Origin of the sequence: Spirosoma flavum (genome assembly GCF_042686045.1) — a bacterium.
GTDB lineage: Bacteria > Bacteroidota > Bacteroidia > Cytophagales > Spirosomataceae > Spirosoma > Spirosoma flavum.
Genome location: NZ_JBHUOM010000023.1, coordinates 230,130 through 287,800 on the forward strand (window position 1 = coordinate 230,130; position 57,671 = coordinate 287,800).

Annotated in this window: 59 protein-coding genes (2 of these 59 cut by a window edge); 32 read left to right on the forward strand and 27 right to left on the reverse strand. The window is 45.8% G+C overall.

Annotated features, from left to right (window positions below; translation table 11 throughout):
- On the forward strand, positions 1–1,082 hold the 3' portion of the coding sequence (locus ACFS25_RS21605; protein WP_381505151.1) for a GMC oxidoreductase. The gene continues 673 nt to the left of window position 1, outside the view; the window shows 1,082 of its 1,755 coding nt (coding positions 674–1,755); the start codon falls outside the window, past its left edge; it ends in the stop codon at positions 1,080–1,082.
- 100 nt (positions 1,083–1,182) lie between these two features.
- Here the strand turns inward: ACFS25_RS21605 and ACFS25_RS21610 are convergent, their stop codons facing one another.
- Together ACFS25_RS21610 and ACFS25_RS21615 are read right to left on the reverse strand one after the other, a co-directional pair.
- Complete coding sequence (locus tag ACFS25_RS21610) at positions 1,183–3,714, reverse strand: ATP-dependent Clp protease ATP-binding subunit (protein WP_381505153.1); 2,532 nt, start codon at positions 3,712–3,714, stop codon at positions 1,183–1,185.
- A 62-nt stretch (positions 3,715–3,776) separates the two neighbouring features.
- Positions 3,777–4,442, reverse strand: a complete 666-nt coding sequence (locus ACFS25_RS21615) for a WbqC family protein (protein ID WP_381505155.1) — start codon at positions 4,440–4,442, stop codon at positions 3,777–3,779.
- A 111-nt stretch (positions 4,443–4,553) separates the two neighbouring features.
- Here ACFS25_RS21615 and ACFS25_RS21620 point away from each other — a divergent pair, with 111 nt between their 5' ends.
- The gene (locus ACFS25_RS21620) at positions 4,554–5,426 is read left to right on the forward strand and encodes a lysophospholipid acyltransferase family protein (protein ID WP_381505157.1); all 873 of its coding nucleotides are present in this window, start codon (positions 4,554–4,556) and stop codon (positions 5,424–5,426) included.
- Between the two features lie 34 nt (positions 5,427–5,460).
- Here ACFS25_RS21620 and ACFS25_RS21625 read toward each other — a convergent pair whose 3' ends face one another.
- Entirely contained in the window at positions 5,461–5,799 is a 339-nt protein-coding gene (locus ACFS25_RS21625; protein WP_381505159.1) for a hypothetical protein, read from the reverse strand.
- A gap of 284 nt (positions 5,800–6,083) precedes the next feature.
- On the opposite strand from ACFS25_RS21625, the gene ispG reads away from it, so the two are divergent.
- From ispG to ACFS25_RS21645, 4 genes are all read left to right on the forward strand, one after another.
- Positions 6,084–8,189 carry a (E)-4-hydroxy-3-methylbut-2-enyl-diphosphate synthase gene (gene ispG, locus ACFS25_RS21630; protein ID WP_381505161.1) on the forward strand — a complete coding sequence of 702 codons (2,106 nt, stop codon included), beginning with the start codon at positions 6,084–6,086 and terminating at the stop codon, positions 8,187–8,189.
- A 124-nt stretch (positions 8,190–8,313) separates the two neighbouring features.
- On the forward strand, positions 8,314–8,502 hold the full coding sequence (locus ACFS25_RS21635; RefSeq protein ID WP_381505163.1) for a DUF6728 family protein: 189 nt from the start codon (positions 8,314–8,316) through the stop codon (positions 8,500–8,502).
- Positions 8,499–8,849 (forward strand): MmcQ/YjbR family DNA-binding protein, encoded by a 351-nt coding sequence (locus tag ACFS25_RS21640; RefSeq protein ID WP_381505165.1) that lies wholly within the window; start codon positions 8,499–8,501, stop codon positions 8,847–8,849. Before ACFS25_RS21635 ends, ACFS25_RS21640 begins: the two co-directional genes overlap by 4 nt.
- 67 nt (positions 8,850–8,916) lie before the next feature.
- Positions 8,917–9,468 (forward strand): tetratricopeptide repeat protein, encoded by a 552-nt coding sequence (locus tag ACFS25_RS21645; RefSeq protein ID WP_381505167.1) that lies wholly within the window; start codon positions 8,917–8,919, stop codon positions 9,466–9,468.
- Positions 9,469–9,614: 146 nt separating this feature from the next.
- Here the strand turns inward: ACFS25_RS21645 and ACFS25_RS21650 are convergent, their stop codons facing one another.
- The 6 genes from ACFS25_RS21650 to ACFS25_RS21675 form a co-directional block, all read right to left on the reverse strand.
- Positions 9,615–10,802, reverse strand: coding sequence for a thioredoxin family protein (locus ACFS25_RS21650; RefSeq protein ID WP_381505169.1), 1,188 nt, complete (start codon positions 10,800–10,802; stop codon positions 9,615–9,617).
- Positions 10,803–10,870: 68 nt separating this feature from the next.
- On the reverse strand, positions 10,871–11,224 hold the full coding sequence (gldC, locus tag ACFS25_RS21655) for a gliding motility protein GldC (RefSeq protein WP_381505171.1): 354 nt from the start codon (positions 11,222–11,224) through the stop codon (positions 10,871–10,873).
- A 57-nt stretch (positions 11,225–11,281) separates the two neighbouring features.
- Complete coding sequence (locus ACFS25_RS21660) at positions 11,282–11,803, reverse strand: LytR/AlgR family response regulator transcription factor (protein ID WP_381505173.1); 522 nt, start codon at positions 11,801–11,803, stop codon at positions 11,282–11,284.
- A 6-nt stretch (positions 11,804–11,809) separates the two neighbouring features.
- The gene (locus tag ACFS25_RS21665; protein ID WP_381505175.1) at positions 11,810–12,022 is read right to left on the reverse strand and encodes a response regulator; all 213 of its coding nucleotides are present in this window, start codon (positions 12,020–12,022) and stop codon (positions 11,810–11,812) included.
- 2 nt (positions 12,023–12,024) lie between these two features.
- Positions 12,025–12,681, reverse strand: coding sequence for a sensor histidine kinase (locus ACFS25_RS21670; protein WP_381505177.1), 657 nt, complete (start codon positions 12,679–12,681; stop codon positions 12,025–12,027).
- 240 nt (positions 12,682–12,921) lie between these two features.
- Positions 12,922–13,677 carry a hypothetical protein gene (locus ACFS25_RS21675; RefSeq protein WP_381505178.1) on the reverse strand — a complete coding sequence of 252 codons (756 nt, stop codon included), beginning with the start codon at positions 13,675–13,677 and terminating at the stop codon, positions 12,922–12,924.
- A 378-nt stretch (positions 13,678–14,055) separates the two neighbouring features.
- Here ACFS25_RS21675 and ACFS25_RS21680 point away from each other — a divergent pair, with 378 nt between their 5' ends.
- From ACFS25_RS21680 to ACFS25_RS21695, 4 genes are all read left to right on the forward strand, one after another.
- Positions 14,056–14,553: a hypothetical protein gene (locus ACFS25_RS21680; RefSeq protein ID WP_381505180.1), complete on the forward strand. Its 498-nt coding sequence runs from the start codon at positions 14,056–14,058 to the stop codon at positions 14,551–14,553.
- A 65-nt stretch (positions 14,554–14,618) separates the two neighbouring features.
- A complete protein-coding gene (locus ACFS25_RS21685; RefSeq protein WP_381505181.1) occupies positions 14,619–15,761 on the forward strand; it encodes an RCC1 domain-containing protein in 1,143 nt (380 codons plus the stop codon).
- 200 nt (positions 15,762–15,961) lie between these two features.
- The gene (locus ACFS25_RS21690) at positions 15,962–16,309 is read left to right on the forward strand and encodes an ArsC family reductase (RefSeq protein ID WP_381505183.1); all 348 of its coding nucleotides are present in this window, start codon (positions 15,962–15,964) and stop codon (positions 16,307–16,309) included.
- A 29-nt stretch (positions 16,310–16,338) separates the two neighbouring features.
- Entirely contained in the window at positions 16,339–16,740 is a 402-nt protein-coding gene (locus tag ACFS25_RS21695) for a group III truncated hemoglobin (RefSeq protein ID WP_381505185.1), read from the forward strand.
- 41 nt (positions 16,741–16,781) lie between these two features.
- Here ACFS25_RS21695 and ACFS25_RS21700 read toward each other — a convergent pair whose 3' ends face one another.
- A complete protein-coding gene (locus tag ACFS25_RS21700; protein ID WP_381505187.1) occupies positions 16,782–17,561 on the reverse strand; it encodes a DUF4197 domain-containing protein in 780 nt (259 codons plus the stop codon).
- A gap of 180 nt (positions 17,562–17,741) precedes the next feature.
- Between ACFS25_RS21700 and ACFS25_RS21705 the strand changes: the two genes are divergently transcribed.
- The 3 genes from ACFS25_RS21705 (at position 17,742) to ACFS25_RS21715 (ending at position 21,153) form a co-directional block, all read left to right on the forward strand.
- Positions 17,742–18,995: a competence/damage-inducible protein A gene (locus ACFS25_RS21705; protein ID WP_381505188.1), complete on the forward strand. Its 1,254-nt coding sequence runs from the start codon at positions 17,742–17,744 to the stop codon at positions 18,993–18,995.
- Positions 18,996–19,036: 41 nt separating this feature from the next.
- The gene (locus ACFS25_RS21710; RefSeq protein ID WP_381505189.1) at positions 19,037–20,551 is read left to right on the forward strand and encodes a dihydrolipoamide acetyltransferase family protein; all 1,515 of its coding nucleotides are present in this window, start codon (positions 19,037–19,039) and stop codon (positions 20,549–20,551) included.
- A gap of 74 nt (positions 20,552–20,625) precedes the next feature.
- A complete protein-coding gene (locus tag ACFS25_RS21715) occupies positions 20,626–21,153 on the forward strand; it encodes a 5' nucleotidase, NT5C type (RefSeq protein WP_381505190.1) in 528 nt (175 codons plus the stop codon).
- Positions 21,154–21,246: 93 nt separating this feature from the next.
- Here the strand turns inward: ACFS25_RS21715 and ACFS25_RS21720 are convergent, their stop codons facing one another.
- The 5 genes from ACFS25_RS21720 to ACFS25_RS21740 all read right to left on the reverse strand — a co-directional run bounded on the left by ACFS25_RS21720 (position 21,247) and on the right by ACFS25_RS21740 (position 24,865).
- On the reverse strand, positions 21,247–22,068 hold the full coding sequence (locus tag ACFS25_RS21720; protein ID WP_381505192.1) for an acyl-CoA desaturase: 822 nt from the start codon (positions 22,066–22,068) through the stop codon (positions 21,247–21,249).
- 105 nt (positions 22,069–22,173) lie between these two features.
- Positions 22,174–22,833, reverse strand: a complete 660-nt coding sequence (locus tag ACFS25_RS21725) for a DUF4159 domain-containing protein (protein ID WP_381505194.1) — start codon at positions 22,831–22,833, stop codon at positions 22,174–22,176.
- The gene (locus ACFS25_RS21730) at positions 22,830–23,537 is read right to left on the reverse strand and encodes a 16S rRNA (uracil(1498)-N(3))-methyltransferase (protein WP_381505196.1); all 708 of its coding nucleotides are present in this window, start codon (positions 23,535–23,537) and stop codon (positions 22,830–22,832) included. Before ACFS25_RS21730 ends, ACFS25_RS21725 begins: the two co-directional genes overlap by 4 nt.
- Before the next feature lie 24 nt (positions 23,538–23,561).
- The gene (locus ACFS25_RS21735; protein WP_381505198.1) at positions 23,562–24,458 is read right to left on the reverse strand and encodes an alpha/beta hydrolase; all 897 of its coding nucleotides are present in this window, start codon (positions 24,456–24,458) and stop codon (positions 23,562–23,564) included.
- 29 nt (positions 24,459–24,487) lie between these two features.
- Complete coding sequence (locus tag ACFS25_RS21740) at positions 24,488–24,865, reverse strand: hypothetical protein (protein WP_381505199.1); 378 nt, start codon at positions 24,863–24,865, stop codon at positions 24,488–24,490.
- Between the two features lie 126 nt (positions 24,866–24,991).
- Here ACFS25_RS21740 and mtaB point away from each other — a divergent pair, with 126 nt between their 5' ends.
- Positions 24,992–26,335, forward strand: a complete 1,344-nt coding sequence (mtaB, locus tag ACFS25_RS21745; protein WP_381505201.1) for a tRNA (N(6)-L-threonylcarbamoyladenosine(37)-C(2))-methylthiotransferase MtaB — start codon at positions 24,992–24,994, stop codon at positions 26,333–26,335.
- 302 nt (positions 26,336–26,637) lie between these two features.
- Complete coding sequence (locus ACFS25_RS21750) at positions 26,638–27,000, forward strand: DUF1304 domain-containing protein (RefSeq protein ID WP_381505202.1); 363 nt, start codon at positions 26,638–26,640, stop codon at positions 26,998–27,000.
- Positions 27,001–27,331: 331 nt separating this feature from the next.
- Here the strand turns inward: ACFS25_RS21750 and ACFS25_RS21755 are convergent, their stop codons facing one another.
- From ACFS25_RS21755 to ACFS25_RS21765, 3 genes are all read right to left on the reverse strand, one after another.
- Positions 27,332–28,660 (reverse strand): ammonium transporter, encoded by a 1,329-nt coding sequence (locus ACFS25_RS21755; RefSeq protein WP_381505204.1) that lies wholly within the window; start codon positions 28,658–28,660, stop codon positions 27,332–27,334.
- Between the two features lie 63 nt (positions 28,661–28,723).
- Positions 28,724–29,893, reverse strand: coding sequence for a porin (locus tag ACFS25_RS21760; RefSeq protein ID WP_381505206.1), 1,170 nt, complete (start codon positions 29,891–29,893; stop codon positions 28,724–28,726).
- Between the two features lie 365 nt (positions 29,894–30,258).
- Positions 30,259–30,609: a 4Fe-4S dicluster domain-containing protein gene (locus ACFS25_RS21765; protein WP_381505208.1), complete on the reverse strand. Its 351-nt coding sequence runs from the start codon at positions 30,607–30,609 to the stop codon at positions 30,259–30,261.
- 134 nt (positions 30,610–30,743) lie between these two features.
- Here ACFS25_RS21765 and ACFS25_RS21770 point away from each other — a divergent pair, with 134 nt between their 5' ends.
- A complete protein-coding gene (locus ACFS25_RS21770) occupies positions 30,744–31,793 on the forward strand; it encodes an aldehyde dehydrogenase family protein (RefSeq protein ID WP_381505210.1) in 1,050 nt (349 codons plus the stop codon).
- Positions 31,794–31,851: 58 nt separating this feature from the next.
- Here ACFS25_RS21770 and ACFS25_RS21775 read toward each other — a convergent pair whose 3' ends face one another.
- From ACFS25_RS21775 to ACFS25_RS21785, 3 genes are all read right to left on the reverse strand, one after another.
- Positions 31,852–33,564: a hypothetical protein gene (locus ACFS25_RS21775; protein WP_381505212.1), complete on the reverse strand. Its 1,713-nt coding sequence runs from the start codon at positions 33,562–33,564 to the stop codon at positions 31,852–31,854.
- A 66-nt stretch (positions 33,565–33,630) separates the two neighbouring features.
- On the reverse strand, positions 33,631–34,455 hold the full coding sequence (locus ACFS25_RS21780) for a glycoside hydrolase family 16 protein (RefSeq protein ID WP_381505214.1): 825 nt from the start codon (positions 34,453–34,455) through the stop codon (positions 33,631–33,633).
- Between the two features lie 37 nt (positions 34,456–34,492).
- Positions 34,493–35,365: an alpha/beta hydrolase gene (locus ACFS25_RS21785; protein WP_381505215.1), complete on the reverse strand. Its 873-nt coding sequence runs from the start codon at positions 35,363–35,365 to the stop codon at positions 34,493–34,495.
- A 144-nt stretch (positions 35,366–35,509) separates the two neighbouring features.
- Between ACFS25_RS21785 and ACFS25_RS21790 the strand changes: the two genes are divergently transcribed.
- Complete coding sequence (locus ACFS25_RS21790) at positions 35,510–36,214, forward strand: esterase family protein (protein ID WP_381505217.1); 705 nt, start codon at positions 35,510–35,512, stop codon at positions 36,212–36,214.
- Positions 36,215–36,750: 536 nt separating this feature from the next.
- Positions 36,751–37,074 carry a YegP family protein gene (locus ACFS25_RS21795; protein ID WP_381505219.1) on the forward strand — a complete coding sequence of 108 codons (324 nt, stop codon included), beginning with the start codon at positions 36,751–36,753 and terminating at the stop codon, positions 37,072–37,074.
- A gap of 518 nt (positions 37,075–37,592) precedes the next feature.
- Here the strand turns inward: ACFS25_RS21795 and ACFS25_RS21800 are convergent.
- Positions 37,593–37,871 (reverse strand): hypothetical protein, encoded by a 279-nt coding sequence (locus tag ACFS25_RS21800; protein WP_381505221.1) that lies wholly within the window; start codon positions 37,869–37,871, stop codon positions 37,593–37,595.
- Between the two features lie 266 nt (positions 37,872–38,137).
- Here ACFS25_RS21800 and ACFS25_RS21805 point away from each other — a divergent pair, with 266 nt between their 5' ends.
- Positions 38,138–38,509, forward strand: a complete 372-nt coding sequence (locus ACFS25_RS21805; RefSeq protein WP_381505222.1) for a hypothetical protein — start codon at positions 38,138–38,140, stop codon at positions 38,507–38,509.
- A gap of 225 nt (positions 38,510–38,734) precedes the next feature.
- On the opposite strand, the gene ACFS25_RS21810 is transcribed toward ACFS25_RS21805, so the two are convergent.
- A complete protein-coding gene (locus tag ACFS25_RS21810) occupies positions 38,735–39,049 on the reverse strand; it encodes a hypothetical protein (RefSeq protein ID WP_381505224.1) in 315 nt (104 codons plus the stop codon).
- Between the two features lie 369 nt (positions 39,050–39,418).
- Here ACFS25_RS21810 and ACFS25_RS21815 point away from each other — a divergent pair, with 369 nt between their 5' ends.
- The 13 genes from ACFS25_RS21815 to ACFS25_RS21875 all read left to right on the forward strand — a co-directional run bounded on the left by ACFS25_RS21815 (position 39,419) and on the right by ACFS25_RS21875 (position 56,171).
- Positions 39,419–40,504, forward strand: coding sequence for an ATP-grasp domain-containing protein (locus ACFS25_RS21815; RefSeq protein WP_381505226.1), 1,086 nt, complete (start codon positions 39,419–39,421; stop codon positions 40,502–40,504).
- 480 nt (positions 40,505–40,984) lie between these two features.
- Complete coding sequence (locus tag ACFS25_RS21820; RefSeq protein ID WP_381505228.1) at positions 40,985–42,643, forward strand: TldD/PmbA family protein; 1,659 nt, start codon at positions 40,985–40,987, stop codon at positions 42,641–42,643.
- Between the two features lie 47 nt (positions 42,644–42,690).
- On the forward strand, positions 42,691–44,058 hold the full coding sequence (locus ACFS25_RS21825; protein WP_381505229.1) for a TldD/PmbA family protein: 1,368 nt from the start codon (positions 42,691–42,693) through the stop codon (positions 44,056–44,058).
- 102 nt (positions 44,059–44,160) lie between these two features.
- Positions 44,161–45,801, forward strand: a complete 1,641-nt coding sequence (locus ACFS25_RS21830; RefSeq protein ID WP_381505231.1) for a TldD/PmbA family protein — start codon at positions 44,161–44,163, stop codon at positions 45,799–45,801.
- An 82-nt stretch (positions 45,802–45,883) separates the two neighbouring features.
- Positions 45,884–47,221: a TldD/PmbA family protein gene (locus tag ACFS25_RS21835; protein WP_381505232.1), complete on the forward strand. Its 1,338-nt coding sequence runs from the start codon at positions 45,884–45,886 to the stop codon at positions 47,219–47,221.
- Positions 47,222–47,272: 51 nt separating this feature from the next.
- Positions 47,273–47,587, forward strand: coding sequence for a hypothetical protein (locus ACFS25_RS21840; RefSeq protein WP_381505234.1), 315 nt, complete (start codon positions 47,273–47,275; stop codon positions 47,585–47,587).
- A 140-nt stretch (positions 47,588–47,727) separates the two neighbouring features.
- Positions 47,728–48,237, forward strand: coding sequence for a GNAT family N-acetyltransferase (locus ACFS25_RS21845; protein ID WP_381505236.1), 510 nt, complete (start codon positions 47,728–47,730; stop codon positions 48,235–48,237).
- A 179-nt stretch (positions 48,238–48,416) separates the two neighbouring features.
- On the forward strand, positions 48,417–49,034 hold the full coding sequence (locus ACFS25_RS21850; protein ID WP_381505238.1) for a DUF4159 domain-containing protein: 618 nt from the start codon (positions 48,417–48,419) through the stop codon (positions 49,032–49,034).
- Between the two features lie 136 nt (positions 49,035–49,170).
- Entirely contained in the window at positions 49,171–50,154 is a 984-nt protein-coding gene (locus ACFS25_RS21855; RefSeq protein ID WP_381505240.1) for an AAA family ATPase, read from the forward strand.
- An 88-nt stretch (positions 50,155–50,242) separates the two neighbouring features.
- Positions 50,243–51,100, forward strand: coding sequence for a DUF58 domain-containing protein (locus ACFS25_RS21860; RefSeq protein WP_381505242.1), 858 nt, complete (start codon positions 50,243–50,245; stop codon positions 51,098–51,100).
- Position 51,101: 1 nt separating this feature from the next.
- Positions 51,102–52,295, forward strand: coding sequence for a BatA domain-containing protein (locus ACFS25_RS21865; RefSeq protein WP_381505244.1), 1,194 nt, complete (start codon positions 51,102–51,104; stop codon positions 52,293–52,295).
- Complete coding sequence (locus ACFS25_RS21870) at positions 52,292–54,505, forward strand: hypothetical protein (RefSeq protein WP_381505246.1); 2,214 nt, start codon at positions 52,292–52,294, stop codon at positions 54,503–54,505. The genes ACFS25_RS21865 and ACFS25_RS21870 overlap by 4 nt, the downstream gene beginning before the upstream one ends.
- A 25-nt stretch (positions 54,506–54,530) precedes the next feature.
- Positions 54,531–56,171, forward strand: a complete 1,641-nt coding sequence (locus tag ACFS25_RS21875; RefSeq protein WP_381505248.1) for a hypothetical protein — start codon at positions 54,531–54,533, stop codon at positions 56,169–56,171.
- A 137-nt stretch (positions 56,172–56,308) separates the two neighbouring features.
- On the opposite strand, the gene ACFS25_RS21880 is transcribed toward ACFS25_RS21875, so the two are convergent.
- The 4 genes from ACFS25_RS21880 to ACFS25_RS21895 all read right to left on the reverse strand — a co-directional run.
- Positions 56,309–56,536 carry a hypothetical protein gene (locus tag ACFS25_RS21880; protein ID WP_381505250.1) on the reverse strand — a complete coding sequence of 76 codons (228 nt, stop codon included), beginning with the start codon at positions 56,534–56,536 and terminating at the stop codon, positions 56,309–56,311.
- Positions 56,537–56,548: 12 nt separating this feature from the next.
- Positions 56,549–56,857, reverse strand: coding sequence for a hypothetical protein (locus tag ACFS25_RS21885; protein ID WP_381505252.1), 309 nt, complete (start codon positions 56,855–56,857; stop codon positions 56,549–56,551).
- Between the two features lie 222 nt (positions 56,858–57,079).
- A complete protein-coding gene (locus ACFS25_RS21890) occupies positions 57,080–57,415 on the reverse strand; it encodes a hypothetical protein (protein ID WP_381505254.1) in 336 nt (111 codons plus the stop codon).
- 4 nt (positions 57,416–57,419) lie between these two features.
- A protein-coding gene (locus ACFS25_RS21895) for an RNA polymerase sigma factor (protein WP_381505255.1) crosses the window boundary here: on the reverse strand, positions 57,420–57,671 show its 3' portion. Its footprint extends 303 nt past the window's final position; only the last 252 of its 555 coding nucleotides appear in the window; the start codon falls outside the window, past its right edge — the gene reads right to left on this strand; its stop codon occupies positions 57,420–57,422.

Consider the following 57,671-nt stretch of genomic DNA (forward strand, 5'->3'; position numbering starts at 1 on the left):
ACAGAGGGTGTCAGGCTTATGCTGACTTTTCAGCCTCATCGGTGCTGTGTATTCCAGCCGTCAAGACCGGAAACGTAACACTTATCAATGGTGCAATGGCTCGTGAAGTATTGACCGATCCGCAAACCGGCTTGGCAACGGGTGTGAGTTATGTGGACAGCCGCACGATGGAAGAAATTACGGTTCACGCTAAAGCGGTTATGCTTGGGGCGAGTACTTGTGAATCGGCTAGAATTCTTCTCAACTCCAAATCAGTCCGTTTCCCAAATGGGTTGGCGAACAGCAGTGGCGTGGTAGGTAAATACTTAAACGATTCGACCGGGGCTAGCCGTTCGGGATTCGTGCCCGCCCTAATGGACCGCAAACGCTACAATGAAGATGGCGTAGGCGGTATGCACGTATTCACACCCTGGTGGCTTGACAACAAAAAGTTAGATTTCCCACGCGGCTACCACATTGAATACGGTGGTGGAATGGGTATGCCCGGCTATGGTTTTGGCGGAGGTATAGAAGCTATGAACGGGGCAATTCCCGGTCGTGATGGTAAAATGAAAGTAGGTGGTGGCTACGGTGCCGGTTTGAAAGACGACTACCGGCGCTTTTATGGAGCCTATATCAGTATGGCGGGTCGGGGTGAACCAGTTCCCCTCGAAAGTAATTACTGCGAAATTGACCCGAATACAGTGGATAAATACGGCATTCCTACCTTGCGTTTCCACTATAAATGGTCAGATTATGAGGTGAAGCAGGCCAAACATATGCAGGATACGTTTGAGGAAATTATCCATTCGATGGGCGGTACGCCACTTGGTCCAAAGCCCGGCCCCGATACAGCCCATGGGTATGGATTGGCGGCTCCCGGTCGAATAATTCACGAAGTGGGAACGGTTCGCATGGGTAATGATCCGCAGAAATCAGCCCTGAATAAATTTCAACAGGCGCATGATGTCAAAAACTTATTCGTGATAGATGCAGCTCCGTTCGTTTCTCAGGGCGACAAAAACGTTACCTGGACCATTCTGGCTGCTTCAATGCGAACGTCAGAGTATTTGATTGACCAAGTGAAGCAGAAAAATATATAATGACTTTTTTGCTTGTAGCCTGAAATTTCGCCCATGCTACAACGAAAAAGCCTCCTAACTTCAGAAGTTAGGAGGCTTTTCTATATTGAACGTTTGTTGCTTATTCTACGGCTACTTCCGGCTTTCTAACTGTTATAGTCAGAAGATCGCCTTCACCACTATAGTCGGCCATAATCACATCACCCTCTTTCAGTTCACCCTTCAGAATCTCTTCTGCAACGGGATCTTCGAGGTAACGTTGAATAGCACGGCTCAGAGGGCGGGCACCATACTGTGGATCATACCCTTTTTCTGCCAGAAAGTCTTTCGCTTTCTCTGTAAGTTCGACGGTATAGCCCAGGTTGGTAACACGGCCCAGAAGTTTACCTAACATCAAGTCAATGATTTTGTGGATGTCTTCACGCAACAGCGAGTTAAACACAATCACATCGTCCAAACGGTTCAGAAACTCTGGCGAGAACGCTTTCCGAAGGGCACTTTGAATCGTACTCTTCATTAAATCGTCCTGACTCTCAGCATTCTTTTTGGTGGCAAAACCAATACCTGCACCGAAGTCTTTCAGGTCACGTACCCCAATATTGGAGGTCATGATGATAATGGTGTTTCGGAAATCTACCCGGCGACCTAGGCCATCTGTCAGGATACCATCGTCAAGCACTTGCAACAGGATGTTAAATACATCCGGGTGCGCTTTTTCAATTTCATCCAACAAGACGACACTATATGGTTTACGACGAATTTTCTCCGTTAACTGACCACCTTCTTCATAACCAACATAACCTGGAGGTGCTCCAACTAAGCGGCTAACACTGAATTTCTCCATGTATTCCGACATGTCAATCCGCACAAGAGCATCGTCTTTATCGAAAAGATACGTGGCTAATACCTTGGCAAGTTCTGTCTTACCTACACCTGTTGGACCGAGGAAGATAAACGAACCAATAGGTTTTTTAGGATCTTTCAGACCAACACGCGTCCGTTGAATGGCTTTTACCAACTTGTCGATGGCTGACTGCTGACCGATAACACGGCCTTTCAGTTCATCACCCATGTTGATAAGTTTTTTGCCTTCATCGTTCGATACACTCGTGACCGGAATACCCGTCATCATCGCTACAACTTCGGCCACGTTCTCTTCATTGACCGTATAACGACGCTTTTTGGTGTCTTCTTCCCACACTTGTTTTGCGCGGTCGAGTTGATCAATCAGGCGTTTTTCCTTGTCGCGAAGCTGAGCGGCCTCTTCGTACTTCTGACTCTTGACAACCTGGTTTTTCTCCTTCTTGATATTCTCAATCTGCTCTTCAAGCTTCAGAATATCTTCGGGAACCGTGATGTTTGAGATGTGTACGCGGGCACCCACTTCGTCCATTACATCAATGGCTTTGTCAGGCAGGAACCGATCCGATATGTACCGCTCCGACAACTTCACAGCAGCCTCGATAGCTTCTTTCGTGTAGTTAACGTGGTGGTGATCTTCATATTTATCTTTGATGTTGTTCAGAATTTCGATGGTTTCATCAATGGATGTCGCATCCACCATGACCATTTGAAAACGACGGGCTAACGCACCATCTTTCTCAATATACTGACGGTATTCATCAAGCGTTGTGGCACCTATGCATTGAATGTCACCCCTCGCTAAAGCTGGCTTGAACATGTTCGACGCATCAAGCGAACCTGACGCACCGCCCGCACCAACGATTGTATGCAACTCATCAATGAACAGGATAACCTCTGGCGATTTTTCCAGCTCGTTCATCACGGCCTTCATACGCTCTTCAAACTGGCCCCGATATTTGGTTCCTGCCACAAGCGATGCCAGGTCGAGCGTAACAACGCGCTTACCAAACAGCACCCGCGATACTTTCTTCTGCACAATGCGCAGAGCAAGTCCTTCGGCTATGGCTGTTTTACCAACGCCCGGTTCACCAATAAGAATTGGATTGTTTTTCTTCCGACGGCTCAGAATCTGAGCCACCCGTTCAATTTCTTTTTCGCGACCAACGATAGGATCGAGTTTGCCAACTTCAGCAAATTTGGTTAGGTCACGGCCAAAGTTATCCAGTACGGGCGTTCGCGATTTCTCGGAGCCTTTAGGATCTTTTCCTGAACTGGAACTACTACTGCCACCAAACATGCCCCGGTCATTATCGTCATCGTCAGTATCACTCGCCATTGTGGGGCGGCTTCCTGTTGATTGATATTCCAGCATCTCTTTAATGACTTCGTAATTAACGTTAAACTTGTTAAGAATCTGCGTGGCGACATTGTCTTCATCACGCAGAATCGATAGTAAAAGGTGCTCCGTACCGATGAGCGGGCTTTTGAATATCTTAGCTTCCAAGTAAGTGATTTTCAGCGTCTTTTCCGACTGACGAGTCAGCGGAATATTGGCTAAATTTTTCACATTGTTGGTGGCTGTTCCTTTCGTTGCCTGTTCAATAGTAACCCGGAGTTCGTCGAGCGAGATGCCAAGTTTCTTCAGCAATCCGACCGCCACACCCTCTCCCTCACGAATCATACCCAGCAACAGGTGCTCTGTGCCAATATAATCGTGGCCTAAGCGCAAGGCTTCTTCCCGACTCAGCGTGATAACTTCCTTTACGCGGTTTGAGAATTTTGCTTCCATTCGTTTTAGGGTCTCCTTAGGTAAGCGTACTACTGGCCTAACGAAGAGTTTTAAGGATTTGTTCACTCCCGAAGGCCAGCCAATAACACGTCCGAAGCGGCCGGTCCCTGGCAAAACAACAGGTCTATTATACTTAAGTTTGGTACAAATTCTTGGCCAAAATTCTGCGGATACATTACCGGTTGATGGAATATATACGTATCCGAATCATTTTTTGGATTTAACTTTGATCGGGCGTCAAATAGACCGACTGGCTGAGTTTTGTTGTACCATTCTGTCAGGTTTAACGTTGGTTTCAGGCGCATCAGTCTCAGACAAATTGTCAGCAATTCATAATTCAAATCGAACAGGAATGTCCACTTTTTTCGATATACCGGTTCAATATCGGGCACATAGTATTCAAAAAATGGAGACTTCCCATAAGCCGCCTGTAGGCATCGCCAGTGATGCAGTTGCCAGGATTGGTCATTTGCCACCCGTAAATCGCGGATAGGCTGACGATGCGTTCCCTGCTGCACTGGCACTGTAAGGACTTCAACTTTGTTAGCTGTCAGAACGTAGCACCTATTTCTGTAACTTTGCTTCTGGTAGTGCTCCTGGAACTCAAGCTGCACCTGTTCAAACTGCATTAGCCCCGATATATAATCGATACAGGGCAAATAATGTAGATCAATGAGTAAGCCATATACCTGAGACCCTGGTTGATGTTTTTCCAATAACGCTAACATTGTATCCGTTCACAAGTAACGCAAAAAAGCGATACTGTCAACTGATTTTAGTATTTTTTTAATTTCCTGGTAAACCGGCCTTTAGGCTTACGTTCGTCCTACATTCATCAAATGATATTTTTTCGACTACTATCGCGTTTGCCAATCAATATCTTATATGGAATTTCCGATGTTTTGTCTTTCCTGTTACTGCATGTAGTTCGTTATCGCCGAAAGGTTGTCTTGGAAAACTTACGACTTTCTTTCCCGGAAAAGTCACCAAAGGATATCCAACACATTGCCAAGGGATTCTATCGAAACATGGCAGATTTGATTGTTGAGGTTATCAAATTGCCTAGCTTAACACCGGATTATATAAAAACACATATCCAGTTTCCAAATATTGAACTCCTTCAAGACAAGATCAGGGGTGGACAAACGATAATTGGCATGAGTTCACACCAGGGAAACTGGGAATGGATACCGGCAGCCTTGGTCTTAAACGACATGCCCGTCGATAGTATTTATAAGCCCTTAACCAATCCATTTTTTGAGGAATTGGTGCGTCATATCAGGTCAAGTTTTGGGCCAGTACCAACGCCAATGAATTTATTGCCTCGCCAGATGGTAGCTCGGAAACATATACCACGAATTATTGGGTTGGTATCCGACCAAGTTCCTGATGTACCTGAGCAAGCTTACTGGACCGATTTTTTACATCGCGATACGCCCTTTTACCCTGGTTCTGAACGCCTGGCCCGTAGCCGGCAACTTCCCGTGTATTTTTTTGATATTGTACGTGTGCGTCGTAGCTACTATAACGTAACATTTCGGCTAATTGCGGAGCCACCTTATACCGATTTACCCCTCGGCGCAATCATGGAACGTTATCGTGATTTGGTTGAGACCTCGATATGCGCCAATCCATCCGACTGGTTATGGTCGCATAAACGCTGGAAGCACTGGCGGGGAAAGTACGAGAAAGTTGGAGCAAAACTCACGTAGAAACCGTACCGGCAATCCCTTACTTCTCTACAGTTTATAACGAATCACGACGGGCTTTCTCGGCTCGTGATGAATCGCGTTTAGCTTTTATTTTGTCACCTTCTGCTCTAATACCGGTTTCTGCTTTATCCAAACCTGTATTCACGGCTGTGCCAACTTTTTTGGCTTCCTTGCTAACGGCTTCATCAGCAACTTTAGCTTTTTCCTTAACATTTTGCCCAGCGTTTTTCAGATCATCTTTCACACGGGCTTTGCGCTCGGCACGTTCTTGCTGGCGGATTTCTTTCTTACTCATAGCCGTACTGTCCTGAGCGTACGCTCCGACACTAAGCAGTAAAGTGAAGGCAAAAGCACTTACTAGTTTCGTTTTCATAGCATCTTTTCAATTAATAAACAGGTTGTATATAGCCCTATCTGAATTTTCTGGACCTTAAAGATTACATGGCTATTCTTGTATTGAATTAACGAAATTATCGCCTTTTTTGTTTCTGAAAACTTACTCAATGGACTCATTATCAGCCGTAGAGATGATGAAAGATAATAAGTGATCAAACGAACATTTACGTTTAGCCCAACGTTTTCCAGACAAACGGGCTACTTACGAAAAACAGCTTTTTCTGTACCTTTGCCTGATCAAAAGTCCCTGCTGCTACCTGTATGCTCGATTCATTGCTTTCTCCTTCCCTATCAGTCATAAACGGTACGCCGGAGCGTCCTGATTTATCCCATCTGTATACACCTTCGCTTACTCAGTACATTCGTCGAAAAACCATTACGGTTATGATTGGCGATGTACCGATGGGCTCTGATTATCCAATTCGTGTACAGTCGATGACGACCGTAGATACGATGGATACGAAAGGTTCTGTTGAGCAGACTATTCGAATGATCGAAGCTGGTTGCGAATACGTCCGCATCACAGCTCCAAGCGTAAAGGAAGCCCAGAATCTGGAAAATATTCGCAATGAGTTACGGGCGCGCGGTTATATAACCCCACTTGTAGCCGACATTCACTTTACGCCCAATGCAGCCGAGCTCGCGGCCCGGATTGTCGAGAAAGTTCGTATCAATCCCGGCAACTATGCCGACCGAAAACGCTTCGAGTTTATCGACTACACCGACGCGGCTTACGCGGCTGAACTGGAACGAATTCGCGCTAAGTTCTTACCACTTATTCGTATTTGTAAAGAATACGGTACGGCAATGCGTATCGGGACCAATCACGGCTCCCTCTCCGACCGGATTTTGAGTCGATATGGGGATACACCCGTTGGCATGGTTGAGTCGGCGCTTGAATTCCTGCGCATCTGCGAAGAAGAAAATTACTATAATACTACGCTGTCTATGAAGTCCAGCAACCCACAGGTGATGGTGCAAGCCTACCGACTGTTGGTACAACGATTAGACGAAGAGGGATTGAAACCGTATCCGTTGCACCTGGGCGTGACGGAAGCAGGCGAGGCCGAAGACGGGCGTATTAAATCGGCGTTGGGCATTGGTACGCTACTCGAAGATGGCATCGGCGATACGGTTCGGGTATCGCTTACGGAGGAACCGGAACGGGAGGCCCCCGTTGCCCGGGCCTTGATTGATCGCTACACAAATCGTGCGGCCAGTAGCAAGCTTATTACGGCCATCACAAAGTACCCAATTAACCCGTTTCAATACCGTCGGCGGACGACGCACGAAGTGGCTAATTTCGGTGGTCAGAACGTGCCGCGTGTCATCGCCGATTTTAGCCAGGTTCCAGTTACAGATCATAACGTACTAAACCCGATTGGTCATTTTTACCTGCCCGTACCCGATAAATGGCGAATGAACGATCTTGGTGCTGACTATATATATACAGGCTCGCAACCAGCACAGTTCATGTTGCCTAACGGCCTGAAACAGCTATTAAATTACGATGTCTGGCGAACCTTTTCGGACCAGATCAATACGTTTCCGGTACTGACCGCAGATGAGTATTTGCTGGCTCGAGCCAGTCAAGGACCACTACAGGCTCGTCTGAATTTTGTTCGGTTATCGTTACCGGAGTTGTCAGACGAATTACTCAGCAGGCTGCACAACGATACAACGGTCGTTCTCCTTATCTCGACCGATAATGCCCACGCTATGCCCGAACTGCGCCGGTTATTTGTCGAACTTATTAACCGTGAGCTTACCACACCTATGGTTGTTCTGAGAAGCTATCCAAACGTACCAGAGGAAGATATTGCGCTTTATGCCGCTACCGATGTTGGTGGTTTGTTGATTGACGGATTGGGCGATGGCATTATGTTGTCAAGCGGGGTATTGGTAATGTTAGATACTCAAACCCGACAGACTAGCCTGAACAAAAATGTCGGGTTCTCAAATCCGACACCACAAACCCCGGAGCCTAGTGCGCTAAAAGCCCTCAACAGTTTGTCCTTCGGGATTTTACAGGCAGCCCGTACGCGCATCACAAAAACCGAGTACATTTCGTGTCCATCCTGTGGCCGGACACTCTTCGATTTGCAGGAAACCACGGCCCGTATTCGTCAGCGCACCGATCACTTAAAGGGCGTTAAAATCGGCATTATGGGTTGTATTGTTAATGGTCCGGGCGAAATGGCGGACGCTGACTACGGCTATGTGGGCATCGGACGCGACAAGATTGCGCTCTATCGGGGTCAACAGATCATTAAAAAATCTGTTCCTGCCGACCGCGCTGTTGATGAATTAATTGACCTTATCCGCGAAGATAATCGCTGGCTTGAGCCTACATTAGAGGCAGTATAATACTAGCCAGTAGTAATGTTTTCAGTACATTGATTGTTATCTAATTGAACAATTCTGTTCGACACAATATTAACTCTTTATCCATCAGAGATCGCCAAAGCGGTCTTCTAGCTAGTAAAAGCCTGTGAATAGATTTGTCGATTATTTAAAAATTGGGCCTGTTTTCGCCTATTTTCTGCGAGTCTTCCGCAAACCTGATCCTAACCATCCGACCAGTGTAAACTTGCGGATGATGCACGGTATCAATCGTATTTCGATCCTGATGTTTCTGATGGCGATCATTGTTTACACCGTCCGTCACTGCGTCCGATGAATACGGAAACGCTACGTGATTACTGTATTACCAAACCCGGCGTTACGGAGTCGTTTCCGTTTGGGGGCGATACGCTAGTGTTCAAGGTGGGTGGTAAGATATTTGCCCTGATGGCTACCGAAAGTCAACCAATAACCATTAATCTTAAGTGTGACCCGGAGCGGGCTGTCCAATTACGGGAAGAACATGCAGCAGTAACGCCCGGTTACCACATGAACAAAATGCATTGGAACACGATCACTGTTGATGGGCGTGTTCGTTCAACCGACGTTCAGGAATGGATTAACCATTCGTATGAACTTATTAAGAAGAGTTTGCCGAAGGCTGTACAGGCAGAACTAATCTAAGCTTATTATTTGCTCTGATTCGCCTAAACGTTTAATTTAGCAAGGTTAGGAAAAACCAGACTTGGTTATGGAAGTTGTACTGTTAAGTCTGTTGTTTGTAGTTTATCTGACCATTCGGTACTACCTAATGGATCATGATACCGCTGCTGACAAAGACCGAAAACGATTTCAAAAAGGCATTGAATTGGTCAATAACCGAAACTTCATAGAAGCTCATCATTATTTCGATGATGCCGTTCAACAGTACCCAAAATCGGCAATTGCTTACGCGTATCGGGGAAAGTGTCATATCATTCAGGAGAATTATTATTCGGCTATTTACGACTTAACGCAAGCCATTAATCGAGATAATACGCTGGCTGATTGCTACTTAGACCGTGGTATTGCTTTTTATCATACAGCCGAATACCAACAGGCATTTCGGGAATTTGATAAAGCCGTCTGGCACTTTCACGACGAGAAGCCTGACGGCTATCGCTGGAGAGCTTTAGCCCGCATTCAGGTTCGGCAATTACCCCAAGCCGAAAACGATCTCCGTCGGGCCATCTCGCTCGGCGACGAAAATTCATTCCATCTTCTTCTTCAACCGCCCTTTACGCGGCCGGTATACCAGAAATAGTTTATAGGCTCTGCGGCTTACCATAGTCGAAAAGCCTATAAACGAGAATTATCTTTGACCCCTTCAGGGTCAGATGTTTATAGCATATATTCTCTCTACAAACATCTGACCCTGAAGAGGCCAAAGGTAATTTCTGCTCAATTACTTTACTTGAGTTTCCCTATCTGCTCCACGTTTCGGCGGGTGTCCAGGCGAGTTTCCTGCGCTAATTCCATCGATTTTTGCGCAGCCTTCTGAGCATCGGCACTTTTCCCACCCCGGCGATAAGCTTCGGCTAATTCGTAGTATAAATCGGCCTGTTCTTTCGGACTCGGCTTTAATGCAAGACCTTTGTTCACCCATTTGGCAACCGTTGGCGCATCCACAGCATCGGGACTGGAACGATTGAAAAGGCGGGAAATATACATGTACTCCGGCACTGTCAACTGATTAGAATTGACTTGATTATCCATCCGCTCAACAGCTTTAGCGGTTTGGTGAGTTCGGAAGTATGCACTGACTTCTGGTAGCAATGTCCGGTTGGCGGCAACTTTTGAGTCAATTCCCATTCTGACTAGATCCTGCCGAACCTGCAAAATCTTGGCAACCGGAAACTGAGCTCCCCGACCGCTGAACAACGACGACATCAGGATATTTTCGGCTACCTGTTGGGTTTGTTCGGCTCCATACGCTTTCCGATATGTATCCAGGTGGTTTAGCATATACTGAAACATGGGATTCTCGAAGTCCAGCACGAGCTTTTGCAGTGCCAGCCAGTTTGTTTCATTCGCAAACGTTGCGGGCGACTGCTGGCGGGCGTAGTCGTTCATAGCCGCCATGTTAGCCACCGTATCTTTGGTGACACGGCCAAACATAGCATAATCAATCAGGAAATTGGCCGAGCGCTCTCCTTGCTGATAACGGGCTTTCATGCTTTGACTACGTGCCTGTGGACTTAGTGCGTTTGTGCCATGCCGAATAACTTCATCGGTCGAGTTGTTACTCATCGCGAAGTGAATCAAGTTTTGCTGCGGATCGAAATACAGAAACAGGGGCAATGAGGGCACAAACAAACGACGACTATCTAAAAACGCCCGCGTGGCTGGCAGGGCAATATCCAGCTTTGTACTTAAGTACTTTGCATTGTAGAACTTCCCGACCCGAGCATCGGCCAACGTTGGTATAAAACCCTGGCAGGTGTGGCAAGTGGGCGAATAAATTTCAATGAACACCGGCTTGCCAGACCGCCGAGCCTCCTGAAACACACTACCTACCGGAGTCGTAAGAAACTGAATTCCTGCTTTTTGAGCGAGTGTAATATTAGCCACCAGAAGTAGCAGAAAAATCTTTTTCATAAACTATTAACAGTCATTCTGAGGTAAGTCTCAGCAAATTAACGACCAAAGTTATTGGACTGGTATTGCTATTGTTGCTGCTGTTTTTGCTGCTTAATTTCTTCCTCAAGCCGCTTACTCAACACCCGACAGGTATTTTCGATGTCGGTAGCCATGCGCGTGTCGCCCGTTGCGCTCTCGGCTGTATCGGCAATACCACTCATTATCTCGATCAGGAAGCGCTTCATATCCACCACGTCCATATCCTTGGTCCAAAGGTCAATTTTAAGGGTACTATTGTGGTATTGGTCCCAGATTGAAATGGCAATAGCCCGTGTGTCGCTTAGCCCTTCATTGGGGTTATCGGTAGCCTCCCAGTAGATTTTTTCGGGGATATTTTGGCTGTCTAACTCAACCGCAAAGTGAATGTCTGATTTTTTCATGAGACAAAAATACAGAACATGACTCGAAACCCGCGCTATACGTCATCCATTTCCCTGTTATCGTGTCCGTACAACAGCCAACTTCTTAATCAAATCAACTCGATTTCCTTCTGGAATTGAAATAGGAACAGGTTGTTTGTGCATAAATAGTTGACTACGTTCCAGACGCGACACATGGTCCAGATTAATCAGCAGCGACCGAGACAAACGATGAAAGTTAGCTGTCGAAAAGTACTGGGCTAAATACCCAAGGTTCATCGCCAAAAGATGAGGCTTTTCCTCTCCAACCATATAAACTTTCACATAAGCCCCCTCAGCCAGTAAGTATAACACATCCTGTTTAGCTACTTTTTCGTGTCCTTTATTAATCGGTAAGTATAATTTTTCAGACCCCAGCAGGTTCGTAGGGTGACGGTTATTATATTGATTTAGATACGCTAACTCTACTTGAAAAGCGAGTTCGTTATGACGGAATGGTTTCAGCAGGTAAGCCGCCGGAGAGGTGTCTTTGGCACGTTGAAACACCTGTGGTTCTGAATGAGCGGTCAGATAAATAATTGGCATCCAGTGTATTTTCAACAGTTCTCAGGCGGTTGTTATACCATCTGCCGAAGACCCTTCAAGTCGTACGTCAATAATTGCCAGATCGGGCGGCTGTCGCTTCACAGCCGCAACGGCTTCCTGGAAATTGCGGCTGATAGCCGTCACCGTATGGCCTGCTTTCTCTAAAGTTTCCTGAATGTCAAAAGCGGTTATAGTCACATCTTCTACAATCAGAATAGCCAACGAACTAGTCATAATTAAACCGTAAATGTCAGGGTAAATACTGTACCTGTTTGTTTGGCAAATGTATACATTCCCCGCAACTGATCAACCTGCATCTGGATTAAACGCATCCCAAATGAAGTTGACGACGTCGAACGTGCATCTATAGGAAATTGCGGCAACATTCCTGGCCCGTTATCAGCAACCAGCAAGTCTATCTGATTTTTTTTCTGTCGACAAGATACATGGAAAACCGGATCAGGGTGGTCCGGGAATGCATATTTACAGGCATTTGTCGTCAATTCATTAAGGATCAGACTCACGGGCAAAGCAGAATCGGCAGGTAAGACAAACGCGTCAATATCATATACCAACCGCACGTGAGTATAGCCAAAGGTTTGCAACACCATGTCGACCAATTCAGGTATAAATTCGGCAGGGTTAATCATCGCCAACTGATCGCCATCGTAAAGCTGCCGGTGCAGAATCGCCATCGCTTCTACACGCAATTGCCCTTCGGCTACGGCATTTTTTGCACTTTCGTCAGTCAGCCGATTAGCTTGTAAACTAAGCAGGCTGGATACTATCTGTAGATTATTTTTCACCCGGTGGTTTTGCTCCTTTACCAGTTCAGCATTGGTAGCACCAATACACTGATTTTTCCGGTAAAGCCGAAAAAAAACAATACTCATACCTACCGTAACGAGCAGTAGCGTCAATATAGCCCAGGTAAAGCGTTGATGTGTAAGTAGGTTGTCGGCCCGAAGAATCAACTCCTTCTGCTGAATTTTCAGAAGCGCTTCTTTCTTTTCATTTTCGTATTCTACGGTTAATCGGCTAACGGCTCCGTCGCGGTCGGAGATGTAGTTATTTTTTTCCAGTTTATGTAACGTTTCATTATGTTTGAAAGCCTCTTTCCAATTGCCGGTTGTTTAATAGAAGAAGATGTAGTTGTGTTCCAGGGCAACCTGCCAATAATACACGTTTGTGTATTTCTCATCATAAAGCCGCTGGGCTCGCATAATATATGTCCACGCTCGATCTGGCTGGTCGAAGGTTAAATAAGCCGACGCCACACTCAATGTCATGGGGAGTCGATCAGCTTGCTTCTGCTGGTTAGCAATAGACAAAGCGGTTGTCAGGTAAGCTAATGCACGTGGATCTTTACGGCTTAATAACTGGTTCCCAATGTCCTGTTTTACGTGGGCGACTTCCATAGGGTCGTTGAGCCGGTATGCTAAGTACTCAACTTTTCGGAAATAATAGAGGGCGCTATCACTATTCGACGTAGGCCATCCCGTATTGGTAGGGCTCTCTCCTACCCAGTTCCGCTCATGAATTCGAGCTAAAATCGCAAAGGATCGTATTAATGCTTTGTTGGAGTGGCTACGTTTAGCAATCGCCAAGGCATGATGCGCATTTCGCACCGACTCGTGATAATGAGCCTGCGTCATTGCCATATCTCCCAGCCGAACGTAAAGCCGAGCTAGCTCGTAGGAATCGCCACGGGTTTCCAAAATCCGAAGTGCTTTAATAAACCACCGTTTGGCCGTCAGATAATCACTGGCAGCGGTATAGAGTTTACCATACTCATAATAGCCTTCAGCGATTAACATAGAGTCTTTCTTCTCTACGCCTTCCCGATACAATTTCCGAGCCAGTTGAAGCTTATTTGGTTGAAGAGGCAAACGAGTGGACTGTTGGGCGAACCCTGGATGAAACAATGTCCCTATCAGCCATAGCCCCACTAGTAGGCAAGTGCATCTAATTAAGAAAGCCATTATCAACGGATTAGTCTGGATTTACCCGCCCAAAGTAAACATAATGCAGATGCCTTTTCGGACTCTTATGCTCGTTGTGACAAATCGTAGGTTCACAAAGAAAAATACCGGCTTAGTAAAGTTGCTACTTATTCATTTTGGAAAATCAATCACATTTAAGGGTAGTAAGCCAACTTAAGATTCCATTATGCCGTGTCGTACACCGAATAATAAAGAAACTTCTGCGGGTCTACTCTAGTACCCTTCGCTTTTATCTAATCACGTATTTAAATCAAGCGCCTTATTATGAAAATGTCTACACTTTTCTCGATTGCTTTTTCATTAATCGGGGCCAATAGTATTGCACAATCAGCTTTAAGTCAGATCAGCTCGACAGTGGGAAATGTAAATTCAGCTGCTTATGGAGCCTCCAATGTAAATGCAGCAGTCAGTAATACAGGTAGCGCCATTAAAGGGACGGCTAACACGGTGAAGGATATTAGTTCTTTGTTCAAGAAGAAAGAAAAACCAGCGGAGACCATCAAAGAAGTCGCGTCAAATGCCATAATCATTACAATAACTAATATCGATTATCCCAAATTAAAACTAATTGAAGACACGATTAAACCTATTGAAGGAGTTAAATCGACATTGAAAAAATTCAACGCAAATGGGTCTACTATCGACGTCGTGTATACGGGGAAAGACGATCAGCTATGGGACGCTTTGCCTGAAAAATTTAAAGAAATGTTTACTCTAATCGATTTAGGGAATGGAAAGATTGCTATAGAACAAAAAAAATAAGTCGTTCAAAATAGTATAATCGCTGAACGGCATAGCATCCACACCAACTCTAATTTATCGAAGCCATGCAAAAAGATTTAACCTTAGTTTTTTTATGTTTTTGGCTTGCGTTTTCCTGTAGTAAAACCAGCTCTCCTGATCCGGCAACTACTACAACTACCCCAACGACTGGTATAACCCAAGGTAGTGCAAACACGGCTACTGTATTTTCATCTCACACGTACAGCACCGTCTTTATCAAAAAAGATGGCTCTCTTTGGACATTTGGCGCGGCTGAATTTACCGGAAGAGAGCCCTCTGTAACGACACTAACGCCTAAACGGGTAGGAACAGACAATGACTGGAGTAGCGTTTCTACTGCCTGGGCAACATTTGCGGTAAAGAGTGATGGTACACTTTGGTCATGGGGGCAGAAGGAACTTATAGGTAGAACGGGAAATAACCTTATTCCTGCCAAAGTGAATGAAGATAAAGATTGGGCTTCGGTCTATGCCGCCCCTAATCGTTTTACGCTTGCATTAAAAAAAGATGGAACGCTGTGGGGGTGTGGAAAAGAGGGATTCAGCGACGGAAGCAGCTATTTTTTGGATGGTACAACGACCGATAGACCCCTGATGACCCGAGCAGGAACGGAGTCTGACTGGCAAAAAATTTCAATCTACGGAGCCGAAATTTTTCTTATTAAAAAAGACGGGTCAGTATGGGGCTGGGGACATCCAAATGACGCCCTTTTCGGGACGCTGGATACAAAGTCAAAACTGGTGAACGTATTACCGGGAAATGATTGGGTAGATGTTGCCATTAGATCTTTGGGGGGAGTTGGCCTAAAAAAAGATGGATCCTTATGGAGATGGGGTTCCACTATTAATCCTAAACAGCCACAAAGAATTGGTAGTAGCAACGATTGGGTGAAGATAATTACCAAAAACGGGCTTAATGATCAGATATATGGGTTGAAACAAGATGGCTCTCTATGGGTTTCAGGTGGAGGTTTTGATTCACCCACAAGTTTTAATCCAGTTGAAACGTATAATTCTGGCGATACATTTGAGTCAATCTATTTTAATGGAAATGGAATAGTGGCGAAGCGACCCGGGAAAGATGACTATTGTGCTTTCGGCTTTTCTGGCGGTAGCGATTATACATCCAAATATGGTGGTGATAACTTTCTGGATGCTAAGGGAGAACTGAAGTGCACAAGCTTCTAATTTTCCTTTACCAGTATAAACTAATGAACTATCTATCCACACTTTTTTCAGTACTTCTCTTTAACAAACTAAGTACTCATTTATAAAAAGGACCGAACCGTCCGAGGCTCAATCTATTTTTTACTAACCGCATGGACGATTGTGCGTTTCCCTTTACGTATACAAAAAAACGGTACTTTAGCTCAACGTAACTATGCATTATGTACACCTTATACGCGATTCCAAACTGCGATACTGTAAAAAAAGCCCGTATCTGGCTATCCGAACATGGGGTTGATTATCAATTCCACGATTACAAAAAGCAGGGCATTGACCAAAAAACGATTGAACACTGGCTAACGCAAAAGCCGTGGGAAGAACTGATAAACCGAGCAGGAACTACCTGGAAGAAAGTCCCTGATGCTGAAAAACCGACCGATGTGAAAAGGGCCATTGCACTCATGATCGAAAAGCCATCTGTGATTCGCAGGCCATTGATTGAAGTCAATGGACAACTTGTAGCAGTAGGTTTTACTGTAGACCAGTACAAGGAAACATTTTCTACCTAACCTGGGGTTCTGTCTGTAAATCTATTGACATGTCCAGGAAAACACTGGATTCGCCAGAAGCCGTTAAATTTCTGGTGGATTCGTTTTATGAAAAAGTGCAGGTTGATGCACTTATAGGGCCAATTTTTACCGATGTTGCTCAAGTAGACTGGTCCAAACATTTGCCTAAGATGTACGCCTTTTGGGAGAGTCTCATTCTGGGAAACAACATCTATGATGGTCACCCATTTCGACCGCATCTAGTTGTCAATCAGAAGCATACCTTGACAATCGACCATTTTGAGCGATGGTTACAGCTGTTTTCCGATACACTTACCGAGAATTTCACCGGTGAAACCGTTGATCAAGTGCGACAACGAGCGACTCAAATTGCACTGGTCTGGACTAACAAGCTCGACTATCTGAACAACGATTCCTATATGGAAAGTTGATTACTTGTAGCAGCGCAGGTTTCGCCCGCGCTGCTACTAATTTACTGCTTACTAAATACTTTTTTCAGCAAATCGGTAACCCGTGCCGCCGGGTTTTCACGAATTTTCTTCTCTTCCTGAGCTACTAAAACAAACAGCCCGTCAACAGCTTTACCCGTCGCGTATTCTGTTAGGTTTGGGTTTACCTTTTGTACAAATGGCACTTTATTATAGGTATTCACCAAATCGCTGTAGTATTTAGTTGCGTTGTTTTTCTTCAGCGTACTATCAATGATAGGTGTAAATTCTGTCACCAATTGCTGGCCCGATGTTCGGCGTAGATACTGTGTTGCGGCATCCGTTTGCCCTCGCAAAATCCCGACAGCATCCTGAATACTCATGGATGTTATGGCTTTGATAAACACTGGCTTAGCTTTTTTAGCGGCATCTTCAGCGGCCCGGTTCAGCGACAGTTCAAACTGATCGACCTGCTTGTTCAACCCTAATTGCCGGAGCGTTGACGCTACTTTCTGGGCTTCGGGAGGAAAGGCAATTTTCAGTAATGGATTTTTGAAGTACCCATCCAGAGTCGATGCCTGATCGGAGCCTTTGCTGATACCAACTTGTAGGGCCTCTTTTAAGCCCGATGCAATATCAATACTGGTCAGGCTACCCGATGTTCCGGCAGACGGTTGAGAGACAGCATTAAGGATTTTACCGAAAAGTCCCCCGCCGGATGATTTCTGCGGGCGGCCCGTCGTTGCGGTTGAATCCTGGGCGAAACTTGTTTGACTAATAAGTAAAGCCAGCAATACGGCTATGAGAACATTTTTCTTCATCATTGAATTAATCAGGTTGCCATTTCATAACGGTCAACGGCTCTAAATCGTTTTTTCGTACTTTTGACAGTGTAAAATGGTTAAAGTAAAACGGATGCTGACTAATTAGTATTGACAGACTGATTATCAGATTTATAAAACAGCACTCTTTATCCATTTCTTCTTCATTATTAGTCAATAAAAATGACCAACACCGTCCGCGCCGAAGTAATCACGATTGGCGACGAAATATTATTCGGGCAAATCACCGATACTAATACCCAGTGGCTTGGCACTGAACTAACCAATATAGGTATTCGAATTGTCCGTAAATCATCCGTGGGCGATCAGGCCGATGTCATTTTGCAAATTTTACACGAAGCGCATCAACGTGCCGATGTCATCATCATTACGGGCGGTTTAGGACCAACCAAAGACGATATAACCAAAAAGACGCTCTGTACTTATTTTGGTGTTGGGATGGTGCGTAACGAAACCGCGCTGGCGTTAGTAACCGGTTTTTTCGAGAAGCGGGGCCGTGAAATGACCGACCTCAATCGCGCTCAGGCCGATTTGCCTGCCAACGCAATTTACATGCAGAATGACTGGGGAACTGCCCCCGGAATGTGGTTTGAGCAAGAAGGTAGGGTGTACATATCGCTGCCGGGTGTACCGTTTGAAATGAAGCACCTCATGACGAACCGGATTTTGCCGAAGCTGAGCGAACACTTTAAAACGCCAATTATTAAACATAAAATGATTCGGACGGTCGGCATTGGCGAATCTTTTTTGGCCGAACGTATCGAAGCTTGGGAAGATGCCCTGCCAGACCATATTAAATTGGCTTATTTACCAAGTTTCGGCGGTGTAAAATTGCGGTTAACCGCTACTGGCGACGATAACGCGCTCCTCGACAGCGAACTGGCTGAACAGGTGACCAAGGTGATGCCGCTGATCGAAAAAAATGTCTTTGGCTTCGATAACGACGAACTCGAAACGGTTATCGGGACTCTGTTGACAGAAAAGAAGTTAACCTTAGGCGTTGCCGAAAGCTGCACAGGTGGCTATGTGTCAGCTCAAATTACGAAAGTACCGGGCTCGTCGGCTTACTTTTGGGGAAGCGTTGTGAGCTATAGCAATAGCGTTAAAGTATCGCAATTGGGCGTTCTTCCCGAAACGCTGGAGCAATTTGGCGCAGTAAGTGAGGAAACCATCCGACAAATGGCGGAAGGCGTACGCAAAACACTCGGCACCAACGTTGGTATTGCCACCAGTGGCATTGCTGGTCCCGGTGGAGGCACACCCGACAAGCCTGTTGGCACCATTTGGATTGCCTGCGCCACAGCCCAGCGCACCGTTACCAGACTGCTTAAACTCGGCCAGTACCGCGATCAAAATATTCAACTTACCACAACCTATTTACTCAATATGTTGCGGGAAGAACTTATAAACCAATAATGAATGATGAATCAGGGGTCACCCGATTTATCACTAAACACATGGCTCTCATCGACATGGTTATGCCCAAAATGGGCGAAAGTATAATGGAATGCACAATCATCACCTGGCTTAAACAACCGGGTGATCAAGTTGACGTTGACGAGTCGATGCTAGAAGTGGCTACAGACAAAGTTGATACGGATGTACCAGCGTCGCACAATGGCATTTTAAAAGAAATCCTGGTGAAAGACGGCGATGTAGTAGCCGTTGGCGCACCCATTGCCCGCATCGAAATTGACGAACTTGTTGATAAAGAAACAAAACCAGATCACACTACTCCAACTGACCAAGCACAACAAGCACAATTAGATGCTAATGAGACACCCATAGGCATTGGTGATGTAGCCAATATTGCGGCACCCCAGACAGACGAAACGCCAGAACCGGTTAACTCTATGGTAGATGCAGCCGCTCATGAGTTGGAACTAAGTATTGCGGCCATGAGCAGTCGGGTAGACATGTCGGAGAAAGCGGTAGCTACCTCCGCGACAACGCTGGCGGGTGATGTACCTATTTTTGCCGACCGTTTTTATTCGCCACTGGTACTTAATATAGCCAAAGAAGAAAGTGTTTCGCGCGATGAACTCGACCGAATAGCTGGGTCCGGTGCTGAAAACCGGGTTACGAAAAAAGATATTCTTACGTATGTAATTGACCGCGCAGAAGGTAAAGTTGCACCGATTTCTCGATCTGTACCCTCGCAAATCGACCCTCTAACGCCTACTCTCTCACAGACGAAAACACCACCAACAGTTGTTACGTCTCAACCAGCAGCCAATGGTAAAGCCGCTGTCTCGCTGAATGGTCAGACCGACATAATTCAGATGGACAGGATGCGGAAACTGATTGCCCAGCGGATGGTGGAGTCGAAGCAGATCTCCCCCCATGTCAGTTCGTTCGTCGAAGCTGACATGACACCCGTTGTACAGTGGCGCACTCAAATAAAAGACCGTTTTAAGCAGCAAACTGGCGAAAACCTGACATACACGCCTATTCTGGTTGAAGCCATTGTAAAGGCGATCAAAGACTTTCCGATGATTAATATCTCGGTAGAAGGCGATACCATTCTGGTTAAAAAGCAGGTCAATATTGGTATGGCTGTTGCCTTGCCGAACGGCAACTTGATTGTGCCGGTCATTCATAACGCCGACCAGTATAACCTTGTTGGCTTAGCCAAAAAAGTCAACGATTTAACCAAACGTGCCCGCGAAAACAAACTCACTGCCGACGATTTAGCTGGGGGTACATACACAATCTCGAACATCGGCACATTTGGTAACCTGATGGGAACGCCCATTATTGTGCAACCGCAGGTAGCAATTATGGCCTTCGGAGCAATAGTGAAAAAACCAGCCGTCATTGAAACTTCGCAAGGCGACTTTATTGGTATTCGGCAGTTGATGTTTCTATCTCACTCTTACGATCACCGCGTTGTCGATGGTTCATTAGGCGGGCAGTTCGTCCGACGCGTAGCCGATTATTTGGAGCAATTTGACACGGAAAGAAAACTGTAATGCCAACCGTTTTGGCAGGTCACTTTATTTGATTTTATAATTAAACTACCGGTCTAATCGATCGGTATTGCCTGATGAAACAACGCATTGCTATTGACATGGACGATGTCATGGCCGACACCCACGCCAAGTTTGTAAAGATGTATCTGGAAGGTGAAATGCCCCGTTACACGCTTGACGAATTAAATGAAAAGTCTTTCCACGAACTGTTCGACGAGAATGAGTACAAAGTACTATCGCAGCGGGTCTACGAACCGGGTTTCTTCCGGGATATTCCCGTAATGGAAGATGCCAAAGATGTAATTGCCGACCTGATGCAGAAGTATGAAATCTTTGTGGCATCGGCGGCACAGGAATTTCCAAATTCACTACGCGAGAAATGGGATTGGTTACAGGAGCACTTTCCGGCTATTTCGTGGCGCAATTATATTTTCATGGGTGACAAGAGTGTTCTCAACACGGCCTACCTCATCGACGATATGCCCCGAAACCTGCATACTTTTCAGGGTGAGGGCTTACTCTTCGACGCGCTACATAATCGTGAAGATAACCAATTTCGGCGCGTTAAGTCGTGGCAGGATATAGCGAAGATTTTATTGTAACCGGTCAAAAGGTGGCATTCCACCAGAAGAGCCTATAACAGAAAAAGCTCCGACTGAATCGGAGCTTTTTCTGTTATGAATTACAAAGTAAAGCTACGCTTCAACCTCGCTTTCAATCTTTTCTAGCTGAACTGATCGATCATGCCCAACTTCATATTGCGCCTTTTTTGCTTCAGCCGACGGTCTAAGCCGAACAACATGCAGTTTGTGCAGAATACCAATTAATGGAAAAGTTGGGTCGAACTCGAACCACTTAGCACCAAAGTTTGCCGAATTAGGCCGTTTGTGATGGTTATTCTGAAATAATTCACCCATCATAACTACGTCCAGAATCAACGAATTTTTTGATTTATCCTGGTTGTCGAAGTTAGCATACCCGTATTTGTGACCACTCCAGTTGATGATAGCGCCATGTACGGGTCCCATTACAAAATGGACAGGTAGCAGAAAAAAGAATGCCCAATGCATATCTAAATAAAAGAAAGCAAACAGGTAAAACACGCTATACATTACAGCCCAACCAGCCCGAGACACCCAGGAATCGCCAACTTTTTCAATAAAATTCCATTCTGGATAATTCCGGTCAAACTGCCGTTCAACAGTCTGTTTACGGTGAAGAACAGCATTATAAATATCTTTAGTCTTCCACATCATCGTGAATATATTCTTGGTGTGATGGGGAGAATGGGGATCTCTTTCGGTGTCACTGAAGGCGTGGTGCATTCGGTGAAGGACAGCGTAAGCACGCGGGCTTAGGTAAGATGAACCCTGCGATACGTAAGTCAGCGCATAAAAAAACCGCTCCCAGAATTTGCTCATCGAGAACATTTTGTGGGCTGAATATCGGTGTAGAAAGAACGTTTGGCAGAACAGGGACAAATACCAATGTCCAATGAACGCGGCCAGTACAATCACAATACTAATTAATTAAAGGTGAATACTATTGATGACTAGGAATACTCCTACAAAACTAACGAAATTTAAGGCGTTTTGGCTTGCCTTCCTCAAATAATACTTTAATTAATTTGTAGTTGTTGCGTATTGTAACAGGTTAGCCCCCATACGTAATGCCTGTTGGCGTACGGGTTCAGGGTCATTATAGACACTCTGATCTTCCCAGCCATTGCCTAAATCGCACTCATAACTGTAAAAACACAGCAACCGTCCCTGATAAATCAGGCCAAATCCCTGCGGTGCTTTAGCATCATGTTCATGCACTTTAGGCAAGCCGCTGGCAAACTTAAACTTCTGCTGATAAACCGGATGATTGAAAGGCAGCTCAATAAAATTGAGTTCAGGAAATACCTTTTTCATCTCGCGCCGAATAAATTTGTCTAATCCGTAGTTATCATCAATATGCAAAAAGCCCCCCGACATTAGATACCGACGCAGGTTCTGCACATCGGCGTCGCTGAATGTAACGTTACCGTGACCGGTCATGTGAACGAATGGATAGCCGAATAAATCGGGGCTTCCCGGCTCCACAATGTCCTCTTCAGGAAAAATATTCATGCGCAGATTGGCATTGGCAAACTTAATCAGGTTCGGTAACGAGGTTTTATTCGCATACCAGTCTCCCCCACCGTTATATTTTAGCTTGGCAATCTTGTAAGCATACTGAGCGTTGACAACGCTAAACGTAGCCAAGAAAACGAGAAAGGATAAAAGTAACTTTTTCATACGTTTATAAAGTTCAATAACTGACAAGCCGTCAGGGCGGCCGTTTCGGTACGTAATCGATTGGGGCCAAGCGTTACCATCTGGAAACCAGCCGCTATTGCCTGTTGAATTTCTTTTTCCGCAAAATCTCCTTCCGGTCCAATTAGAACAGTATACTCCCCGGTTACAGTTGCACGTTTCGCCAAATTTATGGGTGGTTCATTAGCGGGCAAGTGAGCAATAAACCGTTGCTGCTCCACTATGGTCTTCAACATTTCGCCGAATGGAAGAGCATCATCTAATGTAGGCAAAAAAGACTGCAATGACTGCTTCATAGCGGCTACGGCAATTTTTTCTAACCGGTCAAGTTTCAATACCCGACGTTCGGAATGCTGACCGAAAAAGAAACTGATTCGCTCAATCCCCACTTCTACCGCTTTTTCAATAAACCATTCGATGCGGTCTAAATTCTTAGTGGGTGCCACACAAATTCGGATAGAAAACGGTCGCGGGGGCGTTGTTTGGGTATCAGTTATCCGAAACGCGCAACGTCGGGCATCAGCTAAATCAATAACGGCCGAATAGCGGTTTCCGTGTCCATCGGTAACGGCAATAGCATCGCCAACATGTAGACGCAGTGTTTTAACTGCATGGCGCGAATCATCTTCAGTAAGCCGTTGAACGGACTCTCCTGAAACGATACCGGGCTGATAAAATAAGTGCATACGTAGGGCAAAAGTAAACACCCATCATTTACTGACAACATCGGCCCACAACCAGCGCAACGATTCGGGTAAAATAGCCCCGCCATGCTTGCCGTTATGCCCGCCTGTGCCGCCAACAAATTTGTAGTCGTACTTACCGAATTTCAGAGCCGCTTCCATTTGCAGATTACCGAGCCACCAATTACCAGATGGATTATCGAGATCGTTACTACCATCCTGCAAGAAAACTTTGATGTTATGCTTAGGTGACTTGCGAATCAGAGAAGGGTAAACGTAGCCACCTTTTATATTCGTAAAGCTTCCAACGTGACTCAGCACCTTATGAAAATAATCGGGCCGTTGCCAGGCTGCCGTAAACGCACAGATACCCCCCGATGAAAGGCCGCCAATGGCTCGCATCGTAGGTGAATCGGCCAGTTTATAAGTCTTGGTAAGCTCTGGAATCAGTTCTTCAATTAATAACCGGTCATATTGACTGGTGAGCGTATCGTACTCAAAACTGCGATTATCAGCTTTAAAAGGGTCTTTGGGCAACTCTTCGCCATGCTGTCCGGGATTGATAAATAACCCAATCGTGACGGGCATTGCTTTCTGGTGAATTAGATTGTCGAATACAATCGGCACCCGAAAATCACCGTCTTCTTTCACGTAGGTATGTCCATCCTGAAATACCATTAGCGCGGCTGGATTCTTTGCGTCGTATTGGGCGGGCACGTACACGTAGTACTCCCGGATAGTATTGGCGAACACCTTACTTTTCCAGACATACTTCGTCACTTTACCCATAGGAATACCCGGCTGTCGCTGTGAATCGGGCCCATAAGCGACAGTTTCACTAGTAGGTTTCTGCTGCGCTTGAGCTACATGAAGATTCAACAAAACAGTGCTAATAATCAACGTATTATGTAAATAGTGTTTCATATAGTAAGGAAGAAAAGAAATAACTAAACCTACCGACGACTGGCACGAGCACGGTTGGTCAATATCACCAATAGTAGTCCTTTGGCTGAATCGAGGAGTAAATTATCCGGTTTACCGAAGGCCACATAAATGCCGATACCGATGCCAATCCACCAGAAACCGAGTAAATAACACAGGGTAGCATAGTCGGGGGTTCGCTGTTGCACCTGCCACAAAGCCAGCCCACAAACCAACGATACAAAAAGCAGCAACCAGGCGACAATATAACCAAGGAAAGCGGTATCGGGTGTTTGGCCTACACCAAACTGATGCAGCGAAAATTCACGGGCAAAAAAGGCTCCACCCGTCAAGCCAAGTTCAAATAAGAGCGCAAGACTGAGGAGTATAAGAAGTAATCGATGAGCCATAAATACGTTTGTTTGACGAGTAAAGAAAATAAAAATCGCTATTTACCCTAGTACTCAAGTCAATGGAACACTCTATGGAACGTCGGACCGTCATTTTTTGTATTTTTGCAGGATAGATTATTTGCTGTGAAAAAAGTCGCTTTTTATACACTCGGTTGTAAGCTGAATTTCTCCGAAACCTCTACCCTTGCTCGCCTGATGGAACAGCATGGCTACGAACGTGTGGAGTTCAATCAACAACCAGACATTTTTATCATTAATACGTGCTCCGTGACGGACAATGCCGACAAAAAATGCCGGAAAATCGTTCGAGAAGCACAGAAAATCAACCCCGATGGCTACGTGGCTATTCTGGGTTGTTACGCTCAACTGAAACCTAAAGAGATTTCGGAGATTCCGGGGGTAGATGTCGTTTTGGGTGCGGCCGAGAAATTCCGGCTCCACGAACTCATGCCAACCTTCGTAAAAGTACCGACCGGCCAACCCGCCCAGGTATTTAATTCACCCATTGAAGAGGCAATCGAGTACCATGCAGCCTACTCGCTTAATGACCGAACACGCACCTTCCTGAAGGTGCAGGACGGCTGTGATTATCCTTGTGCCTATTGTACCATTCCACTGGCGCGGGGCAAAAGTCGTTCCGACACAGTCAGTAACGTAGTTCGGGCCGCCCGCGAAATTGCCGAGCGGGGAGTTAAAGAAATCGTGCTGACGGGCGTTAACATCGGTGACTTTGGGATAGTTGGCGGTACTGGGCTGGCGGTCCAGAGACAAGAGACTTTTTTCGATTTAGTACAGGCTTTAGATAAGGTGGACGGTATTGAACGCTTCCGCATTTCGAGCATTGAACCAAACCTTTTAACCGATGAAATCATTGCCTTTGTGGCCCAATCAAAGCGGTTTGTTCCGCACTTCCACATCCCCCTTCAATCGGGTAGCAACCGCGTGTTGGGCCTGATGCGTCGTCGCTACAAGCGCGAACTCTACGTCGACCGTGTGCAGAAAATCAAGGAACTTATGCCCAACGCCTGCATCGGCGTAGATGTAATTGTGGGTCATCCCGGCGAAACCGATACGGAGTTTAAAGAAACCTATCTCTTCTTGAACGAACTACCCGTATCGTATCTGCACGTATTCACCTACTCCGAGCGCCCAAACACAATAGCCGTAGATATTAAACCTGTAGTGCCGGGCAACATTCGGGCCGAGCGGTCGAAGATGTTGCACATTCTGTCAGACAAGAAACGCCGTGCTTTCTACGACTCGCAGGTTGGGCGGGATTCAACCGTGCTATTCGAGGAAGATATTTCTGACGGACAGATGCAGGGCTTTACCGAAAACTACATCCGTGTTGTGGCGCAATACGACCCACTGCTCATCAACGAAATGCTATCTGTACACTTGACAGCCGTGAACGCTGAGGGCTTAATGGAAGTAACCGAAGGGGAACCTGTGCTTGACCATCATTAATTCGTAAGTAGTTGAGGACAAAGAGTTGTTAGGAAGGTATATGGGATAACTTCACAGGTATTGGACGTTTCTCATTAAGCTTTTCTACAGGCCAATAAGTAACTCACACTAACACCATATTACTACCAACCGCACAAGTAGGGCCATTTCGTGGTAAGCATTGTGCAAGGTAGAGGATAGTAGAGCAAGACTATTAACGTGAAATTCTGGTAGCTTTCCAGTAGTCTTATATAAGTAGAGCTAGAGCGTCTAGGCAATGACTTGATTCCTTATACATGAATTAAACTCCTCCTCCCGTAATTATGAAGATGACCGCTGAAATTCTGATTGGCTTTGTCGCCATCGAACACATTTATATCCTTTGGCTGGAGATGTTTGCCTGGACCACGCAAGGGCGGAAAACTTTCAAATCATTCCCTCCTGATTTGTTCGAGAAGACGAAGTCGCTAGCTGCCAATCAGGGGTTGTATAATGGGTTTTTAGCCGCCGGTCTTATCTGGTCGCTACTGATTCAGGATGCGGCATGGAGTGTAAACGTTGCTTATTTTTTTCTGGGATGCGTCATCGTGGCCGGGGTATTTGGTGCCTTAACTGCACAGAGATCCATCTTTTTTGTACAAGCCCTACCGGCAATTATAGCATTACTTGCTTTGCTCTTAGCTTAGAAACCAGTCAATCTACAGATAAGTAATTTATACAGAAATTGCCTAATCACCAGGTAAATAGGTAGCCTGAAGAGAATCTTCCGCAGACATTTGGGTGTCTCCTGTTTCCCTGAATGATTGAAGCACTGATCGGTATCCAAGAGGAGCCTAACTACAGACAAATTTTTTAATACCCCTAAAAGCAGGAGACCGCCCCCAAGCGGGAGCGGCTCCATGAGTACAACAAAACCACAGATAAAGCTGCCAGACATATAGGCTAGACAGGATGCCTGTGGCTCTGTTATAATAGCTTAAACCAATAAGGCCTCTTTTATTAAAAGCCTTTTATCAATTATGCTTCGATTAGGAATTCGTCGTGCTGACTTACATCCAGACCCATCTTCTCGTCTTCTTCTGTCACGCGTAGTGGTAGAATCAGATCGGTAATTTTTAGCAGTGCGTATGACATTACGAATGCAAATATCGACACAGCAACTAAAGCAATCAGGTGAGTGATGAACAATTTCGTTTGACCGAATGCAAGCCCCTCATCAACAACGGCTGAGTTAATGCCTTTGCTAGCGAAAATACCCGTCATCAACATACCAACCATACCACCAACACCGTGGCAAGGGAACACGTCAAGTGTATCATCAAGCGTCGATTTCGAACGTAGGTGAGCTACGAAGTTCGATACCATTGCGCCAACTGTACCAATGAATATGGCCGTTGGGATTGTCACGAAACCCGCTGCAGGGGTGATAGCTACCAGACCCACGACTGCACCGATACAGAAACCAAGAGCCGATACTTTCTTGCCTTTAGCTGCATCAAACAATACCCAGGCTAAACCCGCAGCCGCAGCCGCCGTGTTCGTTGTAGCGAAAGCCGAAGCGGCTAATGGAGAAGCAGCTACTGCTGAACCAGCATTGAAACCAAACCAGCCAAACCATAGCAAACCAGTACCTAATAGCACGAATGGAATATTTGCTGGTGGAAAATAACTTGCTTCGATCTGCGATTTCCGGCGTTTCAGATACAACGCACCAGCTAGTGCAGCCCAACCTGCCGACATGTGAACAACCGTACCACCCGCAAAATCGAGTACGCCTAACTTAAATAGGATACCTTCTGGATGCCAGGTCATATGTGCCAGTGGCGCATAAACGAACAGGCTAAACAGAATCATGAACAAAACATACGACCGGAAATTGATACGTTCAGCCATTGAACCCGTTACCAGCGCAGGCGTAATGACAGCAAACTTAAGTTGGAAAAAGGCAAATACAACCAAAGGAATCGAAGCGGCCAGCGACCAGGGCTTACCATCCAACACACCCTTGAACATGAAGTGATCCATTGGGTTACCAATAATGCCCCCAATTGAGCTGCCGAATGCCAGGCTAAAGCCAACAACTACCCACAGAATACTGATAACGCCCATGGCAACGAAACTTTGCAGCATCGTTGAGATAACGTTTTTGTTATTAACCATCCCACCGTAAAAGTACGCCAGACCTGGCGTCATCAACAAAACAAGGGCAGTAGCAACGAGCATCCAGGCTGTATCACCGGAGTTGATACCTTCCGTCACAATTTGTGTCGGAACTGACGGAATAAAGACAGCCAATACGCTGATTACCAGCAAAATGACAAGAGGAACGTAAGTAGGCTTTTGCATAATAACTGAGGGTTTTTGTTGTACTAATTAAAATTTGAGTTAAGAAAATAGAGATACATTATATTAGAACTTAAAGATGGCTGCCATGCCAAGCGTGGACTGAGACTTTGTCAGCGAACCATCATTTTTCTCAAACTTATTTGCTGAATAGCTGTCAATTCGCAATTCAGGTTTTAGCAATAAATGGCCATCAGCGGCTGTGATATTACCCGTTACTGTAATGGAATTAACACTGGCCCCAGCACCAGTCGCGTCGGTAAGAGCGCGAGCACCATTTTTGTTGTCGAACGATTCGTAACGAATGCCAATTCCGAATTTGTCGGTGAAGGCGTAGTTGGAATACACAGCGGCACCACCCCAGCTTTTTGAAGTTAGTGGGCCACCCAAACTTTGGTAATCACCTTTTTGTGAACCCGCAGCCGCATTCAGGCCTAAGAAAAACTTAGACGTTATCTGATACGTTGTTGTGAGGTCAAAAAGTTGATAATGTGCATCGTTGGCAGCTACAATACCAGTTGCCGGAGTGCCAACTGCTTGCGATGCTTCATTCGACACGATAGCGTTCAAATACACATTCCAGCCCGTAACCGGCGCGAAAAATAACTGTCCGATCAACCCTTTCTTTTTGTTGTTGTCGAATAGGTTATCGACATTATTTACTAGACCAACCATCAACGAAGCCCGGTCGCTAAAGGCATACTGTGCTTTCAACCCGATGTGATAGAATGGTCCGTTATTGAAAAGATTGGAGAGTGAGTAGTTGTAGTTGACTGGGGCGTCAATAACTTCATACCCTATGTGTGTACCAAACTGCCCCGCTGTGAACGACAATTTGCTAGTTGCCTTATAGGTGATATATGCCTGTTTAATAGCCAGTGAAGTAGAACCAGGTCCGAGTGGCCCGATGTAGTTGCCATAGTTACCCAAATCAGAAAATGGGCCAAACGTCAGGTCAATTACGGCATCCATCTTACTAGCAGAATACATCGCCTTTGCCTGAACTAAGCCAATCCCAAATTGACCGGCCCTCTGATCGAACGCGCGAGCATTACCTACGCCTGATCCATTAAGCCCTAAGTTCGACTGACTCTTTGGGTTGTTGAAATTACCGAAGTAATACGTATCCATGTAGCCGGAGAATGTGAATTTTCCGGGTGTGGCACTGGTCGAATCTTGTGCCTTGACAGCGAAGCCAACAAACAAAGAACTAATAAGTAAAATTATTTTTTTCATAATAATAATTTGGTGGGTAACGACTTTCCCTGTGGTCTTATTTCGTAGCAAATTTTGTTCAAAAAATTATTGTACGCAACAGACAACCCCAAATAATTATGTATAACTTTAAAATTTATCCAATAATGTTAGAATTTTTCTATAAAATCCACTATAAATACCGAAAAGGTTAACAAAACCAACCTATTTATCATATTTGGCTAATCAATCTATTTCCCAAATATTATTCTTTTTACTAAAATGATTTTTCGTATCTAAATACGCTACTTGAGGAGTTTCGAAGAGGTAAGAACGCAATAAGAACGCAATAAGGCCCGATCAGCAAACTGATCGGGCCTTACTCTAAATTTGAGGTTACTTAAACCTTATGCTTCAGCGTGGAGCCAGCCTTTCTTAGCCAGTAGCGTCTCCTCTTCTTCTACATGTTCAGGATCAGGTACGCAGCAATCCACCGGACAAACAGCGGCACACTGAGGCTCTTCGTGAAAGCCCATACATTCGGTACACTTATCAGCAACAATATAATAAAATTCGTTTGAAACAGGGGTTTGTGGAGCTTTACCGCTCACAACTGTGCCATCGCCAAAATCGACTTCGGTTAGTTCGGTTCCACCTCCCCAGGTCCATTCAACACCACCTTCGTAGATGGCCGTGTTGGGGCATTCCGGTTCGCAGGCACCACAGTTGATGCACTCATCGGTGATCATGATTGCCATGAGCAGTACTTATTTATATGTGGTAAATTTTTTGACTTCTTGAATGAACAACAAATATAACTATTTAAAGGTTGGCGCCAAACTAATATTTAATTCCATTAGTTGATGGTGTATTCCATTTGTTTATACAATTCATGCTTTTATCAGAACGACTGCAAACGTTTGTAGCTCTAGGCGACTTCTTGCGCTCAGCCAACGCCCAATCCGAACTTAACGAAATTGTTCAACAAGCATATTATAAAAGTAACTGGTTCACGCCCGAGAACTCTCTAAATTCCCTGCGGGCAATTGCCGATGAGTTTCTAACGACAGATAAACTCACGGCTTGGGTAGGGCAGTATTTTACCGAATCAGAGGCTATTCCAGCTAAAACGCCCCGCTTGGTAGGTGTTGTAATGGCAGGTAATATTCCGGCTGTTGGCTTTCATGACATGCTCTGCGTATTAATGAGCGGTCACAAATTGATGGCCAAACTAAGCACCCAGGATTTTGTACTAATCCACTATTTAATAAAAAAATTAAAGGAGATTAACCCATCGTTTGACGAGTTGATTCACGAAGTCGACCGACTGAATGCGGCTGAAGCTTATATAGCCACCGGAAGTAATAACACAGCTCGTTATTTTGAGCATTACTTTTCTAAAAAGCCGCATATTATCCGCAGAAACCGCACGTCAGTAGGCTTGCTGATGGGCGAAGAAAGTGAAGACGAATTTCTAAAACTCGGTCATGATATTTCAGATTACTATGGCTTGGGATGCCGTAATGTCTCAACGATTATGGTACCGGCAGGCCCCGATGGTAGCCCATACGATTTCACGCCCCTACTGCGAACACTGGAACCACAGGTGTCTATCTACCTGAACAACCATAAGTATCAGAATAATTACGATTACAACAAGTCAATCTATCTTATCAATGGCACACCGCATTTAGATAATGGCTATCTATTGCTGACCGAAAATGACGGACTGGTATCCCCAATTTCAGTTTTGTATTACCAAACGTATCAAACGCAGGCCGATGCAGCTGCCTGGTTCACGGCTCACGCCAGTCAGATTCAGGTTGTCGCGTCAGCGCAAGGCTGGTATCCCAATAGTGTTCCCTTTGGTACAACTCAACGCCCTGGCTTAAACGATTATGCTGATGGTGTCGATACAATGGCCTTTTTAAAGGAATTATAAATGATGAATGATACGTAATAACTGTAGCGATACTTCATCATTTATACTTCATCATTCACTAGTACCGCCAGCTTTTAAGATCGGCACCTTTGGGCGCGGATGTTTCAATACGCTTCATAATTTTGTCAATGTATAGGGTATTGTAACGCAACCGGCTAATGTAGTTCGGTTGCGTGGGGTCGCCATTCCAGCAATGTTCGGCGCGGTCGCCGTAAGCCACTTCGCTGCTGGCGACTGGATTTTGTACACTTTTCAAAAAATCTTCCATCAGATAGACCGCGTTGTTGAGGTAATAATTATCCATATCCCCGCAGTAGATATGAATCTTGCCGGTCACTTTTGGGCCAAGAGTTTTCCAGTCGCGCCGGAGTATGTGAAGTAAATCGTAATGTTCGCGCCAATAGTCAGCAACGGCGGGGTCGATAACGCCGGTACGTTTGTTCCAGATGCGTTTTGGATACCCGTCTGATCCGACGGGTGAGTACACAGCCTCCCAAATGTCGAACTGGTCACCTGACCGGGAGTGAGTGCCCAGGGCTAATTCCCGGTGATTTGTTTCTTCGAGGGTCACTTTCACCTGCCCGAGGTAATTACGCTGACCGGGCCGGGGCGTCCGTCGAAATGGTCCTTCAGCATAGTATGCGTTTTTGTCTTTATAAAGATTAAAGACCGTGTACGCATCGAACGCAATCGGGTCGGGACAGGCGGCAAAACAACCATTAAATTCATCAGGATAAAACACTTGTGCCGCCAGTGCCTCCCAGCCACCCGTCGAACCACCATACGTAAATCTAGCCCAGCCCTGCCCAATACCCCGAAACTGCTTTTCTATTTCGGGCAGGAGTTCATACATAATGGCGTCGCCATAGGGACCAAGATTTTCGGAGTTTACGGCATATGAATCGTCGTAATATGGATTAGCATGTTGGATTTCAACGATCAACATCCGGGGAAATTCCTTACTCGTCCATTTCTTGTAAAAATCATACGCTTCCTGCGCCACGATTTTCTTATACCCGTGAATTTTAAACCGCTCAAGGTAATCGGTCGTGTCCATATTGGCGGTCGGTGGTGTTTCGCTGAAGCCATCAAAATCGGAAGGAAAATGACCATGATTGATACAAATCGGGTAACGGGCTTCGGGATGTTCATTAAAGCCCGCTGGAATCAAGACATGCGCACCGAGGTACATAGGTCGTCCCCAAAACTCAGTCAGACGCTTGCTCTGAATTTTGATGTGCTTGATAAACTTGGTGTCTTCGGGCTCGTCGATTGGTGGATTTACCTGATTCAGCACAACCGACACTGACTGCTTCCCTCCAGCTTTGATGCTAATTTTCTGCGGCTTGCTGAATAGATTGCCCGGAGCGGTGCGCCAGTTTTGGCCCTCTCCCCTATCCATTGGCAGTTTAACAGTATGTCCATCTTTGCGCACAAATGTTTCATATTTGTGCAAAACGGCTTGCACGTAATAGTCGCCGGGGGCTAGATCGTTCAAACTGCGTTTTGGATAACCAAAGGCACTGGCATCGACTATTGCCCGCTGACCAGGTTTTAAACCATCGACATCTACGCCGAAAATCTGAGCCGTTTCAACCGCGTCGCTCACCTGCGAACGGGGTTCGGGTTGGCTCGTTTTTGCCAGAATCAGCAGTACACGACCATCGAGCGATGCGCTACTTTGGGCGGTTGGGAACGTGACCGAAAAGGTTGTTTGGGAGTGAGCTACGATTGTGATTAGTCCCAAAAGAAGGAGTAGTTGGTATTTCATCAGGAAGATCAGGTTGATTGACAGCGGGTAAGATACGAATTTGACTGCAATCAACGGATTTTCCCGTTACTGATATACTCTTACATAATCAACTTCCATACGTTGCGGCCAGATGGTTTCATCTACTCCCTTTTGCCCGCCCCAGTTACCGCCAACGGCTACATTCAAAATCAGAAAAAAAGGTTGATCGAAGGGCCATTGAGATGCGGCAGCGCCCAAAACTGATTTCTGAACGGTGTAATATTTCTGTTCATCCACGAAGAAATCAATCTGATCGGCGGTCCACTCGATGGCGTAGAGATGAAAATCCGTCGTTATGTTCGGTATTGTAACAGCCTTTCCCTTTTCGGTTTTCTTACTATGATTATATGCTTCGGTGTGCACAGTTCCATGAACAACGCCCTCATCGAAACCGACGTGTTCCATGATGTCGATTTCTCCACATTTGGGCCAACCTGTATTCGAAACGTTCTTACCCAGCATCCAGACGGCGGGCCAGGTACCCACCCCTTTTGGCAGTTTGGCCATTGCTTCGATACGGCCATAGGTCCAACTAGTTTTACCCTGCGTCAGCAGGCGGGCAGATGTATAGTTCTTGCCCTGATACGCTTCTTTGCGCGCTTCAATAATAAGTTTGCCCTTTTCGACACGGGCGTTTTCGGTACGCCGGGATGTGTAGTATTCCAGTTCGTTATTGCCCCAGCCGTTACCGCCTACCTCATAACTCCACTTGGTAGAGTCAGGCAATCCAGACTTTTCGAATTCATCAGACCAGACAAGTTTGCGGGCTCCGGGCACTATTGTTGTGCTCGTCGGGAAGGTTACATCAGGGCTTTTACAAGCCAGCAAAATTACAAGTGCTACTACATTCATCAGTAACAAGCTTTTCATAGATTACGTGTTTTTCACTTCCCACGACAGTCTGATTTTACTTTCCAGAAGAAAATGCCCATGTCAAAAAGTCTGGCATAATAGAACTCCAGGTTTCCTGATTGTGTTTGCCACCCTTTATTTCGACATACCGAATGTCAGATGGGCCACCGGAGGGGTTTGAATGATAGCCTTTTTTAACTAACTCATCAATCAGATCTGTCGTATCGTCAATCGCATCAATGATACCGTTATTATTGCGGTCGCTGGTTTCGTCTTCCGTACCCGTTTCAAACCAGAATTTGAGTTGTTTGTGGTATGTCCCCCTGCGAACCAGATCATGCATAATCCGGTCGGTTTCATCGCGATAGCCGTCGGCTGTGCTTTTGCTACGCCACCAGAAGGAACCAGAAAATACCCCCGCCCGACTAAAGCGTTCGGGATGATGAAACACGATGTCGAAGGCCGATAAACCACCCAGCGAAAACCCGGCAAACACCGACTGTGCGGGGTCAGCACTTACATGGTAGTGCTTTTTGATGTATGGCAATAATTCTGTCAAGACAAAGTTGGTATACAGTTTCGCTTTGCTGCCTCGATTCATATAGTCTGCCTGAGACGCTGTGCCATATTCCTGAATCCGGTCGCCCGCATAAATGGCGATAAGTACAAATGGTCGAATGGCCTGTTTCTGATAAAGCGAATCTAAAATGGCCGTCATGCGCAGATGAGCCAAATCCTGACCATCGTTCAGGTACAGAACGGGCAGGCGTTCCTGCGGGTGCAACTTAATGAACGTATGATAATCAGGCGGCAATATAATATCCAAATGAACCATTCGATTGAGCGGAACAGAGTATAAGGAATCATCGCGCTGAACCGTTACGGCGGGTCGTTCGGCTTGGATAAGGGCCGGTACAGGGTCAGCCATAAGAGTAAAAAATGTCAGAATTTGTATAATCACAAGGTGCAAAATAGAGATTTTTCAGCTCATGCCGGTCCTTTTTTGTCGGTCCCAGCTATTTCGTCTATTTTCATCCGAAATTTTTTCCGTTCCAATTAAACAAATACACTCGTGCAGGAAGATTATCGCAAATGGTATTCGCATCATCTCGGGCGCGACATTGAGATGCTCGTTTACGGGGATTGGGGCTATCCAGTGGTGTTATTCCCGACCTCAATGGGGCATTATTACGAATACAAAGACTTCGGCCTGACAGAGACTGCCCGCTGGTTTGTTGAATCGGGCAAGATCAAATTGTACTGCATCGACAGCATCGACCGCGATAGCTGGTACGCCAAACATCTGCACCCCGGCACCCGCATCTGGAATCACGTTCTCTACGATCGGTTTCTGCACGAAGAGTTAGTGCCGGGTATTCAGCGGGAATGCAATGTTCAAAAAATCGGCGTATCCGGGGCCTCGTTCGGTGGCTATCACGCGTTAAACTTCGCATTCCGGCACCCGGAGCAGGTTGGTCACCTACTTACAATGGGTGCAGCGTTTAACATTCGGTCGTTTCTGGGTGGGTATTACGACGAAAACGTCTATTTTAATAATCCACCCGATTTCATGCCTAATGCTCAAAACGATGAATTATACCGTATGAACATCGTGCTGGGAACATCAGAATACGATTTCTGTAAAGAAGATAACTATCAAATGTCAGCTATTTTGAACCGTAAGGGCATTCATCATCAACTTGATGTAACACCTTGGGGGAACCACGATTGGCCCGTCTGGAAGGATCAATTCCCCCGATATTTAAGTAAAATTTAAGTAAGAAAATTTATATTTTTAACAGAAAAATTAGTCTTATTTGATTAAAAATTAAATAGAATATTGGTGAAGAATGATTAAAATGGCATACTAATTGCCTTTATTTATCAACGATAAACATATTATCTTGCTATGCTTCCATATCAACTCGTTCGACCAAATTTCCGTACCACAGCCACTGGTTTACACATGTATATCCAGCGAAAAAACCAACAGCGCTTGATTTTGAGCAGTTATGTTTGTTCTACATTGTATAACTAACCTTTCGAGCAACATAAAAAGCGCACAAGTTATTACGGCATAATCATCTATCAGATCAAGTTCTTACCAACAAAAACAACTTCCAGCAAGGCTTAGCTGGAAGTTGTTTTTTGTGAGGCCTCTTATAAACCAAAACTATTCTACGTGCCCTGAATACTAACAGCAAAATATCGGCACATTAGTGGCAAATTGTTGACAAGCAATAAAATACGGAAAACTTTTGTTGGAGATATAGTAGTTGCGATTTCGAGGTAAACCAACTAGATATAAAGCCAATGGCAAAGTTTAATATAATACTTAAAGCGAGTCGGTATTATTTTCAGTTCATGGCTAATAACGGAAATGAAATTTTTACCAGTAACGGCTACACAACAAAGGAAGGCTGCATGGTAGGAAGTACCGATATAAAGTCCCGAACTTCTTTTGAGAGTACTTATCATCGGTCCGACATTCTTCACGACCACCGATTTAATTTACTGTCCGCTAGTGGGCAGATTGTCGCTCATAGCGAAGGTTACATTACGGGGACGGGACGGGAGAATGCGATTATAGCGGTTAAAACCTATGCCGCAGGTGCCCTTGTCTTTGATATGACCTAAGGTACTGTAGTTTTTATGTCCAGCTATTCATAATCTTGTAGGGCCGTTAATAAATTTCATTTAAGAAACAGTTGAATCATCTAGGTAATAAGTTACAGTTACTACAAAGTAACTGAAGAACGTTACAGTAATTGTCTTGTTTACAATAACCAAAATCAATAAGACAGTTGTGTAGTTTTTCGATTAAATGTATAATTTTTTCGGTTGGACATTTAGATTTTCCTTAAACAGATGACATCTAATAGGTGTCATCTGTTTTGTTTTACTACGCGGCAAAAAAACGCTGACCCTATAAGGGTCAGCGTTTCGAATTACATTCCACAGTGATATGAGCCAGAACACTGGCCGCTAATCGCTAACTATACTATGTACGCACTAATCAGATCAACTGTGGCATTTTCCCTAAAATGCCACATTGTCCTCTTGCAGGTGCCTTATCGTATGTTCATGCCTCGATCAAACTGATACCAGGGAGCGACGGTCATAAGGCAATTATCCTATCATTAGGGCTAATGGATTTATAGTTCGATCTGGTCGAGCGTTGGCTCAACGAGTAACACATTCAGGTCAAATAATTCGGGCCCTCCCATGTATATATGAGGACCGAAAAGCTGCATAAAGTACCAAAAGCGAAAGCGTATATATCCATTTTCATCCATTTTTGCCTTATAATGGCGAAGTGACATCTGTACGTCATCCGGCGTATTTTGATCTTCCTGCTCTTTCCAAAGCACAAATGCTCGTTCAGTAAGCTTAACCAGAATGTCCGATTTTAGATTGTAGCCAATATACGTCATGGTTACTCGCAGTGTATTTTCACTTAAACAGACACTTGATTAATTTGTTTCTGTGAGGCTCGTTGAATATCCAGAACAACGTAAATCAATAACACAGATTATAACTATATTCCGACCGCGATCCCAATTTGCCCGGGGTAGCAGCGCAAAAAAGTCCCATAGATTTAGATAAGTATTTGGCTTATTTTCAAACTACTCAACCGCTACAGTCTTTATAGCGTGTACTCAACAGGAAGTAGGTGGGCGGACAGATTAGCAGAGAGGAATTGAGGGCCATTAAAGAATATCTTACCAAAGCTAAAAATGGCGAGTTGACCGAGCAATACCAGTCTGCTGATTACTCAGACGAGGAGTTACAATTTATTTTTCCCTCGATTCGCAAGCTGACTACCTGGGCGTGGGCCGAAAACCAGCGACTTGCCGAAAGCGACAGACAAAGTCAATTCACGGCTATGCACCCCGATGCGGACGTTACTCCCAGACATACATTTATCCTGGTTGTAACTCTTCATGGAACACTAAAGACGTTGCTGAACAAGTATATGTTTTCCAGACAACGATTGTATTCTCTGAAAATCAGCGATATGACTTCGACCGAATACGCCCAATTCAGGAAGTTTATCGGTGGAAAAGAATAAGCCCTGCCAAATACGGGATCAGGCAGGGCGGAAATTTGCGTTCTGGATGTGAATAGTTAGTTATAGATAGCCTATGTTTTAGATGACGCATTTCTAAAAAGTCACAACATCCCCGGACTTAGCAAGTCAAAAGAATCCATATTTTCCTAATGCGGACAGCGTTTACAGAAGATTCTGGCGCGCGTCTGTACAGGCAACCGCAACCCAACAGTTTACAAAGGAAGCCTAGGTGGGCAATTCAACAAGCATCCAATGGGTCACCTGACTGGTTGGTTCAACTACCCAATTAAGGTTGCGGTTGATTTCCTGCTGACGTGTCAAGCCTCCAGTCGACTTATCTTCATGGCTGTCGTATCGCTGGCAATGCATATAAAATGACTTCTTGTCGAGGCTGTAAAATCCGGATATAATACCGATACCTTCAACGACGATAATCATCTGTTGATTATCGTCATCCAAAAAGTCATCAGGTGGCATAAGTGTGGCGGGATACCACACATAATTAAGAAAGGCATTAGAATTACCAATTTGGTCGGACATAAAACGAGCCCTTTGATTGACATCGCTATATTACGAAAAAGTTGACAATTACAGTCCAACTTTAATTAAACGGTAACTTAATATAGCGTGCGATGAGCCTACTCCATCCAATAAAACTATACTAGTCTAAAGTCACTACCGCGAAGAGACGAGAAAGCCTTCCGAGCGATAAAACGGGGACAGGAAGTAGGGCGATGCGAACATATCGACAGTCTACATATCGACATAAAGAAAGATTAAACTAGTAATTCAGAAGAGTTAAACAATCCAAATTTCGGTATGTTTACCCCTTAAAGAGCCTATTAGAAACCAAAAGGTTAACCTAATGTTGACCCAAAAACCATCATCAATCGACATAACTAGTTCATTATGAGCCAACAATCGAAGATAGGCATTTTATTCGGCCAGGAAAATACCTTCCCACAGGCATTTGTGGATCGTGTCAATGAGAAGCAGAGCCAGTTTCCCGCTGAGTTCGTTAGCATCGATCAGGTTGAACAGAGTGTACCAACTGACTATGCCGTAATTATTGACCGAATTTCGCAGGATGTTCCATTCTACAAAGCGTTCCTTAAAAATGCAGCCCTGACCGGTACAGCCGTCGTTAACAACCCATTTTGGTGGAGCGCCGACGAGAAATTTTTCAATAATGCGCTGGCTGTGCAACTGGGCGTTCCCGTTCCAAAAACCATTTTACTTCCTTCTAAAGAGCAGCCGGACGATACCAATCACAACTCGTTTCGCAACCTAAAACACATGAATTGGGACGGTATCTTTAAACACATTGGCTTTCCTGCCTTTATGAAACCCCATGCCGGGGGTGGCTGGAAGAGTGTATATAAAGTGGACGATCCCGATCAGATGTTCAAGGCTTACGACGAAACGGCTCAGTTGGTCATGCTGTATCAGGAAGCTATTGACTTCACCGATTATTTCCGTTGCTATTGTATTGGCGGTAAAGATGTTCGCATCATGCCTTACGAACCACGTAATCCACACCACCTTCGTTACGCAGCCGAAATGAATACGACCGGTGAGGCAGGCAAAAAATTACTGGCCACCATGACCGATTACGTCCTGAAATTAAATCATGGCCTCGGCTACGACTTCAATACGGTTGAGTTTGCCGTACGTGATGGTATACCCATTGCTATCGACTTCTGTAACCCCGCCCCCGATGCTGATATACATTCTGTTGGGCAGGAAAACTTCGAATGGGTAGTCGAAGCAGCCGCCAACATGGCTATTGACCGGGCTAAAAAAGCAAGAAAGGGTCACGATAATCTAACCTGGGGCACCTTCGTGAGCAATTCGGTAGCTAATCAAACACTCGCTTTATCAAAAGAAGAAAAGGCTCCGAAAGCGGAGAAAGAAGGTAAATCAGAAAAACCGTTAAAGGCAGATAAAGAAGACAAAGACGTAAAAGCCGACAAGCCGAAGAAGAGCAAAAAATAATAAAGCTAAATGTAATGATCGTGCCGTGGCTGGTTTTATACTGGTCACGGCACAACTGTATGTAAGCGAGCGAGGATTTTTAAGTAAAGATTAAAGCCAGCATCTTACACATAAATGAACAGTCGTCCATCACTATAAATTCTGCTCGTTTGGACCACCCGGCGTTTCAGACAGCAAGTGATTTTGCTTATTCCGATAACAACTAGTAGCGTGAAGCGTAGTCAGTCCAGACTGAACAAATTTTTCTAAATATAGTATTGGCAATTATATTCAGGCTAGAGGCTATTGGCCGTTTCTTAACGAATCAACTGTGTATAAGTACTTTTACCGAATAATATTGCGCATATTTAACTAGTATCCGCTTACCGTTCGTCACAAAATCAAAACCCAATACTAATCTGTTCGTCTTTTTCAGCCATATTCGTGTTTTTCTGACAGTATAGTAAGCTCAATCATCAACGATCATCTTCTTTTTAGTACATGCAAAGACGAGACTTTATTCAATTGTCTGGGGTAGGTATCGGCGGTCTATTAACAGCTTCGGTGCCAGTTTTAGGCAATTCCGTATCGCCCGAATACCTTCTTGATAGAACTGGTCAGGGTTCTGGTGGCGATGTGGCGACAAAAAAACGTCTAGCCGACATTGCCCTTAATGCCGCCAAAAGCAAGGGCGCAACCTACACTGATGTACGCATTGGTCGCTACTTGCAACAGTTCATGTTTACTCGTGAAATGAAAGTGCAGAACATCGTCAATGCCGAATCTTACGGTGTGGGCATCCGGGTAATTGCCAACGGCACCTGGGGATTCGCAGCCACCAGCGATGTGACACCTGAAGCCATCGCCAAGTGTGCCGAAAAAGCAGTGGCCATTGCAAAGGCAAACGCCAAACTTCAGACTGAACCGGTACAACTGGCTCCCCAGAAGGGTGTAGGTGAGGTAAGTTGGAAAACGCCCATCAAAAAGAACGCTTTCGAGATTCCGGTTCAGCAGAAAATCGATTTGCTCATGAAGGTGAACAGCGAAGCCATGAAAAATGGGGCGGCATTCGTTACATCGAACCTGTTCTTTGTAAATGAACAGAAGTATTTTGCGTCTACCGACGGGTCCTATATTGATCAGGATGTTCACCGCATCTGGCCAACATTCACCATATCGGCGGTGGATCGGGCGGTTGGCAAGTTTAAAACCCGCGATGCGCTTAGTTCACCAATGGGCATGGGCTACGAGTATCTGGATGGACTCGCGTCCGAAAAAATTGCGGCTCCAAATGGTCTGGTTGGTTATCGAAATTCCTACGACATGGTTGAAGATGCCATTCTGGGAGCGAAACAGGCAAAAGAAAAATTAACGGCCAAAACTGTACAAGCCGGTAAGTATGATCTTGTGCTGGACCCCAATCACCTCGGCCTAACCATTCACGAATCGGTTGGTCACCCAACGGAACTTGACCGGGTTCTAGGCTACGAAGCCAACTATGCCGGAACCAGTTTTGCTACCCTCGACAAGTGGAAATCCAAGACATTTAATTATGGTAGCAAACTGGTCAATATTGTAGCTGACAAAACGCAGGTTGGATCGCTGGGCGCCGTTGGCTATGACGACGAGGGCGTACCCTGCAAAGAGTGGAATTTGATTAAGGACGGTATTCTGGTCAATTACCAGGCTATTCGCGATCAGGTAGCTATTCTGGGCGAAAAAGAATCGAACGGGTGCTGCTACGCCGACAATTGGGATTCCGTGCAGTTTCAGCGAATGCCGAACGTATCGTTAAAAGCAGGTGCTGACAAACGCTCTGTTTTTGACATGATAAAGGGCGTAGAAAAGGGCATCTATATCATCGGTCGTGGGTCATATTCAATTGATCAGCAACGCTATAACTTCCAGTTTGGCGGACAATTGTTCTACGAAATCAAGAACGGTGAAATCGTTGGTATGCTCGATGATGTAGCCTATCAGTCGAATACACAGGAGTTCTGGAATTCCTGCGCCCAACTTTGCGACAAAGAGGACTATCGTACATTTGGCTCCTTCTTCGATGGCAAAGGGCAACCCTCCCAAGTTAGCGCGGTCTCACATGGCAGCGCCACTACCCGCTTCAATGGTGTTAATGTAATCAATACAGGGCGGAAAATTTAGAATACTGGTCTGGCCAGACCAGCCAATACAACCAAACCTCAATACAAATGGCGATCTTAACCAAAGAACAAGCAAAAAAAATCATTGATAAAGTGCTCGGCTATGCGAAAGCCGACGAGACCAGCATTAGCATTACAGGGGGTCGTACGGGTAACATTCGGTACGCCCGCAACTCAGTTTCAACCAGTGGTGAATCAGATAATCTCTCTCTGGGCGTAACGGCTGTTTTTGGCAAACGTTCGGGCACCGCAACGATCAACGAGTTCGACGATGCCTCGCTCGAAAAAACCGTTCGGCGAGCCGAAGAAATCGCCCGGTTAGCGCCTGAAAATCCCGAGTATATGCCCATGTTGGGGCCTCAAACCTATTTAGAGACGAATACCTACTCGGAAAATACGGCCAAGATTGATCCGGAGTTTCGGGCGCAAGCTGCTTTCGATAGCCTTGACCCCTGCCGTCAGAAAAATTTAACGGCAGCGGGTTACATGGAAGATACGACTGGCTTTACCGCCATCGGTAATAGTAAGGGGTTATTCGGCTACAATCGAGCAACTACCGTCGATTTTTCGATTACTGTCCGTACGGCAGATGGCTTAGGTTCAGGCTATGCGAACCCCGACGTTAACGACGTTAGCAAACTTAATACAAAAGCTTCTACCGAGGTAGCTATGGGAAAAGCGTTGGCCTCGGCGAGCGCAAGAGCCTTAGAACCAGGAAAATATACTGTTATTCTTGAGCCTACGGCTTCGGTTGAACTACTGCAAAACATGATGCGCAGTATGGATGGCCGCTCAGCCGACGAAGGGCGTAGCTTTCTAAGTAAGAAAGGAGGAGGCACCCGTCTTGGCGAAAAACTCTTTGATGAGCGTGTTACGTTTATCTCCGATCCTATGAATGCCGAATTACCTCTATCACCATTTGGCGGAGGAGGTGGTGGTGGCGGAGGTGGGGGCCGTTTCGGTGGGGGCGGTGGTGGCGATGGACTACCACAGGAGAAAAGAACGTGGATCGAAAACGGCGTCGTTAAGAACATGTACTATTCACGCTTCTGGGCTGAAAAGAAGGGCGTTAAACCGATTCCCGCTCCGGGTGGCTTTATCATGCTGGGCGGTACACAATCTCTGGCAGACCTTATCAAGAGTACCGATAAAGGCATCCTGGTAACTCGTTTCTGGTATATCCGCGCCGTTGACCCACAAACGCAATTGTATACCGGCCTGACTCGTGATGGTACGTTCTACATCGAAAACGGCCAGATCAAGTTCCCGGTTAAGAACTTCCGTTTCAACGAAAGCCCGGTTATTATGCTCAACAACCTCGAAGCCTTAGGCAAACCAGTTCGGGCGGGCGGTAATCTGATACCACCGATGAAAATTCGGGATTTCACGTTTACGAGTTTATCGGACGCTGTATAATCAGGCTGGAAACACGGATGGGACGGATTTTGTATAGTCTTTCTAATTCCTTCAATCCGCGTTTCTATCCACTTTTGCCCCTACTTACAACCAATCCCAACAATGAATCGTCGAGATTTTAACCAACTTTTAGGCATGGGAAGCGCTGGCATCCTGTTGCCCAATCTTCCTGCTTTTTCCCGTTCCGTTAGCCCCGAAGCTCTTTTAGAAACCGGCCTTGACGTAGCGATGAAGAAGCGCTTAGCCGATGCCGCCATGAACGCGGCCAAAAGCAAAGGCGCATCCTACACCGATGTCCGAATTGGCCGTTACTTAAACCAGTTTGTTATTACCCGAGAAGACAAAGTGCAAAACATTGTCAACACTGAGTCGTATGGTGTGGGCGTCCGGGTAATTGCTGATGGATGCTGGGGATTTTCTGCGGTAGTTGATGCAAAGAGTGAGGCAGATATGGTCAAAGCTGCCGAAAAAGCAGTGGCCATTGCGAAAGCAAATGCCCGCTTGATGAAAGAGCCCGTACAACTGGCTCCGCAAAAAGGCTACGGTGAAGTAAGCTGGAAAGCGCCAATTAAACGCAACGCCTTTGAAGTCCCTATCAAAGAAAAGGTCGATCTACTTTTGTCGGTGAACAGTGCGGCCCTTCAAAATGGCGCGAACTACGTTAACTCGGTCATGTTCATGGTTAATGAACAGAAATACTTTGCTTCGACCGACGGCACCTATGCCGATCAGGATATTCACCGAATCTGGCCCAACTTTACCGTTACAGCCATTGATCCCAAAACGGGCAAGTTTGAAACCCGAAATACGCTGAGTTCGCCAATGGGTATGGGTTACGAATATCTGCAAGTCAATCCATCCGACAAAGTAACGGGCATTACTACCCGCTACAACAAAGGCTATGATATGCTTGAGGATGTGACCGCAGCCGCTAAACAGGCCCGCGCCAAGCACTCTGCCAAGTCGGTCGAAGCGGGTAAATATGACCTTGTACTCGATCCTTCACACCTTTGGCTCACCATCCACGAGTCGGTTGGTCACCCGCTCGAACTTGACCGGGTGCTGGGTTATGAAGCCAACTTTGCCGGAACCAGCTTCGCCACGCTTGATAAATGGCAGTCGAAAAACTTCAATTACGGTAGTAAGCAAGTAAATCTCATCGCTGACAAAACACAAGTTGGATCGTTGGGTGCGGTTGGCTATGATGATGAAGGCGTACAAACCAAGAAGTGGGATCTGGTGAAAGATGGCGTTTTGGTCAACTACCAGGCCATTCGCGATCAGGTTCACATCATTGGCGAGAAAGAGTCGCAGGGTTGCTGCTACGCTGATAGCTGGAGCTCCGTTCAATTTCAGCGCATGGCCAATGTATCACTGGCGGCTGGCAAAACGCCTTTGTCGGTGCAGGAAATGATCAAAGATGTCAAAAAGGGTATTTATATCATTGGCGACGGGTCATTCTCAATTGATCAGCAACGCTACAACTTCCAGTTTGGCGGGCAGCTGTTCTACGAAATTAAAGATGGGCAAATTGCCGGAATGCTCAAAGATGTTGCCTATCAGTCGAATACGCAGGAATTCTGGAATTCGTGTGTACAGGTTTGCGACGACCGCGACTATCGGCTTGGTGGTTCCTTCTTCGATGGTAAGGGCCAACCTTCCCAATCGAGTGCCGTTTCGCATGGTAGCAGCACGACCCGATTTAATGGCGTCAATGTAATTAATACAGCTCGTAAGATATAAAACATAGTCAGGCCGGACCGATTGAGAGGAGACCCCATTTGGTTCGGCCTGACTAAAAGAACGACCAACGATCTAATTAAAAATGGCAATCATACTTACTGAAGCAGAAGCGAAAGCACTGCTTACCAAAGTTCTCAGTTATTCCAAAGCCGATGAATGCGAGGTCAATCTTATGGGCGAAGAGCGAGGAAATCTTCGCTATGCCCGCAATGAAGTCTCAACCAGTGGGTCGTTAATTAATAAAAACCTGGTTGTTCAGTCGGCCTTTGGCAAAAAAGTGGGTGTAGCTACGATTGACGAGTTCGACGATGCATCGCTTGAAAAAGTAGTTCGTCGGGCTGAAGAGCTGGCCCACCTAGCACCCGAAAATCCTGAGTATGTGAGCGTTTTGGGGCCGCAACAATACTTAAAGTCGAATGGATTCTTTGATTCGACGGCTAAAGTCACGCCTGATATACGGGCTGAGGCCGTGGATAAAAGTCTAAAATTGTCGCGCGAACAGAATTTAACAGCCGCTGGTTTTTTGCAGGATAATTATGGTTACTCAGCCATGATGAACTCCAAGGGTTTGTTTGCTTATTACCCAAGCACAAATGTTAACTTTTCGCTGACGGTTCGTACCAACGACGGCAAAGGCTCGGGTTATGTGGCGCGAGGCTACAGCGATTTTAACAAGCTGGATATGGAAGCGGCTACCCGCATCGCTCTACAGAAAGCGAAGGGATCTGCCGAAGCACGGGCTATCGAGCCGGGCAAATACACGGTTATTCTGGAACCAACAGCGGCTATTGTTCTACTCGAAAACATCTATTTCAATATGGATGCCCGCTCAGCTGATGAAGGCCGGTCGTATTTCAGCAAAACTGGTGGCAAATCGCGGGTAGGTGATAAAATCGTGGACGAACGCGTTACAATTTACTCCGATCCCACGAATACCGAATTTCCCGCATCGCCCTGGTCAGGAGATGGACGGCCTCAAGAAAAAACGATGTGGATTGAAAAAGGGGTTGTAAAAAACTTAGCCTATGAGCGGTATTGGGCGCAGAAACAAGGCAAAAAAGCTATTCCCTACCCCAATAACCTAATCATGACAGGAGGAACGACCTCCCTCGAAGACATGATTAAGAGCACTCAGCGCGGAATATTAGTTACCAAACTCTGGTACATTCGTGAAGTGGATCCGCAGACGATTCTGCTTACCGGCCTAACCCGCGACGGGACATTTTACATTGAAAATGGTAAAATTAAGCATCCGGTCAAAAACTTCCGTTTCAACGAAAGTCCGATTATCATGCTTAACAACCTCGAATCTCTGGGTAAACCGGAACGTGTGCTCAGCACAGAAACGGATCGTAACTACCTGATTCCACCAATGAAGATTCGGGAGTTTACGTTCACGAGTTTGTCGGATGCGGTTTAAATAACTAAGTATCTAATAATCAGCGCATTTTCTTAGCTCAGCGTAAATACTATGAAACAAAATGCACATTCCAATTTTGCAGGCGTTGAGCAATTAGATCAATTCGAAAATTGGACACTTCATAGTGATTGGCTGTCTTTTCACGCCAATCACTATGACTGGTGGATGTTTCCATATGATGAACCCAGCTCACAAGGCTTTTGCTGGACAGTTTATGAAACAGATGTGCTGGAAGTAAAGCAAAATCCCGATTTCGTCAAAAATTATCTTCGGGGGGTCAAATTATTACTTCTGGCGTGGGGCTGGCAGTTACAGGAACAACGTTTAGTAGAAAAACCAGGTCTAAATCTGGTTTGGGCAAATTAGCCAATCCAACATCATAAATGCAGGTATTCACTTAATCTTTTGGGTAGCAGAACAAGTTTTTGACGATAGCGTTCTCATGGCTTGGGCCAAACCAGATTTTGGCTTCACTCAGTAGCGCGGATTAATTACCAGCCCACTCAATGATCACCATTACCGAAGCTACCGAACACGACTTACCCATCATTCGCGACATCGCCTACCAAACATGGCCCACTACATTCGAGGAAATTCTGTCGCCCTCGCAGATTAGCTACATGCTGGAAATGATGTACAGTCTCGATGCACTCAGAACACAGGTCAAGGATAAAAATCATGTTTTCCTGCTGGCTCAGGAATCTGACAGCCAAGACTGTCTCGGCTATATATCGTACGAATTTGATTACGAAGGTCAGTCCAAGACCAAAATTCACAAGATATACTTACTGCCAGCCAGCCAGGGAAAAGGTGTTGGCAGGTTGCTGATCGACAATGTTGCTAAGTTGGCTATTGACCATACTAATGCTGATTTGGCCCTGAATGTAAACCGGTATAACAAAGCCATTCAGTTTTACGAACGGATGGGCTTTACTATTGTCGGTAATGAAACAATTGACATTGGCGACGGATTTCTGATGGAAGATTTTATCATGGAAAAACCATTAAATACATAGTTAAATAGCGGGAAAACATGTATTTTTAAGCATAGAACGTACATTTTCTGTCGGTTATACAAATTTATTGAACGGTCACTAAAATGAATATAATATTAACCGCTAATAGTAATATCGGCGGGGAAAAGGAGTAGCTGTCGATACGCATGCTGACATAAATTCTTACTCGAAAAACGCGCTTGAAACCTTTTTTTTTCACCCGTATTCAATATACTTCCGGCGACTGGGACACGGACCAGCGGATGCCATCAAACCTAATGCACTCGCTGGTAGAATACACAACTGTGCCGGTTGATCAGAAGGAAAAGGTCGTGCAACTTAGTAGTCCTGATCTGTTTAAAAGCCCATTCTGCTACCTAAGTGGTCATAAATTAGTCGAGTTTTCGACGCTGGAGCGGGATCATTTCAAACGCTATGTGCAGAACGGCGGCTTCGTATTTGTAGACGACTGCAACCACGACCTTGACGGTTTATTTGCCAAATCGTTTGAGCAGGAAATGGCCCGCACATTCGGCCCTAAAGCCTTACAAAAGATCCCGAATAATCACCCAATTTATACCTGCTTTTTCAAATTTGACGAAGGTCCACCAACTACGTCGTTTGAACTAAACGGCTGGGGGGACGACCTTGTGCATGACTATCTGAAAGCCATTACAGTAAATGGTCGAATTGGTGTGCTGTACAGCAACAAAGATTACGGCTGCGAGTGGGATTATGACTTTCGAAACAAGCGATTTCTGGCCGAGGATAACACCAAGTTTGCAGTGAATATTGTAACGTATGCGTTAACAGCCTAGCATTAAATTGTATAATGAATTGTGTCTATTGGACAATGACCGAAAACCGGATGATAACTCATCATGTCGTTTTTATTCATTTTTCATGAATCATTTTTCATAATACCTTCCTTCATACAACCTGACTTATAGAAAATTGGATTCAACAGACTTAACTCACTACAAAACGCTGGTGGCTAAACTGCCTCAGCTACAGAAAGAGATCGGGAAAGTTATTATCGGACAGAAGGAGGCTATCAGCGAAGTATTGATTTCGCTTTTGGCGGGTGGACATTGCCTGCTCGAAGGCGTGCCTGGACTCGCCAAAACGCTGATGGTCAAGACAATGTCTGATGCGCTAGCGATGCGTTTTAAACGTATTCAGTTCACCCCCGATCTTATGCCCGGCGACATTGTTGGCACGGAGATTCTGGAGGATGACCACGAGACAGGCCATAAGGTGTTTGTGTTTAACCGGGGTCCCCTGTTTGCCAACATCGTGCTGGCGGATGAAATCAACCGGACTCCGCCAAAAACACAGGCTGCTATGCTCGAAGCCATGCAGGAGTATAAGGTTACGTACGGCGGCAATGACTATGCACTACCCAAGCCGTTTCTGATTATTGCGACCCAAAACCCTATCGAACAGGCCGGTACCTATCCGCTACCCGAAGCGCAGTTAGACCGTTTTCTGCTGTACATCAAACTCAGCTATCCGTCGGAGGTCGAAGAACTAAACGTCTTAAAAAGCACAACAGGAACGGCCCGACCCGAATTACAAACGATACTTTCTGACGAAGAAATCCTTCAGTTACAGACGCTGACGCGACAGGTACACATTAGCGACGAACTGATTGATTATATCAATCGGCTTGTACGGGCATCGCGCCCAGATGGTTCTCCGTCGGCCTTTGTCAAACAGTGGGGCGAGTGGGGAGCTGGGCCACGTGCCGGGCAGGCACTGGTCTTGTGCTCCAAAGCTCGAGCCGTACTAAACGAGCGATTCTCGGTCATTCCCGACGATATTCAGGCGTTGGCCTACCCTATATTACGCCATCGCATCGCGCTCAACTTCCGGGCTGAAGCCGAAGGTATTACAACGGATCAGGTAATTGCAGAACTAATAAAAACTGTAAAGTAATTCCACAGATACAGCGGCATCGTAACAGCTAACTATCATGGCGTCAGCTTCTTGTTAGTAGTGCTATCATTCTATGTGTCTAACCAATATGTCTCAACTCACAACTGACTTAATCAAACTTAATAACCTGCAACTAGCCAGTAAATTGGTCAGTGATGAATTGTTGCTGGGTATTCAAACCAGTCGGCGGTCGGGTATTGGGACAGAATTCGAGCAGTTCCGGCACTATTCGCCAGGTGACGACCCAAAGCGAATTGACTGGAAACTCTTCGCTAAAACGGGTCACTATCTAGTTCGGGAATCTGCCACGGAAAGTAACCAGCAAGTCAGGTTACTGATCGACTTGTCCGGTTCCATGAACTATACCGAAGCGGGTGTAAGTCGCCTACAATATGCTAAGATTCTGCTGGCCTCGCTGGCTTATCTGAGCAACCGGCAGAGCGATCAACTGAGTCTGTATTCATTGCAAAATGGCGCCGTTCAGGCATTGGTTCCTGCGGGGAAACAGGCGTTTCAGAAAATCGTGGCTATTCTCGATATCGCTCAAGCAGCGGGTGCGTGGGAAAATCGGAGTGCATCCGTACCCGAATTTAGTCGTAAGCAGGCCGAGGTACTCATTATTGCATCAGATTTTCTACAAGTAGATGATGAGTGGGTAAAGCTAATTCAGGGCGTAGCCGGGCCGCGTCGGGAAATCGTCATTTTTCAGTTGTTGGGAAATGAAGAAGTCAATTTTTCAATGAACGGTTTCTACCGATTTCAGGATTTGGAAACGGGCAAAGAGATTGAATTACAGGCTGACGCCATTCGTGATACCGTTCGGCAACGTGCATCGGCCTACCTGACGAAATTGGAAGAAAGCTTACGTATTCCACACGTCCGACTGATTCGCGCTCGGTTGAGCGACCCAATAGCCCTTGTTTTAAAACAGTTTTTGACCAGTTAATATGCAGTTTGTTGAGCCGTTCTTGCTTTGGGGTGCGCTAGCCGTCGCGATTCCGATGGTCATTCACTTCTGGCACCAGAAGCAGGGAAAACCGCTGCCCTGGGCGGCTACGCAATGGCTCATCGAAAAGCAACAGCAACAAAGTCGGGGCCTTCGACTCGACAATATTCCGCTACTAATTATCCGGTGTCTGCTTTTGGTGTTGCTTGCGATTTTACTCGCTCAACCCATTCTGAATTGGTTCAGCAAACCACCCGCTATCCAGAAAGTGCATTTGGTACAGCCCAATACAGCAGTTTTAGACAATTTTAAGTTTGAGTTAACGGCTGCTCTAAAAAAGGACGAACGAGTTATCTGGGCAACTGATAAGATAGAACCTGTAACTGAACCACTTTCTCTACCCCAACAACCAACTCAATTCAGTTCGTTAGGTTTGCAAACAGCCATTAACAGGGTGGACTCTAAAAATACCGAACTTCACTTATACTTCGTTAACAGTCCGGTAGTAGCAGACGTACCGGCGATCACTGTTCCAGCCCGGTTCCGTTTACACACCGTCATCGACTCGATACGCCAGCCACGCCCATATCTGGTTGTGAAAAACGACAGGAAGCTATTTGTCAATCGGGTAGGTAAACTAACCAGCGTTCCGGTGCTGGACCCAACCCTAAAGTTTTCGTCGACTTCCGCGTATTCCGGACCTATACAAACGTTGCTCAACTACCGTAATGGACACGAGCGGCAAACAGTAAAAGCTGCTCTTGAAGCCCTGACGGATATTTACTCACTTGACCTAAAGATTGATGAAAAGCCCGTACCAAACCGTACCTATACCTGGGTATTAACTGACCAGCCGCCCACAAAGCCATCTCCACAAACGCTTTATATTATTTCGGGACTTGAGCAACCGGCACGGGTGGCAAACGTAGTTTTTACGAATGAGTCACTAACACCCCAAACGTCAGAACGGGTATCAACGGGGCAGTTACCGGAGTGGCTGGGCACACAATTACTGGGGCAATATGGTCTGGATGTAAATAACCTGCCATTGAGTCAACAAGACCTTAAAACGTTATTTATCACCTCTACTAAACCTACGATGGAGCAACACGCGGGTGTTCAAAACGCACTTCTGCTGTTTCTTGTCATTTTACTAATTGTTGAACGCTGGCTTGCTTTAACCAAAAACGCATGAACGAACTGAAACGTCTTGTCTCGTCGGTCACGTACCAACTTTACGCCAACGCCCTGTTGCGGTGCGTGTTATTGGCCATATCAATTTATCTGTTTACGGCAACGTTTACCGGTCCTTCGGTCTGGGCAGTTCTGTTTGGCGTGGCCGGATTTGGCCTTGGTGCCTTTTTGAGTAAACTCTATCAGGACAAAAAACCACAGGCTATTCAGCTCATTCACCAGACTGTTGGCGATGTGGAATATAGTTTGCCCCTCCTGACTAAATCTCACCTTAATCTGGCCGAACAACTGCAACTCGACCGGCTGGACAGTCACATACAAAATATCCGGATTCCCGTTGTGCTATTGGCAAAAGCCGGTCAGTATGGTTTGGTCTTAGTGGCAGCACTTGCTGTCTATTTTGGCTATCCATTACTACAAAATGACACCATACATAGTCCAAAAAAACAAGGTTTTCTGGCAGCCTTTACGCCAGAGCGGAAGCCTGTTGCGCCAACGTTCCAATCGGCAGCGTTGCGTATTCAACCGCCAGCCTACACCCGACTTCCAGAAATAAACTCGGCAAATTTAAATGCATCGAGCGTTGTCGGTGCCGCTCTAACGTGGCGGGTACAGTTTACTAACGACAAGCAGCTATCCGTTCGATTAGTAAATAGCCAAGGAAAGGAGCTTGCCTTCCGGCAAACTGGGGACGGGTATTCCTATCAGGACCGACTTATAAGCTCTGGCCTGTATGCTATTAAGGCGTATTGGCATACAAGCCAGAAGAAGGATTCAGTTGTTTATCAGTCTGACTTCTACCGGCTCGAAGCCCATCCTGATCTGGCTCCCAAGATCGAACCGGATTCCAAAGAATTGTATCGCTTTCATTACCTTAAAGACCCAAAAACGCTGACTATCGCGGCCCGCGTTTCTGACGATTTTTCTGTATCGCAAACCTTTCTCGTAGCAACCGTAGCGCGTGGTTCTGGTGAGAATGTTAAGTTTAGGGAAATGAAATTACCCTTGGGTCAAGCTAATTTCAAAGATGCAAAATTGACTAAAACCCTCGACCTGAACGAACTAAAGTTCACACCGGGCGACGAACTGTATTATTACTGGGCGGCTTATGATAACCGCCAACCTGAACCAAATTTCACGAAGTCAGACACGTATTTTTTGGTCTACAAAGACACAACGAAGGTAGAAGAAAGCGAGTTGGCAACGATGGCGGTCAATATCATGCCGGAGTATTTTCGGAGCCAGCGGCAAATTATCATCGACACCGAAAAGCTAATGGCAGGCCGGAAAAAGATGACCATTAAGGGAAGCACCACGCACCAATTTAAAAGTCAATCAAACGAAATCGGTTTTGACCAGAAAGCCCTCCGGCTGCGTTATGGCCAGTTTCTAGGCGAGGAGGCCGAGTCATCGGCAGGAGGTGGACATATCGAACAGACCGACGATAAGGGCGACCCACTCAAAGGTTTTGTTCATGCCCACGATAGTGGAGAAGAACATGCCGAAGCCCATCACGAGGAAGAACATCATCACGATCACGGCCCTGAACATCAACGAGAAGAGAGCAAAGACCCGATGGCGGCTTTGATGGAACAGTATGTTCACTCCCACGATAATGCCGAGACGAACACATTCCATGAACAGTCTACGCGGGCTTTGTTGAAAATGGCGCTGGAAAACATGTGGCAGTCGGAGTTGCATTTGCGGCTCTACGAGCCAGAGAAAGCTATGCCTTTTGAGCTTGAAGCCCTGAAATACCTAAAACTGTCGCAACAAAAAGCCCGGTCGTATGTTAAGAAAACCGGCTTCGATCCTCCGGAAACTAAAGAAAAGGAAACGCGCTTAACGGGTGAGTTTAAAAATGTAACAGCCGCCTTCAATCAGGAACGCGTGTATTCACAACAGCGTACCGAACTGTTAGTGACGGAGGGTCTGGGTTATCTGGACCTGCCAAAACTCAATACTCAACAGCGGCAAACGATGCAGCAACTTGGCAATGCGCTGGCTAACGGGGTGGTAAACAGTGGACTTCAGAATTGGTCAATTCTGGCTTCGCTACAAAAATTAGCCGGTGGCAAATTGATTACCAACGTTGAAAAAGTGCAACTGAAAACAAAATTATATGCTTTAGCTGGCGCGTCGGAGCGAACTGGTCCGTCGTATGCCAGTGACCGCGCCCTGCAACAAGCCTTCTGGCGGCACATTAAATAGCCCGGTAGATTACCTGCCAACGATAATGCAAACAAGTATCAACTGGACCGACCCGATTAATTGGATTATCGCCCTGGCGTTGCTCACCTTACTAATTGGTCAACTCTGGCTTATTAGTCGGAATCAGTCGCTGTCAACGGGCCGAAAAGGGCTTCGGGCTGGGCTAAACCTCCTGCTCTGGCTGCTTGTAGTCGGCTATTTCCTGCACCCTCATTGGCAAACACAACGAGCTTCTACGCACGCTCTATTGGTTGGAGAAGAGGTGCCAGCAGCGTTTGTTCGTCAGATAAAAGACAGTCTGCACATTCAGGACAGTTTTACCAGCCGAAACCTGAAAGATGAGTATGACTCTGTAACCATTGTAGGGCAGCGTTTTCCAACTGAAACACTTACGCAACTGAGCAATTCAGCCGTGCAGTGGGTATCGTATAATCAACCAGACAAGCTACAGGGTATTCGCTGGAAAGGCATTGTTCGGCAGGGAGAAATACAGCGGGTAACTGGGCGGATTCAGTCGTCGGAGAAGCAAATTCTCCGGCTTCGATTTGGTAGTCGTACGTTAGATAGTGTAGCGTTGCAGGCGGGTGCTAACACCTTTGTACTTCAGTTTCCAGCCTTTGCGCGAGGACGCAGCCAAAGTGAACTGGTGCTGGGCAGTACAACACTCGATACCATTCATTTTTTCACCCGGCCAACCGAGCCACTTACAGTTCAAATTCTACTCAACAACCCTGATTTTGAGAGCAAAACACTGTCTGAATGGTTAGGTAAACAAGGGCATACCGTGCAGGTAGCCACATCGCTTTCTAAAAACATACGTAGCAATATCAACATCAATAAAGTTGGGAAGTCAGCTAGTAAAACCACGCCAGACCTGATTATTACCGAACCCACTAATGCGGCCAACGTCACCATTCGAAAGGCGGTTGCTGAAGGGAAAGCGGTTTTATTTATCAATGTCACTAACCCAGAAACAGATTGCCGGACTATCAATCTGGCATTAGGCAGCAAATGGCAGGTCCGAAAAGTGTCAAATGAGCCACTCGTTCCGATTGCCACTGGACTGAATGCTCTCCCCTACCGTTTTACAGATAATCTGAATCAGTTTGCTGTATCAGGCTACCCGATAGCCGTTCAGCGAACCAGTGGACGCATCGGGGTTAGTTTGCTAAGCGAAACATTTCCATTGTCGCTCAGTGGAGATAGTGTGGCTTACAACCGAATTTGGACAGCCGTGTTGGCACGCCTATCTCATCCAGACAAAAATTCGATTCAGGTAGATGCGCCCGTATATAGCGGTCTGCAACAGGAAATTTCCGTAAACAACTCTGGCGGTATATCGCCCTTTATGATGATTGGTCAGGATACGGTATCCCTGGTCAAATCACCTATTAACGAACGCTCGGCAGCAGGTCTGTCATTGTTTGGGAAAGCGGGCTGGCAATCAGTGCAGGATTCACTGGCTGTTTATGTTAATGCACGCAACCCAACCGATCCAGTTGCTGAACAGCAGGTAATCAGTCAATTTGTATCGGCTCATTCTCAGGATCAGCCAATGACCGAGCGAATTGCCCGAACAACTATTTTTCAACTGCCAAACTGGATCTGGCTACTATTGATTCTCAGCTGTTTTACCGCTCTCTGGGTGGAACCGAAGTTAGTGTAAAAAACAGGAAGGCAATCCAACTGGACTACCTTTCTGTATTCATGAACTCATTGGCACGTAATTCTACCTTTTAATCAGCTTTGGAAACGGTATATAAACTACATTTCCAAGGATCATACCTACTCATTATCTGTCAGTTATCTAAATTCAGCTGAATCAGACTTGGGCGTCAGGTTACGGCTATGTGGTCCATTGCCATCACACGTTTCATCCCGGTTATAACCGTTGCCCTGATGATAGCCATGTTTGTGGGACCAATGGCCGCGATAGTGCCCCGATGAACGAGGACCAACAAAAGCCATCAGGCTTCCGAAGGTGAGGGCCGCCGTAATAACTACGACCCAAGGATTTACGCGTTTTCTCATTCGTTTCGTTGTTTATTGGTTTGTGGTGTTTCCAGTTGATTTGCTGGAAGGATCGTCATTGCAACGGCCTTGATACCGTTGTTTAAATACCGTATACTCATCGTCGCTCATCTGGCGAATCCGGTCGGCAAAGGCAGGCATGTGTCCGTAACCCCGGCCACGTCTCCACCCTTGACGAAAGCGTCCACCCCCGAAGAGCCGAAACAATGCCCCGATAAGTAGGAAAAAGAGAACCAGCCGGACAAGAAAGAAGGGCATAACGAACAAGGCCGCTCCCAGGAGAAGACCTGCTAAAATTGATTTTATTAAGGTATTATTCATTGTATTTGTCTAGTTTACTTGTTGCGTCAATCAGAATAAAAAGCTCGTCAGGAAATTGCTTTACGGTTTTTTATTTATTCCCTCTTGATAGTATTGATGACGAACAACTCTGACAATTACTTTAAACACCATAAAAAATCCCCGCTGAAACCACTCAGCGGGGATTTTTTATGGCATATTACTATAGTCCTTGACAGGTTATGATCAGTTGGAAAACTAAGGTTATGATCTGTCCCCACAGCGTTTTTTCCATTCGCTTCTGAACTTTTGCCGGTCTTCGTCACTCATGTGACGTAATTTTTCACGCCAGTTTTGTGGGCCGTCGGGTCGTCCGCCCAAATTTGGTCGCCCACCGAATTGACCAAACTTAAACCCACCAAGTAAAATTCGGGACAAAATTAACAAACCCACCGCTTGCCAGTAAGTCACTGGTTTGACAGCAACAACGGCCACTAATACATTATTCCATAGCCAATACACCGCAAACGAAACGGCCAGCAGCGCCAGCACCATAAATAGTGGAAAGAAAAATCGTCTTCGTCCGGAGGGAGTTCTCATAGGCTTATAGGTTATCAAGTTCGTCGTATAAACTTTGTAGCCGCTTGCGGAGATGCTGAACGGCATAGCGTTTTCGAGAAATAATGGTTTTTAGGTTCTCGCCCGTTTGGTCGGCAATTTCCTGCAACGTCCGGTCTTCCAATTCGTTTTGAACAAATACAGTGCGCTGATTTTCTGGTAGCTCGGCTAACGCCCTCATTAATTCTTCCCAGAAGATATCCTTAAAAAATTGGTCTTCGGGTGTGGCGGCATCGGC

Excerpts from the sequence above, each read along its gene's own strand:
- ACFS25_RS21610 (WP_381505153.1), bottom strand. The coding sequence starts at position 3,714 with ATGGAAGCAAAATTCTCAAACCGCGTAAAGGAAGTTATCACGCTGAGT.
- ACFS25_RS21615 (WP_381505155.1), bottom strand. The coding sequence starts at position 4,442 with ATGTTAGCGTTATTGGAAAAACATCAACCAGGGTCTCAGGTATATGGC.
- ACFS25_RS21620 (WP_381505157.1), top strand. The coding sequence starts at position 4,554 with ATGATATTTTTTCGACTACTATCGCGTTTGCCAATCAATATCTTATAT.
- ACFS25_RS21625 (WP_381505159.1), bottom strand. The coding sequence starts at position 5,799 with ATGAAAACGAAACTAGTAAGTGCTTTTGCCTTCACTTTACTGCTTAGT.
- ispG (WP_381505161.1), top strand. The coding sequence starts at position 6,084 with ATGCTCGATTCATTGCTTTCTCCTTCCCTATCAGTCATAAACGGTACG.
- ACFS25_RS21640 (WP_381505165.1), top strand. The coding sequence starts at position 8,499 with ATGAATACGGAAACGCTACGTGATTACTGTATTACCAAACCCGGCGTT.
- ACFS25_RS21645 (WP_381505167.1), top strand. The coding sequence starts at position 8,917 with ATGGAAGTTGTACTGTTAAGTCTGTTGTTTGTAGTTTATCTGACCATT.
- ACFS25_RS21650 (WP_381505169.1), bottom strand. The coding sequence starts at position 10,802 with ATGAAAAAGATTTTTCTGCTACTTCTGGTGGCTAATATTACACTCGCT.
- gldC (WP_381505171.1), bottom strand. The coding sequence starts at position 11,224 with ATGAAAAAATCAGACATTCACTTTGCGGTTGAGTTAGACAGCCAAAAT.
- ACFS25_RS21665 (WP_381505175.1), bottom strand. The coding sequence starts at position 12,022 with ATGACTAGTTCGTTGGCTATTCTGATTGTAGAAGATGTGACTATAACC.
- ACFS25_RS21670 (WP_381505177.1), bottom strand. The coding sequence starts at position 12,681 with ATGAGTATTGTTTTTTTTCGGCTTTACCGGAAAAATCAGTGTATTGGT.
- ACFS25_RS21680 (WP_381505180.1), top strand. The coding sequence starts at position 14,056 with ATGAAAATGTCTACACTTTTCTCGATTGCTTTTTCATTAATCGGGGCC.
- ACFS25_RS21685 (WP_381505181.1), top strand. The coding sequence starts at position 14,619 with ATGCAAAAAGATTTAACCTTAGTTTTTTTATGTTTTTGGCTTGCGTTT.
- ACFS25_RS21690 (WP_381505183.1), top strand. The coding sequence starts at position 15,962 with ATGTACACCTTATACGCGATTCCAAACTGCGATACTGTAAAAAAAGCC.
- ACFS25_RS21695 (WP_381505185.1), top strand. The coding sequence starts at position 16,339 with ATGTCCAGGAAAACACTGGATTCGCCAGAAGCCGTTAAATTTCTGGTG.
- ACFS25_RS21700 (WP_381505187.1), bottom strand. The coding sequence starts at position 17,561 with ATGATGAAGAAAAATGTTCTCATAGCCGTATTGCTGGCTTTACTTATT.
- ACFS25_RS21705 (WP_381505188.1), top strand. The coding sequence starts at position 17,742 with ATGACCAACACCGTCCGCGCCGAAGTAATCACGATTGGCGACGAAATA.
- ACFS25_RS21710 (WP_381505189.1), top strand. The coding sequence starts at position 19,037 with ATGGCTCTCATCGACATGGTTATGCCCAAAATGGGCGAAAGTATAATG.
- ACFS25_RS21715 (WP_381505190.1), top strand. The coding sequence starts at position 20,626 with ATGAAACAACGCATTGCTATTGACATGGACGATGTCATGGCCGACACC.
- ACFS25_RS21725 (WP_381505194.1), bottom strand. The coding sequence starts at position 22,833 with ATGAAAAAGTTACTTTTATCCTTTCTCGTTTTCTTGGCTACGTTTAGC.
- ACFS25_RS21730 (WP_381505196.1), bottom strand. The coding sequence starts at position 23,537 with ATGCACTTATTTTATCAGCCCGGTATCGTTTCAGGAGAGTCCGTTCAA.
- ACFS25_RS21735 (WP_381505198.1), bottom strand. The coding sequence starts at position 24,458 with ATGAAACACTATTTACATAATACGTTGATTATTAGCACTGTTTTGTTG.
- ACFS25_RS21740 (WP_381505199.1), bottom strand. The coding sequence starts at position 24,865 with ATGGCTCATCGATTACTTCTTATACTCCTCAGTCTTGCGCTCTTATTT.
- ACFS25_RS21750 (WP_381505202.1), top strand. The coding sequence starts at position 26,638 with ATGAAGATGACCGCTGAAATTCTGATTGGCTTTGTCGCCATCGAACAC.
- ACFS25_RS21755 (WP_381505204.1), bottom strand. The coding sequence starts at position 28,660 with ATGCAAAAGCCTACTTACGTTCCTCTTGTCATTTTGCTGGTAATCAGC.
- ACFS25_RS21760 (WP_381505206.1), bottom strand. The coding sequence starts at position 29,893 with ATGAAAAAAATAATTTTACTTATTAGTTCTTTGTTTGTTGGCTTCGCT.
- ACFS25_RS21765 (WP_381505208.1), bottom strand. The coding sequence starts at position 30,609 with ATGGCAATCATGATCACCGATGAGTGCATCAACTGTGGTGCCTGCGAA.
- ACFS25_RS21770 (WP_381505210.1), top strand. The coding sequence starts at position 30,744 with ATGCTTTTATCAGAACGACTGCAAACGTTTGTAGCTCTAGGCGACTTC.
- ACFS25_RS21775 (WP_381505212.1), bottom strand. The coding sequence starts at position 33,564 with ATGAAATACCAACTACTCCTTCTTTTGGGACTAATCACAATCGTAGCT.
- ACFS25_RS21780 (WP_381505214.1), bottom strand. The coding sequence starts at position 34,455 with ATGAAAAGCTTGTTACTGATGAATGTAGTAGCACTTGTAATTTTGCTG.
- ACFS25_RS21785 (WP_381505215.1), bottom strand. The coding sequence starts at position 35,365 with ATGGCTGACCCTGTACCGGCCCTTATCCAAGCCGAACGACCCGCCGTA.
- ACFS25_RS21795 (WP_381505219.1), top strand. The coding sequence starts at position 36,751 with ATGGCAAAGTTTAATATAATACTTAAAGCGAGTCGGTATTATTTTCAG.
- ACFS25_RS21800 (WP_381505221.1), bottom strand. The coding sequence starts at position 37,871 with ATGACGTATATTGGCTACAATCTAAAATCGGACATTCTGGTTAAGCTT.
- ACFS25_RS21810 (WP_381505224.1), bottom strand. The coding sequence starts at position 39,049 with ATGTCCGACCAAATTGGTAATTCTAATGCCTTTCTTAATTATGTGTGG.
- ACFS25_RS21815 (WP_381505226.1), top strand. The coding sequence starts at position 39,419 with ATGAGCCAACAATCGAAGATAGGCATTTTATTCGGCCAGGAAAATACC.
- ACFS25_RS21820 (WP_381505228.1), top strand. The coding sequence starts at position 40,985 with ATGCAAAGACGAGACTTTATTCAATTGTCTGGGGTAGGTATCGGCGGT.
- ACFS25_RS21825 (WP_381505229.1), top strand. The coding sequence starts at position 42,691 with ATGGCGATCTTAACCAAAGAACAAGCAAAAAAAATCATTGATAAAGTG.
- ACFS25_RS21830 (WP_381505231.1), top strand. The coding sequence starts at position 44,161 with ATGAATCGTCGAGATTTTAACCAACTTTTAGGCATGGGAAGCGCTGGC.
- ACFS25_RS21835 (WP_381505232.1), top strand. The coding sequence starts at position 45,884 with ATGGCAATCATACTTACTGAAGCAGAAGCGAAAGCACTGCTTACCAAA.
- ACFS25_RS21840 (WP_381505234.1), top strand. The coding sequence starts at position 47,273 with ATGAAACAAAATGCACATTCCAATTTTGCAGGCGTTGAGCAATTAGAT.
- ACFS25_RS21845 (WP_381505236.1), top strand. The coding sequence starts at position 47,728 with ATGATCACCATTACCGAAGCTACCGAACACGACTTACCCATCATTCGC.
- ACFS25_RS21860 (WP_381505242.1), top strand. The coding sequence starts at position 50,243 with ATGTCTCAACTCACAACTGACTTAATCAAACTTAATAACCTGCAACTA.
- ACFS25_RS21865 (WP_381505244.1), top strand. The coding sequence starts at position 51,102 with ATGCAGTTTGTTGAGCCGTTCTTGCTTTGGGGTGCGCTAGCCGTCGCG.
- ACFS25_RS21870 (WP_381505246.1), top strand. The coding sequence starts at position 52,292 with ATGAACGAACTGAAACGTCTTGTCTCGTCGGTCACGTACCAACTTTAC.
- ACFS25_RS21875 (WP_381505248.1), top strand. The coding sequence starts at position 54,531 with ATGCAAACAAGTATCAACTGGACCGACCCGATTAATTGGATTATCGCC.
- ACFS25_RS21880 (WP_381505250.1), bottom strand. The coding sequence starts at position 56,536 with ATGAGAAAACGCGTAAATCCTTGGGTCGTAGTTATTACGGCGGCCCTC.
- ACFS25_RS21885 (WP_381505252.1), bottom strand. The coding sequence starts at position 56,857 with ATGAATAATACCTTAATAAAATCAATTTTAGCAGGTCTTCTCCTGGGA.
- ACFS25_RS21890 (WP_381505254.1), bottom strand. The coding sequence starts at position 57,415 with ATGAGAACTCCCTCCGGACGAAGACGATTTTTCTTTCCACTATTTATG.